The 41,099-nt window shown below is 36.3% G+C and carries 35 protein-coding genes; 24 read left to right on the top strand and 11 right to left on the bottom strand.

Annotation, left to right across the window (positions count from 1 at the left end; all coding sequences use genetic code 11):
- Positions 1–177: 177 nt before the first annotated feature.
- A complete protein-coding gene (gene pyrE / locus A9G42_RS05315) occupies positions 178–825 on the bottom strand; it encodes an orotate phosphoribosyltransferase (RefSeq protein ID WP_065568488.1) in 648 nt (215 codons plus the stop codon).
- Between the two features lie 31 nt (positions 826–856).
- The gene (gene rph, locus A9G42_RS05310; RefSeq protein ID WP_065582744.1) at positions 857–1,573 is read right to left on the bottom strand and encodes a ribonuclease PH; all 717 of its coding nucleotides are present in this window, start codon (positions 1,571–1,573) and stop codon (positions 857–859) included.
- A 159-nt stretch (positions 1,574–1,732) separates the two neighbouring features.
- Here rph and A9G42_RS05305 point away from each other — a divergent pair, with 159 nt between their 5' ends.
- The 5 genes from A9G42_RS05305 (at position 1,733) to A9G42_RS05295 (ending at position 4,661) form a co-directional block, all read left to right on the top strand.
- On the top strand, positions 1,733–2,599 hold the full coding sequence (locus A9G42_RS05305; RefSeq protein WP_065652836.1) for a YicC/YloC family endoribonuclease: 867 nt from the start codon (positions 1,733–1,735) through the stop codon (positions 2,597–2,599).
- Positions 2,600–2,832: 233 nt separating this feature from the next.
- Positions 2,833–3,135 (top strand): hypothetical protein, encoded by a 303-nt coding sequence (locus tag A9G42_RS14105; protein ID WP_218057786.1) that lies wholly within the window; start codon positions 2,833–2,835, stop codon positions 3,133–3,135.
- Positions 3,136–3,212: 77 nt separating this feature from the next.
- Positions 3,213–3,491, top strand: a complete 279-nt coding sequence (locus A9G42_RS14100; protein ID WP_218057784.1) for a DMT family transporter — start codon at positions 3,213–3,215, stop codon at positions 3,489–3,491.
- 173 nt (positions 3,492–3,664) lie between these two features.
- Positions 3,665–3,811: a hypothetical protein gene (locus tag A9G42_RS13850; RefSeq protein WP_176700874.1), complete on the top strand. Its 147-nt coding sequence runs from the start codon at positions 3,665–3,667 to the stop codon at positions 3,809–3,811.
- A gap of 157 nt (positions 3,812–3,968) precedes the next feature.
- Positions 3,969–4,661 carry a tetratricopeptide repeat protein gene (locus A9G42_RS05295; protein ID WP_065652835.1) on the top strand — a complete coding sequence of 231 codons (693 nt, stop codon included), beginning with the start codon at positions 3,969–3,971 and terminating at the stop codon, positions 4,659–4,661.
- 98 nt (positions 4,662–4,759) lie between these two features.
- Here the strand turns inward: A9G42_RS05295 and A9G42_RS05290 are convergent, their stop codons facing one another.
- The gene (locus tag A9G42_RS05290; protein ID WP_065588804.1) at positions 4,760–6,145 is read right to left on the bottom strand and encodes an MATE family efflux transporter; all 1,386 of its coding nucleotides are present in this window, start codon (positions 6,143–6,145) and stop codon (positions 4,760–4,762) included.
- Between the two features lie 390 nt (positions 6,146–6,535).
- Between A9G42_RS05290 and yejK the strand changes: the two genes are divergently transcribed.
- From yejK to A9G42_RS05245, 9 genes are all read left to right on the top strand, one after another.
- Entirely contained in the window at positions 6,536–7,540 is a 1,005-nt protein-coding gene (gene yejK, locus A9G42_RS05285; protein WP_065582748.1) for a nucleoid-associated protein YejK, read from the top strand.
- Positions 7,541–7,571: 31 nt separating this feature from the next.
- Positions 7,572–8,417: a deoxyribonuclease IV gene (nfo, locus tag A9G42_RS05280; RefSeq protein ID WP_065652834.1), complete on the top strand. Its 846-nt coding sequence runs from the start codon at positions 7,572–7,574 to the stop codon at positions 8,415–8,417.
- The gene (locus tag A9G42_RS05275) at positions 8,414–9,457 is read left to right on the top strand and encodes a hypothetical protein (protein WP_065582750.1); all 1,044 of its coding nucleotides are present in this window, start codon (positions 8,414–8,416) and stop codon (positions 9,455–9,457) included. Before nfo ends, A9G42_RS05275 begins: the two co-directional genes overlap by 4 nt.
- A gap of 183 nt (positions 9,458–9,640) precedes the next feature.
- Complete coding sequence (locus A9G42_RS05270; protein ID WP_065652833.1) at positions 9,641–10,105, top strand: hypothetical protein; 465 nt, start codon at positions 9,641–9,643, stop codon at positions 10,103–10,105.
- 198 nt (positions 10,106–10,303) lie between these two features.
- Entirely contained in the window at positions 10,304–14,002 is a 3,699-nt protein-coding gene (locus A9G42_RS05265; RefSeq protein WP_179854608.1) for a DUF4132 domain-containing protein, read from the top strand.
- On the top strand, positions 13,978–15,093 hold the full coding sequence (locus tag A9G42_RS05260) for an ATP-binding protein (protein ID WP_141675235.1): 1,116 nt from the start codon (positions 13,978–13,980) through the stop codon (positions 15,091–15,093). Before A9G42_RS05265 ends, A9G42_RS05260 begins: the two co-directional genes overlap by 25 nt.
- Before the next feature lie 16 nt (positions 15,094–15,109).
- Positions 15,110–17,725 carry a DUF5682 family protein gene (locus tag A9G42_RS05255; RefSeq protein ID WP_082211930.1) on the top strand — a complete coding sequence of 872 codons (2,616 nt, stop codon included), beginning with the start codon at positions 15,110–15,112 and terminating at the stop codon, positions 17,723–17,725.
- A gap of 9 nt (positions 17,726–17,734) precedes the next feature.
- Positions 17,735–18,907 carry a VWA domain-containing protein gene (locus A9G42_RS05250; protein WP_065652830.1) on the top strand — a complete coding sequence of 391 codons (1,173 nt, stop codon included), beginning with the start codon at positions 17,735–17,737 and terminating at the stop codon, positions 18,905–18,907.
- Entirely contained in the window at positions 18,907–21,141 is a 2,235-nt protein-coding gene (locus tag A9G42_RS05245; RefSeq protein ID WP_065652829.1) for a hypothetical protein, read from the top strand. Before A9G42_RS05250 ends, A9G42_RS05245 begins: the two co-directional genes overlap by 1 nt.
- Before the next feature lie 279 nt (positions 21,142–21,420).
- Here the strand turns inward: A9G42_RS05245 and yccS are convergent, their stop codons facing one another.
- Positions 21,421–23,556, bottom strand: a complete 2,136-nt coding sequence (gene yccS / locus A9G42_RS05240) for a YccS family putative transporter (protein WP_065652828.1) — start codon at positions 23,554–23,556, stop codon at positions 21,421–21,423.
- Positions 23,557–24,566: 1,010 nt separating this feature from the next.
- Here yccS and A9G42_RS05235 point away from each other — a divergent pair.
- Both A9G42_RS05235 and A9G42_RS05230 read left to right on the top strand, forming a co-directional pair.
- Positions 24,567–26,165, top strand: coding sequence for a hypothetical protein (locus A9G42_RS05235; protein ID WP_143426106.1), 1,599 nt, complete (start codon positions 24,567–24,569; stop codon positions 26,163–26,165).
- 530 nt (positions 26,166–26,695) lie between these two features.
- Positions 26,696–27,022, top strand: coding sequence for a Grx4 family monothiol glutaredoxin (locus A9G42_RS05230; RefSeq protein ID WP_065580276.1), 327 nt, complete (start codon positions 26,696–26,698; stop codon positions 27,020–27,022).
- 117 nt (positions 27,023–27,139) lie between these two features.
- On the opposite strand, the gene rnt is transcribed toward A9G42_RS05230, so the two are convergent.
- On the bottom strand, positions 27,140–27,796 hold the full coding sequence (rnt, locus tag A9G42_RS05225) for a ribonuclease T (protein ID WP_218837669.1): 657 nt from the start codon (positions 27,794–27,796) through the stop codon (positions 27,140–27,142).
- Between the two features lie 235 nt (positions 27,797–28,031).
- Between rnt and A9G42_RS05220 the strand changes: the two genes are divergently transcribed.
- The 7 genes from A9G42_RS05220 to cysZ all read left to right on the top strand — a co-directional run bounded on the left by A9G42_RS05220 (position 28,032) and on the right by cysZ (position 34,734).
- The gene (locus A9G42_RS05220; protein WP_065566281.1) at positions 28,032–28,790 is read left to right on the top strand and encodes a Nif3-like dinuclear metal center hexameric protein; all 759 of its coding nucleotides are present in this window, start codon (positions 28,032–28,034) and stop codon (positions 28,788–28,790) included.
- A gap of 96 nt (positions 28,791–28,886) precedes the next feature.
- Positions 28,887–29,765 (top strand): 4-hydroxy-tetrahydrodipicolinate synthase, encoded by an 879-nt coding sequence (gene dapA / locus A9G42_RS05215; RefSeq protein WP_065566282.1) that lies wholly within the window; start codon positions 28,887–28,889, stop codon positions 29,763–29,765.
- 39 nt (positions 29,766–29,804) lie between these two features.
- Entirely contained in the window at positions 29,805–30,557 is a 753-nt protein-coding gene (gene bamC / locus A9G42_RS05210; protein WP_065652825.1) for an outer membrane protein assembly factor BamC, read from the top strand.
- A gap of 69 nt (positions 30,558–30,626) precedes the next feature.
- The gene (gene purC, locus A9G42_RS05205; RefSeq protein ID WP_065652824.1) at positions 30,627–31,337 is read left to right on the top strand and encodes a phosphoribosylaminoimidazolesuccinocarboxamide synthase; all 711 of its coding nucleotides are present in this window, start codon (positions 30,627–30,629) and stop codon (positions 31,335–31,337) included.
- Positions 31,337–31,792, top strand: a complete 456-nt coding sequence (locus A9G42_RS05200) for a DUF441 domain-containing protein (RefSeq protein ID WP_065652823.1) — start codon at positions 31,337–31,339, stop codon at positions 31,790–31,792. Before purC ends, A9G42_RS05200 begins: the two co-directional genes overlap by 1 nt.
- Before the next feature lie 3 nt (positions 31,793–31,795).
- Entirely contained in the window at positions 31,796–33,766 is a 1,971-nt protein-coding gene (locus tag A9G42_RS05195; protein ID WP_065652822.1) for a tRNA(Met) cytidine acetyltransferase TmcA, read from the top strand.
- Between the two features lie 164 nt (positions 33,767–33,930).
- Complete coding sequence (gene cysZ, locus A9G42_RS05190) at positions 33,931–34,734, top strand: sulfate transporter CysZ (protein WP_081302220.1); 804 nt, start codon at positions 33,931–33,933, stop codon at positions 34,732–34,734.
- Between the two features lie 38 nt (positions 34,735–34,772).
- Here cysZ and A9G42_RS13260 read toward each other — a convergent pair whose 3' ends face one another.
- The 5 genes from A9G42_RS13260 to pdxS form a co-directional block, all read right to left on the bottom strand.
- Positions 34,773–34,931: a YpfN family protein gene (locus tag A9G42_RS13260; RefSeq protein ID WP_081295541.1), complete on the bottom strand. Its 159-nt coding sequence runs from the start codon at positions 34,929–34,931 to the stop codon at positions 34,773–34,775.
- Between the two features lie 42 nt (positions 34,932–34,973).
- On the bottom strand, positions 34,974–36,113 hold the full coding sequence (gene dapE / locus A9G42_RS05185; RefSeq protein ID WP_065582810.1) for a succinyl-diaminopimelate desuccinylase: 1,140 nt from the start codon (positions 36,111–36,113) through the stop codon (positions 34,974–34,976).
- A gap of 13 nt (positions 36,114–36,126) precedes the next feature.
- Positions 36,127–36,486, bottom strand: coding sequence for an ArsC family reductase (locus A9G42_RS05180; protein WP_065582761.1), 360 nt, complete (start codon positions 36,484–36,486; stop codon positions 36,127–36,129).
- Between the two features lie 654 nt (positions 36,487–37,140).
- The gene (gene pdxT, locus A9G42_RS05175) at positions 37,141–37,728 is read right to left on the bottom strand and encodes a pyridoxal 5'-phosphate synthase glutaminase subunit PdxT (RefSeq protein WP_065652821.1); all 588 of its coding nucleotides are present in this window, start codon (positions 37,726–37,728) and stop codon (positions 37,141–37,143) included.
- Between the two features lie 2 nt (positions 37,729–37,730).
- Positions 37,731–38,618 (bottom strand): pyridoxal 5'-phosphate synthase lyase subunit PdxS, encoded by an 888-nt coding sequence (pdxS, locus tag A9G42_RS05170; protein WP_065652820.1) that lies wholly within the window; start codon positions 38,616–38,618, stop codon positions 37,731–37,733.
- A gap of 185 nt (positions 38,619–38,803) precedes the next feature.
- Between pdxS and A9G42_RS05165 the strand changes: the two genes are divergently transcribed.
- Positions 38,804–40,213, top strand: coding sequence for an aminotransferase-like domain-containing protein (locus tag A9G42_RS05165; protein ID WP_065652819.1), 1,410 nt, complete (start codon positions 38,804–38,806; stop codon positions 40,211–40,213).
- Between the two features lie 6 nt (positions 40,214–40,219).
- Here A9G42_RS05165 and A9G42_RS05160 read toward each other — a convergent pair whose 3' ends face one another.
- Positions 40,220–40,828, bottom strand: a complete 609-nt coding sequence (locus tag A9G42_RS05160; RefSeq protein WP_081295537.1) for an IclR family transcriptional regulator — start codon at positions 40,826–40,828, stop codon at positions 40,220–40,222.
- Positions 40,829–41,099 lie beyond the last annotated feature (271 nt).

Here is a 41,099-nt window from a genome sequence, read left to right as displayed (position 1 = left end):
AATTATAAATAATATTTAAAAAAGTTTGATACAATTATTAAATCTAAATAGAACAATATCCATTGTACTTTTCATTGATTTGTAAAAGCTATGTTATCAATAAAAAAGTGCTTTTAGATTAAGAAATAAAAAAGCATCGTAAGATGCTTTTTGTGAGGAAAGAAAAATGAATGGTGATTATTTTATGCCATACTCAGCCCGATAAGCTTCAACTTGTTTTACTTGATCTTGTCGCTCTGGGGATTGATAGAGGTATTGGATCAAATCATCTAATGTGATAATTGAAATCACATCACAATGATAAGTTTGTTTAATTTCTTGGATTGCTGATAGCTCACCACGGCCTTTTTCTTGTCGGTCTAAACAAATTAGTACACCAGCAAGTTTAGATTGGTTATCTTCTAATATTCTCATCGATTCACGAATCGCCGTGCCAGCGGTAATAACATCATCAACTAGCATAACCCGTTGCTGATAAATTGAACTACCGACTAGGTTGCCACCTTCGCCATGGTCTTTAGCCTCTTTGCGATTAAAACAATAAGGTACATCGACATTATGGTGTTCTGATAGTGCAACAACGGTTGAAGAAACAATCGGAATACCTTTATAAGCAGGACCAAAAATGACATCATATTCTAAGTTGGCATCCATCAACGCAGCAGCATAAAAACGGCCTAATAAAGCCAGATCTTTGCCAGTATTAAATAATCCAGCATTAAAGAAATAGGGGCTTTTTCTCCCCGATTTTAGTGTGAACTCGCCAAATTTTAATGCTTGCCTATCTAAAGCAAATTCAATAAATTCACTTTTATATGATTTCATCGGTTTTCTCCAATTTTCTTCAATTAGCTGTTTAGTCGTTCAAGGCTTGTTTTTGCGCATCAATAATGGCGGCTATCCCATTTTTTGCTAATCCTAATAACGTTAACAGCTCTTCATGGCTAAATGGTTCACCTTCCGCGGTGCCTTGTATTTCAATAATTCGCCCGTCATCTGTCATTACAACATTCATATCGGTTTCTGCATTTGAATCTTCTATATATTCCAAATCACAAAGCGCTTGACCATCTACAATGCCGACAGATACAGCTGCAACTAAAGATTTAATTGGGTTTTGCTTAATTTTACCTTCGGCAACCATGTTATTAATGGCATCGTTCAGCGCAACACAAGCCCCAGTAATTGATGCTGTTCTTGTACCACCATCGGCTTGAATAACATCGCAATCTAGCGTGATAGTGTATTCACCTAATAATTCTAGATCGATCATTGCGCGTAATGATCGGGCAATAAGCCGTTGAATTTCCATGGTTCGACCTGTTTGTTTGCCTTTAGCCGCTTCACGTTGCGTACGTGAATTGGTTGCTCGTGGTAACATACCGTATTCGGCTGTTACCCAACCTTGATTTTTGCCTTTTAGAAAACGTGGTACCCCTTCATCAACAGTGGCATTACACAGTACTTTAGTTTCACCAAATTCAACTAGTACAGAGCCTTCTGCATGCTTAGTATAATGACGGGTTATTTTTATAGGGCGGATTTGTTCCGCAGATCGACCAGACGGGCGCATGCAATTCTCCAATTGTTACAATTAAAAAATATCGTTTTGAACTCATTATTTAGGAGGACATCAACAAGATAGGGTTAATGTTTAGCCTAAGCTAAGAGCGCATTATACAGAATATATGATACAATGCCCAGCAAGTTTTTATAATTTTAAGGTGTTATTATGATTTGCAGTATGACCGCCTATGCAAGAAAAGAATTAAGTCAATCATGGGGAACCGCTTCTTGGGAGCTACGTTCAGTCAATCAGCGTTATTTAGAAACTTACATTCGCTTACCAGAACAATTTCGTTCACTTGAACCTATCATCCGTGAAAAATTACGGAGCCGTTTAACTCGAGGAAAAATTGAATGTAATTTACGTTTTGAGCTAGATCCTGCGGGGCAACATCAAGAACTCTTGTTAAATAAAGATTTGGCTAAACAAATACTTAATGCAGCAAGTTGGGTACAATCCGAGCATCAATCAGGGCAAACCAACCCTATTGATGTGTTACGTTGGCCGGGGGTTTTATCGGCTAAAGAGCAAAATCTGGATGCGATTTCCCAAGAAATTATAGTCTTATTAGATAGTGCGATTGATGATTTTATTACAGTGCGTGAGCGTGAGGGTAAAGCGCTTAGCGATTTGATTGTTAAACGCTTAGAAGCTATTACTGTTGAAGTTAATAAGATTCGCAATTACATGCCTCAAATACTTGAGTGGCAAAAAGAACGTTTAAAAAGCAAATTGCAAGAAGCCAATATTGAACTTGACCATTCTCGCTTAGAACAAGAGATAGTGATGCTTGCTCAACGTATAGATGTCGCCGAAGAACTTGATCGACTAATGACACACGTTAAAGAAACCTATTCTATTTTGAAGAAAAACGAAGCGATTGGACGTAGGTTAGATTTTATGATGCAAGAATTTAATCGTGAATCGAACACTATTGCCTCTAAATCAATTAATGCAGATGTTACAGCTAGCGCAATTGAACTTAAAGTACTCATTGAACAAATTAGAGAGCAAGTACAAAACATTGAATAATGACTTGATTAATGAGCCGATATCTTGGTAGTCTAGCTGTTGTATTAGCTTCTATTTTATGGAGGGCAATGTAGCCACATTTGCTCCCTCACTTTCTTCCTTGTTTATTGGCGCAGTTGCAATGGGGATTGGTGGGATTTTGCAGTGTGTTTTAGCTGTCTCTAAAATCATTAACGAGCGTGACTTGTTAATCCAGCATATCTATTTTCTTATTGTTGGTGCTATTTGCCGCAATGATTTATCCTTTAGCTCTTTATTCATCAATGCGATTATCGGGCGTGACAATTGGTACGGTTGTATCTATTGGCTCGGCGTCGATTCTCTTGGTTGTAATTGAATATGTGAACGGTGACTTTCGCTTAACTAGATGCTGGTTAATTGGCGCAATGTTTGGCATTTTAGGGATAATACTACTGTCACTTTCAGAAAATAATTTAATAAGCGTTCAAAGTAATCATATCATCTTTGGTGTTTTACTTGGTTTGGTTGCTGTATTTACTTATGCTTTATACTCATGGCCAGTGCATCAGTTTTAGTTAATGTTGAAAGAAATATCAACTAAGCCAGCCATGGGGCAACTTTTGGTTGTGGAGGCGTATTATTAATACCCATCATGGTGCTAACTGGTTTTGGTGTATGTGATTCATTAACGAATATGACAGTTTGTGTCTATATGGCATTAGTCCCTATGTTTGTAGGATATCTTTGTTATGGATTTGGCTTATCAAAAATATCCGCTAGTACCGCAACAACTATCACTCTGCTTGAGCCTGTAATAGCGGCAGTTTTAGCAATTTTGGTAGTAGGCGAAACATTGCCTTTAATGGGGTGTATCGGTATTTTCTTTATTCTTATTTGTCTTGCTTTAATAACGATTGATATAAACAAGTAAGTTATCAAAAAACAAGGATATGCAAGCAAGGCATTACACTTCTCATTTTTTATTACTTATCGTTAAAAAATATTCTCTACTTATTTTTAAGTTAAACGGGTATTGATAAAATTTAAATTAAAAAAACACAATGGTAATATAAATATGCCAATATTATGATGAAAGATAAAAGTTTGAAAAAATTATTAATCAAAGGGTTACTAATTCTATTTTTAGCTGGTTTTGTCAATGCTGACACCAATAATACCTCACTAAAAAACTTACCGATTGATGATGCCATTAAATTAGCTACTGACGCCAATAATGCAAAAGCCCAATAAAATTAGGTTAAATGCAATAAAGCTTATGAAGTCTTAATTTTGGTTTACGCATCAATAAAAACATATATTATTGATATTTGTTAAATTATAATTATTTTGATGAATTAAAACATCAACCCCAACAATATAATAGATATTACAATAAGAGGAAAGAATAATGAAAAAACTATTAACTACAGGCTTACTATTTATACTTTTAGCTGGTTTTGCTAATGCTGATACTGATAAAACTTCGCTAAAAGACTTACCATTTGATGAAGTGATGAAAATGGCAACCGAAAAAAATGATGCAAAAGCGCAGTATGATTTGGGTGTTCGATATGATCGCGGCGAAGGAGTTGAACAAGACTATGCTAAAGCAAGAGAATGGTATGAAAAATCAGCTGCTCAAGGTTATGCGAGTGCTCAATCTAATTTAGGTGTTTATTACGATTATGGTACGGGTGTTGAGCAAGATTATGTGAAAGCAAAAGAGTGGTACGAAAAAGCAGCCGCTCAAAATGATGATTACGCTCAATATAATTTAGGTATCTTATACAGTGAAGGGCGAGGAGTAGAAAAAGATGTGTCTAAAGCCAGAGAACTATTTGAAAAATCTGCGAAACAAGGTCTTGCCAATGCGCAATATAATTTAGCTATTATGTACTTACAAGGCGAGGGTGTAAAAAAAGATATAGTTACAGCAAAAGAATGGCTCGAAAAAGCCGCTATACAAGGTGTGCCACAAGCACAATTTAATTTGGGTGTCATGTATGAAAATGGTCAAGTTGTAAAAAAAGATCATAAAAAAGCCATGGAATGGATTGAAAAAGCGTGTAAAAACGGAGTTAATCATCCACTTTGTAACTAAAGCGTACTTTTAACCTGCAATACCAATAAAACTCGATTAAACGCAAAAAGGGGGAAATGAACTACTCCCCCTTTTGTTAATGTTATATTAAAATAATTCTAATTAGCTGCTGTGTGGATTCTTGTTCTGATTGATTTAAAATACCAAACAAGTACAGTCAAAGCGATACCAGCAGATAATAAATCCGCGATGGGTGATGAAGCCCAAACGCCATTAAGCCCAAAGAATAATGGCAAAATATAGAGTGTTGGCAATAAGATGAGGATCTGCCTTGAAAGGCTGAGCAAAATAGAAATTTTTGCCATACCAATACATTGGAAAAAGCTGGTTGTCACCATTTGAAAGCCAACAAAAACAAAAGACAGTGTAGTAAATTGTAAAGCAATAGCCGAAAGTTGCACTAAATCTTCCTCCGAACTAAAAGCTCGTACTAACATATCTGGAATAAAAAATCCTAACATAAAACCGAGCGAAGTCACCACTGTAGCCACTTTAACAGCATAAAAAAAAGTTTTTTTAACGCGATCATAATTTTTAGCACCATAATTATAACCAATAATAGGTTGCATACCTTGATTGATACCAATAACAATCATAATCACTAAAGTAATAAGCCGGTTAGCATTCGAATAAGCCGCAATCGAATCATCACCAGATATATCTGCAAGTGGCGCATAGCGGTTAAGTTGCCAGTTAATAAACACCACAACAATTGATGTTGCTACTTGCATTGAAAAAGGCGACAAACCGATTGATATCACTGATTTAGCAATTGAAAAGTCCAGCTTAAAATTACGACGATAAAGTTTGATATTACTATTCTTATTTAAAAAGTGTTGCATAACAAATACAAAGCTAATCATCATCGATAGTGTTGTTGCAAAAGCTGCTCCGCGCATGCCCCAACCTAAACCAATAATAAAAATTGGCGCCAAAATGATATTGGCAATTACGCTAACAAACATGGTGACCATCGCTTTAAAGGGGTAACCGCTCGCTCGCATCATATTATTGTAGTTAAAGGTAAGCGTTAAAAAGATACTGCCGGGTAAAAAAATCGTTAAAAACTCTCGGGCATAGACATGATTCTCTGGGCTTGAACCCACAAAGTGCAACACAGGATCAACAAAATAGAGCAATAACGAAAGCGTAATGCCACTCAGCACTGCGGTTAGCATAAACGAGGTACCTGCGACTTTTTCGGCTTTCTCATTCTCGCCACGACCTAAAAAAATCGAAATTCGACTAGCAGAACCAATACCTACTAGCATACCAATGCCTGCAGCTAGGTTCATAACTGGCAAAATAATACCAGCACCGCTTAATGCTTCACGGCCAATCCAGTGACCAATAAAAATGCCGTCAATAATGTTATAAAGCGTATTGACAATCGCTCCAATTACGGCGGGCAGTGCATATTGCCAAAATAATGCACTAATTTTTTTATTTTTAAAATCGTTATAAACATCAAGAGAGTGAGCCATTGCTTTTAATTTCCTGCTGTTAAATATGTACAGAAGTTACAGATAACTATGTGTTTGAGTTAAAAGAATATAATCATTATTGAAATTCGTTATGATTTATTCATGCCAGTTTGTTGGTTATATTACCAAAATAATAAACGCGGTTTGTTATTTTTACTTATTTTTAATTATTACTGACAGTGGTCTATAGCAACTACCCTAATATATTCATTGCCATTATGGCGGTTAAATCTTGTCAAAAAATTTTAGGTAATGATGCATTTGAGTATCTATTTGATGCAATTTGACTGTGCTAGTTTAACAGATTGGTAAATTGTTAATAGCACTTTTTCAACGCTTTGATAAAATAACGCTCTTAATGATTATTGCGATCCAATAGGAACCTCACCAATGAGCGTACAGATAGAAAAGATCATACTGCATAAATTAATTAGAAAAAGTGATACAGAAATCGAACTGCAACTTCGTGATTCAATGCTAAGTAATGAGCAGGCGGTTGTTAATCTAATTGAAGATATCAACCGTATTTATAACAACAAAAGCAAAGCTTATGGGCTATTTAATAGCGACAGCTTGTTTGAGCAATCGCTAAAAGAGTTACGTCTTGGTAATCAAGACTTTTTACATTTTAGTCAGGAATCAACCAAACAACTGCGTAATGAACTGGCTAAATATCCTTTTGCTGAAGGGGGCACGGTCGTATTTTGTCAGTATCGCTATTTAGCGGTTGAATACCTGATTATTGCGGTATTAAACAGCTGTTTAAGTATGCTAGTTAATGAAGACTTAGATATTAGCGAAACGCAATACCTAGATATCGCTCATGCTGACATTATTGCTCGAGTTGACATTACCGAGTGGGAAACCGAAGCTGACTCAAAACGGTACTTAACTTTTTTAAAAGGACGAGTAGGGCGAAAAGTATCTGACTTTTTTATGGACTATTTAGGTGCAAGTGAGGGATTAGATGCAAAAGCACAAAATAAAACGCTGGTCAAAGCGGTTGATGATTACTGTCAAGAAATGCAATTTGACAAACAAGACAAAACCAGCGCGCGCGAAAACGTTTATAACTACTGTCAAGCCCAATTACAAGCAGGCGAAGAAATTGAACTGAAAAATTTGGCCAACGAACTACCAGCCAGTGTTGACAATAACTTTATTGAATTTATTAAAAATAGTGAATATGATTTAGAAGAAACCTTTCCCGTTGATCGCAGTGCACTGCGTCAGCTTAAAAAATTCTCAGGTAGTGGTGGGGGATTAACATTAAGCTTCGATTCGAATTTATTAGGGGAGCGCATTAAGTGGGATCCGCAAACTGACTCTCTAGTGATTAAAGGGGTTCCACCTAATTTACGTGATCAGCTACAACGCAATAGCGGTTCCAACTAATTATCAACCAACAACGTTATTAGGACACAACATGAAATACATTGGTGCACATGTAAGTGCAGCAGGTGGGGTAGACAATGCCCCAATTAACGCCTATCAAATTGGCGCAACCGCATTTGCGCTATTTACCAAAAATCAACGACAATGGCACGCCAAACCGCTTGAGCCCACAATCATCGACAGCTTCAAAAAACGTTGCGAAAGGTATGGCTTTACTAGCAAACAGATCTTACCGCACGATAGTTACTTAATTAATTTAGGCCATCCAGATCGAGAACAGCTCGAAAAATCTCGCACTGCCTTTTTAGACGAAATGCAACGGTGCGAACAGCTAGGACTGACATTACTTAATTTTCACCCAGGTAGTGACTTAAAACAGATTTCGGTTGATGAATGTTTATCGCGCATTGCCGAATCGATTAATATCACGCTTGATAAAACACAAAATGTGGTTGCTGTTATTGAAAATACTGCGGGGCAAGGATCTAACTTAGGCTATAAATTTGAACATCTTGCCCAGATCATTGACCAAGTTGAAGACAAAAGCCGAGTTGGCGTTTGTATTGACACTTGCCACGCCTTCGCTGCTGGTTATGACTTGCGTACTGAAAAAGCCTGCCAAGAAACCTTTGCCGAATTTGAAAAAATTGTAGGTTTTCAATACTTGCGAGGCATGCATTTAAACGACGCCAAAAGCGAATTTGCCAGCCATGTCGATCGTCATCATAGCCTAGGCAAAGGCAATATTGGCGAAGCTGCCTTTAAATATATTATGCAAGATCCAAAAATTGACGAAATTCCGCTTATTTTAGAAACCATTGATCCGGATATTTGGGCACAAGAAATTGCTTGGTTAAAGGAGCAAGTGAACTTATGATAAAAAAAGTATTCTACTTTTTTTGTATTTTTACTTTAGCTATGCCTAGTTTTTATAATTATGCAAAAAACCTTGAAAACAACACTTTGATAGAGTTTGATGGTAGTGGTTATCGGAAGGATATTCGAGTATATTCACTAGCACCTATTGATTATATTAAAGATGATCCTAACTTTATGTTTGTTTCATTATCTGATGATATTAAGTTATATGATGAAGAAAATAAGGAAAGTGTTTTTTTGATTCCAGAAGGCAAAAGAAAAAATTATAAAAAGAAAGAATATTTATTAACTGATTCGTATCGAGCTAAGTTCTTTTCTGAAGTGGGGATATCTGAAGACGATACTGTTTTTATTTATGATTATGATCAAAATTATTTAAAATCATTTCCTATTAATAGCTTAAAAGTTTTAGCTATTGTTAATCCTTATAAAGACGCAGATGATGGTCCTTTCCATTTATCTGATTATATGTTTGGTTTTAAATTAGATTCAAAAGGATTGAAAGATTATTCATATAGCAATCTTGTTTATATTGGTAAAGAAAATCCTTTTGTTCAAAAGCCCTTAACGCCTTTATTTTGGAACAAAATTGATGAAAAGGATTCTCCTGTTCTTGATGAAAATGATGACATTACCTCTTTAGCATTTGATGGCGACTTGAAAGATTTAAAAAAAGTGGATAGTTATTTGGCTCAAGCAAATGGTTTTCGTTTTTTTATAAAAAATTATACAATAAAAAATGAAAGTGCACTTTTCCATAGTGGTGAAATCATCGCAAGACATTTAATTATATTAGACTCTGACTCCAATATAATAACGAATGTGATTGACGGTATAATGGAAGGCGACATGTTTTACCCGTTAAATAACTTAAATAGCAAAGATGAGCCTATATATCAATGGACAGGTAAAATTTTAAAGAATGAACCACCTGTTGTATTTGGTTTTAAATCATCATCGTTTGCTTGTACTCCTGTTTTTCAATTTATGCACCCATTGCACGACTATTTTGTCCCAAGGTGTGATGCTCGGCACTGATATCCGATAAATTATTTTTATCTGAAAAACCGTAAAATCTCGTTCTTGAGAGGAAGAAGATATTAGAAGAAGATGTTAATAGAGTAAATTTTATGTAGGATTCTTTTTAAAAAGATTATCTATTTTTAGTATAGCTACAATAAGTATATAAATAACAAATTAGTTAAAATAAGGAATAGCGATTTGAATCAATCAGTATTGCCATTAACAGAGCTTAATAGTCCACCTTATTACCCAATTGAAGAAAGCCCTTTACCAGCTAGTTTCAGGCAGACTATGCAACAAAATTATGCGCAGCAATTAGTCATGTTAGCCGCAAAAGCAAAAAACGAAGCTGATGATAATGCGATTTGGAGCAGAAATTATCATTATGCTCATGAACGTAATGCAAAATTAAAAGCATGGACATCAGATACTCTTGATGGTGTTTTTGCTTATTTAAATGGCGCTGAAAAAGAAGCCAGTTTAGATCTAAACAATAATAATCAATTTATTTGCCAAAACAATCTACTATTACTTACGTTGTACCGAGAATGTCTCCAAAAATTACCAGAATGCCATGTACAGCATTTATTACGTGCATATTATATTGAAACAAATATGCAAATTACCCATAATTTAGATTTACTTTTTGAAAAAGAGGAATAACTCCAGTAAGCAGATTTGCGACAATTTACTGACTTATTAGCTAGAATAATACCAAGCGAGCAAAAGGCAAAGCGATATATCGCAGATATTTTTAACGAAATTTTCTTTACCTTTTTAATTTGCTGAAGGTTATGCGGATTATATAGCCGTTGCGAACGCTTTAGACAGATTGAATCCAGAATGGATGGAGAAAGAACTATGAATAAAATAAATCAATTATCATCACAACAACTAATTACCGCCATATTTGAACCTGTAAAGCAATTGAATAAAGCCATGCCAGAACGTATTACTCAATATATTTTATATGGTGAAGACCCAAATGTGTTGGTTGATTTAAATCAGTTAAGCCAATCTTCAAACTCGACGAAAAATCTTTATGAATTACTTAGAAGACCTTGTGATTTGTATATCATTAGCCTTGATGACAAAGCGAATTCATCGGAAGATGCAAGAATAGCTTTTTACCAACGTTGGACTGATGAGTATTCTAATGAACAGATAACCCGTTTTGCCCGAGTTTTAGCCTCAGTTTGTAGCAATTTACACTTTATTAAACTCATTACTTCACAGGTACCATCTTGGTTTTTATATCTGCTATATGATGGTTTGATTACCACAATGACAGATTGTATTAACGAGGATCAACGACAAAATTGGTCAATTAAACAATTACATCAATTGCTTGATGCTCAAGAGCCTGAATTAAGCCAAAAGTTACTAATGGCTATTTTTGATCGTCAAAATATTTCAATTAACTATCAGAGTTATTTCAGAAATTTCTTTATAATTAATGATTTATTACCTTATATTATTGAGCATATCGAGATTTTCAAACAATTACCCGAGCAAGGTATGGCGGTATTAGGGCAAGTTGAGCAATTAAAATATATCCAACAACATCCTGAGCTCCACACAATGATGATTGACTTTATTACTGTACAGTCATTAAATAGTTCAAAACAAGTTAGCCAGCTAGCAACGGAAATGCTACTTAGCTCTCCGCGCGAAATAGTACAACCACATTTACAACGGTTATTAACCTCAGGTACCGTTAAACAACGTAGCAGTGCTGCGACATTGCAAGCTAGAATGTCATCTGATCCGACAATTTTACAACAAGCCTTAGCTAGCGAAACAAATAAAACCGTTATTACGACAATTGAAAGTGCACTGTCTCGGCTTGAAAGTGCCAATGCCGTTGAACAACAAGCAACGTTGGTCATTGCTGATTTCGAGCCAATACAAGATATTGATTTATCAATTAATGCTCGAGATATTTTGCAACAAAATTATGAAGAATATTTGATAGAATGTGAAAAAGCAGCGCAAAAAGAGGCTGAATATAATAAAAAATATTTAACAAATTGGACGACAGAAGCAGAAACATATAAAGCCTTAAAAGCGGTCACATCGAAAGATTTGGATGATATATATCACTATTTAAATGGTAAAATTGAACTTTCGGCATTATTTAAAAAAATAGATAATAGCTTCAGTACGTCATTTGTATTGGCTAAAAATAGGCTACAAAATTTACCTGAATGTACACTTTTTCATTTTTTGCGTGCGGCTAGATTGGCTGATAAGTATTCTGGCATTTATTATTTTCAACAATTATATGAAAAAAACGAATTTTTAAAAGACTTTGATCTTAGGCAGATAGCCTATGTATTAGCAAAACTTGATGATCCTGAACGTTCTCTCTATGCTATTGCTTTGCCATTTTTAACCACAGACACTTATCATGAGATCTATGAAAATGAGCCAAACAAATTATGGCCATTTTTTGCCGAACATGAATTTTTGCTTGATGAGGCGTTGGGATTTGCCCCAGCCAACGAAATCTGGTCGTATATCAATATAGATAAAGCGAGCGCTATAAAAATATTACAAACTTTTCCAACTTTGCCTGCTAAGTATGTTTCTTATCTATGTGAATTAGCCTTGGAAGAAAGCAAACAAATACGCTATACAGCGCAAGATGCTTTAAGTGTAATACCAAATATTCACAACCAAGTGGAGCAGGCGTTATCATCGGCTAAACAAGAAGTACGTATTGCGGCAGCTAATTGGCTTGCACAGTTAGGGCAAAAATCTTCGATTAAAGCGTTAAATGAGGCTTTACAAAAAGAAAAGCGTGAAACCGTACAAGCGTCATTATTAATTGCGCTTGAAAAAATTGGTGAAGATATTAGCCAGCAATTAACCACTAAAAAACTATTAGCTGATGCACAAAAAGGCTTAAAGGGTAAAAAACCTACTGATTTTGATTGGTTTGATGTAACGCTAATACCATCATTAACTTGGCAAAATGGAGAAGATGTCGAACCGCAAATTGTGCAATGGTGGGTATGGTTAGCTGTCAAGTTGAAAGAACCCGCTAACCCATTATTAGGCATTTATAGCCGTTTATTAAGTTTGTCAAGCCAACAACTATTAGGCGAATTTATTTTACAAAGTTTTATCAAACAAGATACTCGTAGACCAACAGTGGAAGAGGCTGAGGCACAAGCCAATTTATTGGCGGATAAGCGCTTACAACAATGTATCAAGTGGTATCAACAATATCCTCAATATTACCCAAGTTATGCCAATATCACTTTTGAACAAGTATTTGAAAATATAAAAAATGAAACACTTGCCGTCTATCTTGGATCGGCCATTAAAGCAAAAGGTCTATTAGCATTAACTCGTGGTATTGAAGGTCGTGTTGCGGTTTCACTAGTACGTAACTATATGAAAGATCATCAACAACGACGAGCACAAATTGAGGCCATGCTTGAACCACTTGCAAATAGTGATGATCCACTTATTACGCAACTCCTCTTATCGCTTGCACGCCGTTATCGTACCGCATCGATACAAGAAAAAGCACGATTATTGGTGGAAAATATTGCGAAGCGTAATGGTTGGACGACCGATGAACTCGCTGATCGCACCATTTCTACCGCAGGGTTAGATGATAATGGGGTGTTAACGCTCGATTATGGCGAACGAATTTTTACGGCGAGTTTCGATGATAAATTTAAATGGCATTTAAAAAATTCAGATGGTGATGAAATTAAAGCGTTACCTGAAGCACGTAAAAGTGAAGATGTAACGTTAGTGAAAGAAGCTAAAAAACAGTTTACTAACAGCAAAAAAGAGCTAACGCAATTACTCAATATGCAAATGACCCGTTTTTATGAAGCCATGTGCGCACAGCGCCATTGGCGAGTTGAGGATTGGCAAAAATACTTGCAACCACATCCAATTGTGGGAAGGCTTATTCAACGTTTAATTTGGCTTGAATTAGATGACAAAGGGCAAATTGTAAATAGCTTCAGGCCAACCGAAGATGGTAGCTTAATTACTACAGACGATGATGAAATTTCATTAAATCAAGTAAATAAAATTGCTGTTGCACATTCGGCATTGCTATCAAGTGATAACATAAAAGCATGGCAACATCATCTTAAAGACTACAAAGTCACGCAACTATTTGAGCAGTTTACACACTCATTACCCGATGTGAGTAAAGTTGAAAATAATATTATCAATGAATGTTTTGGCTGGTTAACTGATAGCTTTACCCTACGTGGCATTTTAACAAAATTGGGCTATAAACGTGATGCTGTTGAAGACGCAGGTTGTTTTTATGGCTACTATAAATATTTTGTTGGCCTTAATCTGTATATCAATATTGAATTTAGCGGCAGTATGGTACCTGAAGAAAATGTTCCTGTGGCACTTTTTAACCTGTATTTTAGTAAAAAACCCGGTTTAAAACACCGAGCAATTGAACTTAAGCAAGTGCCACCCGTCTTGCTTGCAGAAGGCTATGCTGATTATATGGCTGTTGCTAAGGCCAGCAGTGGTTTTGATCCAAAATGGGAGCAGAAGCTATTATGGTAAAAAACGCACAAGCTATTCGTTTAAGTGCTGAACAACGTTATGCTGATGAGCTAAATACGCTACTTGAATTAGATAATGCAAACAATAAACCTCAAGGTTGGAACTTATCACCCAAATTAGTACGGCAATTTATTTTAGGTAATAAAGAGCTAGGCATTAGTCGTAAATTTTTTGGTGATGATCCACTGGTCGATCGGGCAATTGTTTCTTTACTTGGTAAACAAGGTTTGATGTTAGTCGGTAAGCCGGGAACCGCTAAATCGATGTTGTCTGAATTGCTAGCGGCAGCGATTAGTGGTGATTCAAATCTTACTATTCAAGGTACGGCTGGTACCAGTGAAGATCATATCCGATATGCTTGGAATTACGCTTTACTATTAGCTGAAGGACCAACAGAGCGCGCATTAATCGGCTCGCCTATTTACCATGGTATGCAACAAGGTAAAATTGTTCGTTTTGAAGAGATCACGCGTTGCCCACCCGAAATTCAAGATGTACTGGTATCATTAATGTCTGAAAAGCAAATGATGATCCCTGAAATGGGGCAAAGTGTAAAAATGAGTGCTAAGCCTGGATTTAATCTTATCGCTACGGCAAACTTGCACGATCGTGGTGTGCACGAAATGTCGGCTGCATTAAAACGTCGCTTTAATTTTGAAACGGTTAATCCTATTACAGATAAAAATTTCGAAATAGAATTAATTCAAACACAACTTAATCAGGAATTAGGCGAATTAAAATCACAAGTCATTGTCCCTATTGATGTCATTGAACTGCTAGTGACCACATTTCAAGAGCTAAGACAAGGGCAAACGCAAAATGGCACTCACCTTAAAGTGCCTGATGCCGTGATGTCAACGGCTGAAGCTGTGAATATTGTGTATGCTTCAGCATTAGATGCTTATTATTTTGGTGATGGCACACTAAATGGAGGGCAGATTGCCAAACAACTGATAGGTGTTGTTTTAAAAGATAATGCTGACGATATCAAACGAATTCAATTTTATATGGATAATGTGGTGCGTGAACGGGCTAAACATTCATCGCAATGGCACTCGTTTTATCAGGTATCTAAACATTTTTGGAAATAATTAATCAATAATGATAATGAGCCGATCACAATTACCACAACGCCTACAACATGCTTTAATAGGTAAAGATGCCTTGCAACAACAGCAGATCTATTTTGCGCCTGTGCGTCATCATAGTCCTGCTTGTAGCTATGCTGTTAGGCAACTGATTAACCAAATTAAACCTACCCATGTTTTAATTGAAGCGCCTGCGAGCTTTTCATCCATACTCGATGAATTATTACATCACGAAACTGAGCCACCTATAGCCATACTTTGTCAAGCTGATATCCAAATAGCAAAATACCTAAATAATGAAGAACAGGCGATAGGTAACGAGCAAGATAACGAAAAAGATAACGATAATGAATTGCTATCAGCAACGGAATTGATTACGCGCACCGCATTTTACCCATTTTGTAGTTATTCACCTGAATGGCAAGCAATGCAATTGGCAAAAAAATACCATGCCAATATTCAATTTATTGATCTACCTTGGGCTGAGCAAGCTGTTCAAGAAATGATGCCAAAGCATGATGCATCATTGTTATGTGAAACCTATTTGAAACACAGTGAATATATTACGCAATTAGCTAGAAAATTACACTGTCGTGATCATGATGAAGTTTGGGAACATTTGTTTGAATTACGTGATTTTGCTGATATTGCTAACTGGCGCACTTTTTTTGAAGATACTTTCATTTGGTGTGCCATGGCAAGGTTAGAATATACTGCTTCATCGCTTGAATTAGAAGGCTCTAGCCAACGAGAACAGCATATGATAACGGCAATTAGGCAATTAAAACAGTCCATGCCAGAGGCAAAAATTGTTGTTGTCACAGGGGGATTTCACACTTTAGCGCTGTATGAGGGATTGGCGAACGCAAAACTCATTGTACCCAACAAAGCAAAAATTAATAAAGTAAATCAACAGCGCGAGGCGAAACAATGGCAAAATAAAAATGATGGTGATCGAACTTGGCTTATTCGTTATAGTTTTGAGCGCCTTGATGCATTAAACGGCTATTTTGCCGGTATGCCTTCTCCTGCTTATTATCAAGAAGTGTGGCAGTCAATGCTAACTTATGAACAAAATTATGAACAAAATCAATCACAAACCACACAAGATCACCGACAAGCACAAGCCTTGCAATTTTTATCAAATATTGTGCAGCAATTACGAAAACAGCAAAGTGTTGATAATGGCGCCAATAATGAAATTGGCTTAGTACCCTTAAAATCTGCGATTGAACAAACCTATTTATTAGCCGAGTTACGAGGGCATTGTGGTCCAGGACGATATGATTTACTTGATGGTATACAGTCAGCCTTTATCAAGGGTAGCATTCATGATGTGCGTGGAGAATTTTGGCAAATAATTCATCGTACTTTATCGGGCGACCAATTTGGCAAAATCCCAAGTAACATTGCTTCACCGCCGTTAGTCAATGAGGTTTACGCAATGCTCAAAAAGTATCGTTTTAAATTAGACGATACATTACCTAAAATTGCACATATTGATATTTACCGTAAACCTGAACATCGGCAACGGAGCCGTTTTTTACATCTGCTGGCTTTTTTAGATGTTGGCTTTGCCCAGCGTCTTGATGGTCCCAATTACCAGTATGGAACACGGTTAACCATCATGTTTGAAGATTGGCAATACCAATGGACACCAATGGTTGAAGCCAAGTTAATTGAACTATCACAACAAGGCACTCGGTTAGAACATATCGCTTTACAAAAACTACATCTATTGATGAAGTCATTAGCCGAAGATGGCATAACCCAACCTTGCCAACTTGTTGTTCAAATTATGCTAAAAGCGGCTTTAATGGGATTTCCATCCTATTTTACAACGTTATTGACAAAGCTATCAAAATACTTAGATACGGATAATACGTTGTCATCATTAGTTGATTGTGGGCATCGATTACTTTATTTGTGGCAGGGGCGTGATTTTTTAGCGCTTAATGATAGTGCCACTTTGTTAGCTTTATTAGCTAAAGTACCAAGGCAAGCTTTTTTCTTACTAGATACATTAAAGCAATCAGATGAGCAACAACAGCAAGAAAATTTCAATACATTATTATCACTTAGAGATCTACTCAATAATTTACCTGAGCAACTTAACTCGAAAAAGCTTAAGCAGGATTTTTATTTTAATTTACAACGTTTACAGCCTTTATTAACCCAAGCGCCACTAATTCGTGGTGCCATTGATAGTCTCTGCTACCTAGATTCGCAAATTAGCCAATCAGAACTTGATGAAAAAATAAAAATTGCTTTTGATTTAGGTGCTCAATATGAACAAGTAAGTAGCTATTTAACTGGCTTGATTCAATGTTCACCAGAATTACTTATTCAATCGTCGCAATTGTTAATGAGCCTTGATGAATTGTTGGCACAATGGGAGCAAGAAAAATTTATACAAATACTGCCTGATTTACGATATGCCTTCGCAAAGCTGACGCCGAAACAAAATGCGACAATTGCTGAAAAAATTGCTAAAAAATATCACATTAAAAAGCAGAGCATGGACTTTGAACAATATAAATTTAGTGATGACGACTTACAAAAAACTCTCGCTTTAGAATTCGCTATTTGCCAGTATATTAACCAACAGCAACTCCAAAATTGGTTTAAACGGTAAGGTATAAACATGAATAATAATAAACCAATAATCGACACTCAAACCGTTAATCATATTAAACGATGGCGGTTGATTTTAGGTAAATATGCTGATCATCACCTTAATCAAATAGCATTCGATAAAAATGATCTTAGATTAGAACAATCACTGGATTTCCTTTATCGGCATGAATACCGTCAACGAGGGTTAAACGTGGATGAACAAGATCACACAAAGCACAAAGGGAAGGGCGGTAGCAATCATCATTCTGTGTTTAACACCATTAATTGGCTAAATAAAACGCGAAAACTATTTCCTAAAAGCACTTTTGAACGAATGCAACAGCAGGCAATAGAACGTTATCAATTACACGAGTTCTTAAACGATCCTAGCGTTATTAATGCGTTAGAACCCAATATGAATTCGCTGCATTTATTAATGAATTTTCGGAGGCAATTAAAAAAAGAGGTTTATTTGGCAGTAAAAGAATTGATTCAAAGGGTTGTTGATCAGATCTTACAAAAAATTAAACCCAATTTTATTAATGCGATAAGCGGTAAAAAACATCGATTTCGACCTTCCCAAATACGTTGTAGCCAAAACTTCGATTGGCGAGCTACAATGAAAGCCAACTTAAAACATTTTGATCAAAACAACCAGCGACTGATGATTGAAAATGTCATTTTCAACTCGCGAATGAATAGGCATTTACCTTGGGATATTATTTTATGTGTTGATCAAAGTGCATCAATGAATAACTCAATTATCTATTCTGCGGTTTGTGCAAGTATTTTGGCGAAATTACCTACAATTAATTTGCACTTGTTTGTTTTTGACACGCAAATTGTTGATCTTACTCATTTAGCTCACGATCCTGTTGAAGTGCTTATGAGCGTTCAGTTAGGTGGCGGAACAAACATTGCAAAAGTGCTTAATTATGCTGAACAAAAAGTCAAAACCCCGCATCGAACTATTATGGTATTGGTTAGTGATTTTTGCGAAGGGGGATCACTCATTGAACTTTATACCACCGTGTCAAGGATGAATAGTAACCGCATTAAAATGTTAGGATTAGCCGCATTAGACGACAATGCCGAGCCGGTTTATGATTTGCAAATCTCACAGCAATTAGCTAATCGAGGTATGCAAATTGCTGCATTAACGCCTGAACATTTTGCTACTTGGTTAGCGGAGGTTATGTAATGAGTTGGCAGCAAATTTATTTAAATTATGATCAAGACGCTTTAGCGCTTTATGCTAACATTGGTTTAATTCGCCGCGCTCGTAAAGATATTGAGGCAAATAAAATTGAATTTATTCAGCAAGAAAATAATAATATTTTGCAATTCAATGCTGATGGACAACAAGTTTGTTTGCCTGCACAAGGGATTCAAGCCGCTAGTTGCAGTTGCCCAGCGCATGGGCATTGTAAGCATATCATATCGGCTGTTTTATGGTTGCAAGCGCATAATTCGGAGCATGGTTTAGCGAATGGTTCAGCAAATAGTTTAGCAAATAACTCAGTACCAGAAGAAACTCCCTCTCATTGCACTAAACGAGATGATAGAAGCCCAATAAAACCATTAACGCCATTAGATGATTTGAATAAAGTTAATAATCAGGCTAAACAAGATCAGATTAAGCCAATCACGCCTTTAACTAACGTGTTAACTGAATTATTATCATTAGATGCCAGCAAGCTTTTAAAAAAAGCAGGTAAAGCGAACACACTGACGGCTTATGAACTTGTATGCAATTGGCAAAAAAATAATTTACTGACAATTCAATACCAACAATCGCAACAATCGCAACTACGTATTACGGTACCTGAAAGTTCTGAACCTATTATTTATATAGCAGGAACAGGTTTTGATGGGATGATCTCAGCACTTCCCATAAAACAAAAAATGGCCGTGCATTTAGCCATTATTGCTTATCTTTTTGAACAAAATAATCAAGCATGGCAATGGCCAGTAGCCGTAGATCAGATAAAAAATGAGACTCAACTACTTTCACTTGAAGAAATTACCCTCATAAAACAGATTCAAACATATATTTATAAGCTTATTTATCAAGGCTTATCTCATATTAGTCATAATCAACTATCGCATTTACAATTATTCAATATATCAGCCAAAACACAAAATTTACCGCGGTTGGCGGCAATGCTTAGGCAACTATGTCAATTGGTTGAGTTACTGGCTAACCGCCATTTTACCGTTGAAGAACAAGATATTTTACTGTTTTTGGGGCAGATAAAAGCTTATACCGAAATGCTATTACATAATCAAGGTGAACCGCTTAGCAAATTGCGAGGTAAGATAACGCGCCAATATAAAACAACAGAGCAAGCACTTGACTTATTACCATTAGGGGGACGTTGGTGGCAAAGTAGAACAGGAGCCGTTGGTGCGACATTTTACTTTTGGGATATAAAACAACAACAATACCAAGAAACGACATTAGCCAGATCTGATAAAAATAATATCAATTTTAACCGTGTAACAATTTGGAACAGTATGTCGATATGGCAAACATCCCCTGATAGGTTAATGCAAAAAGCCATAACACTTCATCGCCCTCGTATATCCCAAAATGGCGAGTTAGCCAGTAGTGGTTCGACCGCTACGTTACAACAAAACGGGTGGAATGATGAAAATTATCTTAAATTTAAAGCAACTACAGGCTTCCAAAATTGGTCAGTATTAAATGGTTATTTGCAAAATAGCCATTTGGATGACGTTCTTTTTAATGAGGTAGTATTTGTTCATATACAAAATAACGATAAGCCGTATTTTGATGAAATTAGGCAAAGTTTAGTTTGGTGCGTAAAAGATGCCGAGAAAAACCAGTTATTTTTACGGCTGTTTTGGGATGAATATAGAAAATCACGCATTGAGGTTTTACGTAGTTTTCTAGAAACACAAAATCAGCCTTTAACCATATTAGTGAAAGCCGTAAAAAACGAGAGTTTTTTAGATTTAGAACCTTTCGCTTTACTTTATAAAGCACAAAAAACAAATGAAATAAAAACCTTAAATCTTGATTTTGAAGATTCTTGGCGCCGAAGAAAAACCGCAGTGGCCGAACACATGTTTCTCTCAAATACTTATACAATGCGAAAAATGCAGTTAAGCGAAAATAATTACACTAAAGATTCGCTTTCAACTTTTATTATTCAGCCTCTATTAACAATACTTGAAAGTGTGGCTTGTTCAGGACGACTTGAATTATTTATCGATCAAAAACAGCAATTGAAAGCAATTCAACATGATTGTGACACTTTAGGATTAAACTCGTTAAGTTTAGTGTTAAACAAAATCCTTAGCAATCAACTCATCTCGATAACGCATCTATTACAAGCGGTTTATTTATGTTATCTATTAAAAAAAATGCATTATCAATTACCTATACAGCTTATTAAGCCGAATTGTTAGCTTAAAAATCGTTCAGAAAAGCTATTGATTTTATTGAAGTTTTTTTGTGATGCAATTGCTTTCTCACCCTAAATCATTCTAAAGTCGTTAAAATGGTTTTTATTGATGCTAAAATGAATCGCCAATGCATTAATCGTAAAAATGATTAAACTCTATAAAAAGTAAAAGTGGTGATTCAATCTGATAAATTAATCAATCGTTTTTTAGTAAGTAAAGAAATAATGAAAAACGTTATAAGAAAATTCGCCTTGCCTTAGTGTAACCTTGCTTTAGTATAACTTAGCTTTTTAGGCTACCAGCCAGAGCGATTAACTCTGGCAGAATATCTAAAATTAACACCAATTGTTGCATAACTAACAAATCATTATTGGCTAGATTATCATTGAACGAGAGCGTTTCAATATAATCTGTGGTCGATTTTTTTATTAATTGATATTTTTCATCCAGTTTTTTATCTGTTAACAGATTGATAATATACACTGATAGATCGTCAAACAGTTCAAGTGTGTGGGGCGAAATCCCTTTATCTCGGTGTGCGCCTAAGGTAGAAAGATAACTAATCAATGTATGATTAAGGGTTAATAAACGAAATCCTTGATCAATAACTATTGGATTCATATGAGGCTCTTTCGTCATCAAACTAATTAAAGATGATAAATCGGCATTGCTATCATGAGCGGCTCGCCTTGCTAATCGATATTGCGGATCGTTGGTTTTTCCTGATAAGTACTGGCTACCAATTAGCGCTAAATAATGGCTGTCATCATGACAAACTCGATCAATCAATTTCGGTAAGTTTCTAAATTTCCAATCAGGCCAAATAAAACTAACGGCAAACCACGCAATAAAACACCCTATTAAGGTGGCAATAATGCGTGAAATAGCCACCGAAATGCTACTTTCACCAATCAGGCTAAAGCTAAAAAATACTAACAATGTAATAAAGGCGGTGGCGTAAGCATATTGTGAATTTTTAAATAAAAAGAATAACCAACCAGTAATGATAATTAACACTAACTGCTCTTCAACGCTAGGAAATAAATAAGTAAGAGGAATGCCAATAATAATACCTAATAGAGTGCCGATTACACGTAATTTTAATCGGTGTTTTGTCGTTGAGTAATTAGGTTGGCAAACAAATAGGCTGGTTAAGATAATCCAATAGCCATGAGTAAGTTGGAAAAAGGAAAGTACCATATAGCCAACAAATAGGACAAGGCTCATACGAATTGCGTGGCGAAATAATGCTGATTTAACCGTCAAATTACGTTTAATTTTGCTAAAAATATCATGAAAGCTAGTTAACTCTTCGTCAACTAATTGGTTATCTTCTTGTTCTTTTGATAGATGTTGCTCAGTATCAACATTGGCTAATAATAGATCAATAGATAGCAAGTTTTGATATAAGCTTTGCAAAGATTTAACCAATAATGCATTGTTTTTATCACGAATTTGATATTGTTTGATAGCTTCTTCAAGGTACGAAAAGTAATGCACAAACAGGGGATCGTGCTGATAAGTTTGATTTAGCTTAATTGACACAGCTAACTTAGTGCAAGCTTTGCCTTGCAAATTTAAAATACGTGCAAACCGAAACAAAATATCGCTATGCTTAAAATGCTGGCTTAAGATTTGATAATTGCTATGTGACGAGCTAGCCCGCTCATGAATATCTTGTGCGACAAAATAATAGTTAAGCATCTTTTTGACAGAAGATTGCCCTCTGTAACTCTTTAGTCGATTAAACAGTGTGCTTTTGGTTTGATTAAAAGCATTAATCAACTGATTATTGCTATCGGCCAGTTGTTGTGTTTGTTTGATAAAATGATTGGTTTCATCGGGATCAAACATAGCCGCCTTGGCATCAAGATATTGAGCTAATTGAATAAAACATATCGATAACGATTGTTGAGTTGTGCGGATGGGTTGGATGATCGATTCAATTAACGAAACAACATTATACCAAAGCGCACCTAGCAGCAAAAAACAGGGCAAGGTGTAATTATCGGTAAATAAATTATGCCCAAGCATGGTATAGGCAGCAATCAAAATTGATCCAAACGCAATCACACCGTAACGTTGCCCAAGCGAACCAAGCATAATAAAAATAAAAGTCGAAGATACTAAACCAATAATAAACAACACAGGATAATTAAATAGCAACTCGACCGAAAAGGTCGCAATAGCAAAACAGATCAACGTAAGAATTAAATTAATACAGCGACTTAATAAACGCGTATCGATCTCAGTCAAACCCGCTGCCACCACACCAAGCGTAAGGGGAATAACTAGCGAAGTATACCCAAAATACCACGGAACCAAAGTCGAACCTGTTAAACTAATTAACATTCGAAGACTAAAAAGAAGATTACTGCTGTAAAAGACTTTACGTAAAGTCAAAATGAATGCGTGCACGGTGTATACGGTTTAGTGTGAGTTGAAACGATGGTAGCTAGCATACTATATTGTCGGGATTTGTGGAAGGGTAGGCAAAAATTGTCATCCTTTATAAGGTAAAAATAAAAAATTAAATAAAATCAATTGGTTTTCTGACTGGTTTTTCATCAAAAAAATTCGTCCATTTTTACCATTACTAAGCGGCTGTTGTTTTTTTTGACGCAATAATATGCTAAGAATCAATCATATCTAAAAGTCGCAATAAAAACTTTCATTTAAAATAGTGGAGCTAAAACGCTTTAACCTAGTTATTTTAAAAGTCACTCCATCCATTAAAAAATTTACAAAAAACTGACAAAAAAACGTGCTAAATATTTTTGAAAAGTAACAATTTCAATTATTGAAAAACAATCTCATCAAGTAAGTGGTAAACCAGAAAAATAAAAAAAGGTTTGTGTGGTAAGTGAAATGTGATGCTGTATTATTTTGGGCGTCAATGCTGGTAGCCCTATGCCTTGATTGCTACCGCCTTTTTCTAAATCGTCAATTCAGTTAAGAATTTGTGGTCGATATTTTGCTGGTATGTTTACTCCCTTTTATATTTTTTGGAAAAAACGCCAAGAAAAAAATTCAATAAAATCAATGGTTTTTCTGAATGATTTTTTAGGCTGACAAAGGTTTATTTTAAGGTTTGTGGGGTTTTAGGTGTTTTAAGTTTTGTCAGTAAAGTGTGTTATTAGTGAAAACCTCTGAAGCGTTAATCTCTTAAACGTATCCCATAAAATCGAATAGAATAATGCGATTTCCCACAAAGCCAATTCTTAAAAGTCGTTACGCCATTCATTATTAATAATTAAACAAAAAACAAACAAAAAATTAACAAAAAGGTAGCAAAAAAAATTTTAGTGGTTATAATTTCGCGGTTTAAAAACTAAACTAGACAGTGATATTACACGCAGAAAAAAATTAAAATAAAACAAAAATCACGAGATGGGTGAAATGTAATGCAGTATTATTTTAGACACTGGATGTCCTATATCTTAACTTTTGTAGCTAGTTCCAAAAATTGCTTTTATGCACGCAACTTAATTAAATTCACAAAGCTGTCTTTTTCGTTAAAGAAAAAATTGCTACCGCCACGCTTCTTGTTGCCGTTGTTGCTATTATGTTCATTGGATGTGCAGGCATTATCTGCGCAAAGCACAAAAGTAATACAAGGTAGTGCGCCGTATTTTACGTATGATGGTGGGCAAACGAAGATCTCAACCACCGAGGAATTATTAAGTATTAAGCTATCAGACGGTCAAATTATCACACCACAAAAAAATCCGTCAAGCCCAACAAATCCCATTGAGTTACCGCAACTGGGTGATAGTTTTAGTGATATTACTATGCTCGTTCCAGTGGACGTGAATTCAATAGCGCTAAATGCATTACTCGGCCCGCCATATCATTATTGGGGGGATGATGATGGCGACGGTCAAGACGCTAATGGGGCTAGCGCAACAGGGACTTTAACGGTTGATATCACCGATAAAGATGATAATGCCGTGAATCGTAATACGGTATTAAATATATGTGATGCACCTTATAAAGTAGTATTAACAAGCAGTGACGGTAGCTTAAGTACACGTTATGGCATGCCCAATAATAGTACATTTGATAGTGGTAGTGCTGTTTACTATATCAAACCAAAGGGATCAACCCGCTGTCATTATGATGATATCAAATACGTAAGGCCAAATTTATTGCATAATAATTTTGCACCAAAAGGTGCATTAGGCATTTTTGAGACTGTTGGTCATTCTTATCAGTTTTATCTTTTTGGTCACCTGTACACCGACAATGATAGAGGCGGATTTTTAGTTCAATCAACTAAGTTGGCTACCTATGAACAAAATTTTCCGACAACAGGCGCTAATGGGCTGTATTTTTATTTAGATATGGATGATGACGTAAACCCAAGCGAATTAAGTTGGCCTTCGGTAAGTCAGGGAGGGATAACCGCTAGCATGACAGTAGAGCCGCCAAAACCATCAGCAGGTAACGGTTATCACTTTGAGCGTTTAGGCGGGGTAAAAGTCACCCTCACAGGCCCTACGGTAACGGCAGCTCAAAGACAATCTAGCAATCCAGGGACAATAGCTAAGCCAACTTTACCGCAACTATTTGTACTAAAAGGTTATGATAAAAGTAATAATGTGGTAATCAAATATGGATTTGTGTTGAAGCAGTGGTTTGTTCATCGTGGTACAAAAAGGGCTTTCTATTCTGATTCATTAGCATGGTGTAATAGTTTGGGTTATCGTCAGCCAAAACTTAAGGATATAACCAATGCGAAGTGCGGTATTATTAATTCCCGTTTCCCTTGTGTAAATGGCATCGATGGAGCAGTGCCAACATCAAACGCTTGGTTTCGCCAACGTAGAATCGATGCTGGCTTTAGTACGGAGTGGGGAGATGTTAGTTTTTACATTGGTTCTAGTTTTTTCAACGATAGCTACGATTGGCATTGGACTAGTGACATTTTCAATGCAAGCAGCCATTTTGTGGTAAGCCCAGCGGAAGCTACTGTTGATTTCCGCGGGAATGGCGACAATTGGTATACCTTGTGCACTTATCCCTAGCGTTGGGCATTGATAAAAATTCTAAGTTTGCAAAAAGCAATATAAAATTCGGTTAAGCAAAGTAAGTAAAGCGCCAAACGTTCTGTAGTCAGGTGGCGCTTTAGTTAATTACCATCCCAGTTAAGCGCTTTTGCAGTAGCAAGTGTAGTAGCAAGAAAAGGGATTGTTAATCAAATGACTAACTGTCATATTATGGCTAAAAAATAACGTTAAAAACCTCACATAAAAACTTAAAAATCAAGAATAAAAAAATTAATAAAATCAATAGGTTTTCTGACTGATTTTTGATGATAAAACGTATTAATCTTTTGTTAGCTTAAAAATTCTTTTGCTATTTTTTACTAATGAGAAGTAAGTCTTAAAATGATACGATTAATCATAAGCAGATGCTATTTATTGCCCCTTGTTTGTTTTAAAAATATGCATTAAACAATGGGGATTTAAGATAGCAGTGGGAACAATATCCATTGTACGTTAAAATAGTCAGTATTATTACGAAAAATGATAAAGGAAATCGTATGACCACTGAAATGACAACGCTCGATAAAATCAAAAAACAAATTGCCGATAATCCAATTATTCTCTATATGAAAGGTTCGCCAAAATTACCAAGTTGTGGCTTTTCGGCACAGGCGGTGCAGGTTTTATCACAATGTGGAGAACCATTTGCCTATGTTGATATTTTGCAAAATCCAGATATTCGTGCCGAATTACCTAAATTTGCTAATTGGCCAACGTTCCCACAATTATGGGTTGAAGGCGAATTAGTGGGAGGGTGCGATATCTTACTAGAAATGTTTCAAGCTGGCGAGTTGCAAACACTTATTCAACAAACTGCCGAAAAACATAAACCTTAATTTTTAAATAGCATTAAGCGTGCAGATTAAGCGCGCTTTTTTATCGGTTTTTATCGGTTTTTATCGGTAATTTTTTATTATTGTGTTTATGAATGCTTCGTGTTACTAAGTATTTTCTCAATCCATGATTGATGTTACTTCTCTATCATCTATGGCTGTTAAAGGCCATCCACCTAATGTTTTAAGTCGATTGACGATTTTGCAAAAGAGTATCGCAGTTTTTTGCGTGTCGTATAGCGCACTATGAGCTTGTTTATGATCAAATTCGATTTGTGCTACTTGACAAGCTTTGGCCAGTACGGTTTGCCCAAAAACTAAGCCACTTAGTGATGCCGTATCGAAGGTGGCAAATGGGTGGAATGGATTACGTTTGATATTTGAGCGTTCAGCGGCAGCCATTAAAAAACTGTGATCAAAGTGTGCGTTGTGTGCCACAATGACTGCGCGGGTACATTCGTTATTTTTTATGCCGGCTCTAACCATTTTGAATATTTCGTCTAAAGCGTGCTTTTCATCTACCGCTGAGCGTAAAGGGTTAGTCGGATCGATTCCGTTAAAAGCCAGTGCTGTTGGCTCTAAAATCGCGTCGCTAAATGGATTAACATTAAATTGCAAGGATTGATCTGGCTCTAGCCAGCCGTCGGGTGTCATTTTTAAAGTAATAGCGGCAATTTCTAAAATAGCATTGAGTTTTGGATCAAACCCTGATGTTTCTATATCAATAACAACAGGATAAAACCCACGAAAGCGTTCACATAATTTGGCGTTTGGCACGTTAATCTATCTTAATTTGTCAAAAAAAGACTATTATGACAGCTTTTGATTATTTCGCCTAGCATTGGCATTGAGATTTGCTATTGAATAGTTAATTTTAATGCGCTTTTATTGTGGCAAGGATTGTAGCCATTTTTGCAAAATAGAGATTAAAACGAACAAGAAGATGCGCTGATTGATTAAAGTGATTATAATCAATCATCATCATATAAATGATCTTAAAACCGAGTGAATTATGCACAACTTTGAATTAGAAAAGATAATTAATAATGAACTACAAATTACCCGTTATCGTGATTATGCACCAAATGGATTGCAAGTGCAGGGGCGCGAACAGGTGCATAAGATTGTGACTGGCGTGACCGCGTGTCAGTTATTATTGGATAAAGCGGTTGAATTACAAGCCGATGCTATACTTGTGCACCATGGCTATTTTTGGAAAAGTGAACCACAAACCATTACAGGTATTAAATATAAACGGCTTAAAACACTATTAACGCATGATATTAATTTATACAGTTATCACTTGCCATTAGATGGACACTCCATTTTTGGTAATAATATTGAGTTAGCTAATTTGTTGGGGATTGCGGTCGATAAGCGTAATGATATCGCTGATCTGCTTTTTACTGGCACGTTAAACATGCCACTGACGGCGCTACAATTTAAACAACACCTAGAGCAAGTGTTACACAATAATCAGCGACAAGTGTTATTTTGTGGTGATAATGCACCAGCAGTGATTAATCGTATTGCGTGGTGTAGTGGTGGAGGGCAAGATTATATTGAGCAGGCAGCGCAAAATGGCGTGGATGCTTTTTTTACTGGCGAAGTTTCGGAACGCACTATTCATATTGCGCGCGAGTACGGCATTAATTTTTATGCTGCTGGGCATCACGCTACCGAGCGTTACGGCATTAAAAAATTAGGCGAATGGTTAGCTAATAATCATGGTGTTGAAGTTATTTTTATTGATATTGATAATCCGGCGTAACAAAAGTTGAATTTACTTTAGAAATATCGCATACTTGTTCGCAGATTTTTTATTCTTTACGTTGTGTTATAAACCAATAATATGAGAGGTCATTTTATGTTTACAGGAAGTTTGGTCGCACTTGTTACTCCGATGGATACCAAAGGAAATGTTGATCATGTAAGCTTAAAAAAATTGGTTGAATATCATATTGCTAATGGGACATCGGCTATTGTTTCGGTTGGAACAACAGGCGAATCGGCAACACTTGATCATCACGAGCATATTGATGTTATTAAACGAACCATTGATTATGCTGACGGTCGTATAGCCATTATTGCGGGCACAGGGGCTAATGCAACTAAAGAGGCTATTGAATTAACTCATCGGGTTGAAAATATTGGTGTTGTAGGTTGTTTAACGGTTGCACCTTATTATAACAAACCTACTCAAGAAGGTATGTATCAGCATTTTAAAGCCATTGCTGAAAGCACCGCTCTGCCTCAGATTTTATATAATGTGCCAGGTCGCACCAGTAGTGATATTAAACCTGAAACGGTTGGACGCTTGGCTAAAATCAAAAATATTGTTGCATTAAAAGATGCAACAGGCGATCTTTCTAGAGTCTATCCTACTCGTAAATTGGTTGGACCTGACTTTAAGTTACTTAGTGGTGATGATTCAACATTTTTGGATTTTATGATTTTAGGTGGTGATGGTGTTATTTCCGTTACCGCTAATGTTGCAGCTAAAGCTGTTGCAACTGTATGTCAACTTGCTGCCAATAACCAAATTCAAGAAGCCCGAACTTTAAATGATACCTTAATGGCTTTACATCATAATTTATTTATCGAACCGAATCCAACCCCAGTCAAATGGGCTTGTGCAAAATTAGGTTTAATGCAAGATGCAACAATTCGATTGCCAATGGTATCACTCAGTGCATCATCGATCCCCGCAGTTGAACAAGCGTTAAAAGAAGCAAATTTACTCTAATTAGTGTTGTATAACCTTTATTTTAAAAAGTAGATATCTATGTTAAATCACACATTGAACAGAACTTTATTTAAAAACAAAGCCATTAAAAAAGTGGCTGTTTTAACCATTATGACTTCTTTATTTCTTGTTGGCTGTGGGAGCAATCAAAACTATAAGCGTGAAGTCGATGGAAATGAAGATTACCTTAAAGCGCCTACATTAAAACCGTTAATTATTCCTGATGGCATTTCTGTGCCAGCTGAAAGCGGTGAATTTTATGTTAATAATGCTGAAGTTAGCGGTGATTTAGGCAAAAGAGTGGATATCCGCCCACCCATTTTACCGATTCCGACTATTCAAGAAGCCTTTGCAATTTATAATAACGGCGCGGTGACTTTTAACGTGCCATTAAGTTATAACGTGTGGGATCGTATCCCGAATAGCTTAAGCAAAAGAAATATCTCCATTGTTAGTCAAGATCATAATACGCTAAAAACTGGTAAGGCATTTATGGTACGTGCAGATGAAGATCAAACCGTTGAAGCAGCTTATTCATTTAAAAGACAATTAGTGGGTGATACCGAAACGATAGTGATTTCAACGGTTTCATTAACACGTGGGGCTGATGATTTAACTTCGCAGCCTATTGAAGTACAGCGTTATGTTGTTAGCTTATTTAATGGCATAATGGATGATGTTGCACCAGATTCATTGCGCGTTGTACCACCAAAAGCGCAAAGTGATGATGCTGCGAAAGACAAGGCCGAGGGCAAGAAACCCGCAACAGCCGTGAGTGGTGAAAATCAATAATAAGTTTGGAATTTAAGGAGCGAATAGCTCCTTAATTCTTTATTGGCAATTTGATATAAGGTTATAAGCATGAAAAAGTTGGCTGAGCTTTATCGTGGTAAAGCAAAAACGGTATATACAACCGAAAACCCTGATTTATTAATCCTTGAGTTTCGCAATGATACATCGGCATTTGATGGTTTACGTATCGAACAGTTAGAACGTAAAGGAATGGTTAATAATAAATTTAATTATTTTATTATGACTCAATTGCGTGAAGCAGGTATTCCAACCCAAGTTGAAGCTTTACTATCAGATAATGAAGTGTTAGTTAAAAAGCTACAAATGGTACCTGTGGAATGCGTGGTGCGTAATCGTGCAGCGGGATCTTTAGTTAAACGTTTAGGTGTTGAGGAAGGCAAAGTTTTAAATCCTCCTACATTTGAATTATTTCTCAAAAACGATGCATTGCATGATCCAATGGTAAATGCATCGCATTGCAAAGCCTTTGGCTGGGCTAGTGAAGATCAACTAGTTAAAATGAAAGAGCTCAGTTTTAAAATTAACACAATTTTAACTGATTTATTTGATAAAGCGGGGCTAATATTGGTTGATTACAAACTTGAGTTTGGCTTATTTAAAAATGAAATTACCTTAGGTGACGAGTTTTCGCCCGATGGTTGTCGTTTGTGGGAAAAAGATACACTAAAAAAAATGGATAAAGATCGCTTTCGACAAGGTTTAGGTGGCGTAATTGAAGCCTATGAAGAAGTGGCAAAACGTATAGGTGTTCCTTTGTAATGTTTGCGCAGTTTGATATTTCTTTTTTTCTTCTTTTAGGGTTAGCTGCACTGTGTTATTTAACACATAATAACACAGTGACATTTGCAGTACTGTTATTGTTATTATTTAAGCTAACGCCATTAGCTGTTTACTTTCCATTTTTAAATCAATATGGTTTAACTATCGGTATTGTTATTTTAACGGCGGCTATGATGGTGCCATTGGCGGATGGATCATTAAAGATTGGCGATCTTGCCAAATCGTTTACCTCTTGGCAATCTTTATTGGCGATCGTTGTAGGTATTTTGGTATCGTGGCTTGGTACACGTGGTGTATCGCTAATGGGAGCACACCCAACCATTATTAATGGCTTAATTATTGGCACATTAGTTGGTGTGGCTTTTTTCAAAGGCATTCCTGTTGGACCGTTGATTGCGGCTGGTTTGTTGTCGTTATTGATTGGAAAAAGTTAGTCTATGTGCAACGCCAACAGCACAAGAACGCTATGGGTGTTACAGGGTGAAACTAGGCAATTATTTGCACAACTTAGTCATATTATCGGTAATTATGCTGGAGATTGGCTAACGATCACCTCGCAGACTAATTGGCCAAATGAATTTGTTTCCAATATGCTTTCCCCTAACCAAACTAAAAAGTTATTAGGGCGCCAATTTCGACATGCTATATTTGATGCAACAGCAGGGTTCAACCTTGATGCCTTTGCTATGCTGGTTGGCACGCTCGTTAAAGGTAGTATGCTAGTTTTGTTATTACCTAACGACTTATCCCGTTGGCACGATCAGGACAGCTTGCGTTGGAACGAAAATCCAACCGCTATTACTGTGCCTAATTTTATTGCGCATTTAATGCAGACCTTGGCGGAATGTGGTTTATCCTCTAGTTGCAGATATTTTTCCAAACCAGCGACATTCTCGATCCCATCTTTACCTGTTATTACCGATAATTATTGCGATTTAACCGAACAACAAAACACGTTAAAGCAATTGTTAAACAGCAATAAGCTCATTAATGTCGTAGTTGCCAAACGTGGGCGAGGCAAATCAGCATTAGCTGGGCAGTTTAGTCATTATCGGCGTTGCATTGTTACTGCACCCAATAAATCAGCATTAACTACCTTTTTTACTTTTGCTAAGCCGAATACCCTCTTTTTTGCTCCTGATGAATTAATTGCATGTTCTCATAATAATTTTGCGGATTATTTGATTATTGACGAAGCTGCAATGATCCCTTTGCCAATGCTAAAAAAATTGCTACAACAGGCAATTGCCAATAATAGCAGAGTGTTGTTAACTACTACAGCTGAAGGCTATGAAGGTACTGGGCAGGGCTTTTTGTTGAAATTGTTGTTAGACAATTCATGTCAATATTTCTACCTACACACACCCATTCGTTGGCATGCAGGTGATAAGTTGGAGCAATTTAGTGATCGGTTGTTGCTAAATGGTTTATTAGAGCAAAAGGCTGGCTCCGAGCTCAATGTATTATTAGCACAATATTCGAAGGTTGAACGCAATGATATTAACACATTAAGATCTATCTTTTATTTATTAAAAATCGCGCATTATCAAACCACATTAACTGATTTAAGGCGCTTGTTTGACGCACAAAACTTGTCGGTTTGGCAGGCGACAATCGGCAATGAGCAAGTTGCTGCGGCACTCGCCGTTGATGAAGGCAACTTGCCCGATAGTCTGATCAATGAAGTGTGGAAAGGAACTCGCCGACCTAAAGGCAATTTAGTTGCGCAATCGCTTGTTGCACATGCGGGAGAACGGTTGGCAGCTAAATTGCGTTCGGTTAGAATTAACCGCATTGCGGTGCTAAACACCTATCGGCGCAAACATATTGCTAGCCAACTTATACACACCCTATTTGATCATGCTAAAACACAGCATAATGATTTTTTGTCAGTTAGTTTTGCTTATAGCCCGACTAATTATCAATTTTGGACCGCTTGTGGATTTGTTTTGGTTCACGTTAGTAGCCATAAACAGGCAAGTAGTGGCAGTTATTCTGTTATGGCGCTTAAACCACTAACCGAATCTGGATTGCATTTAACCATTAAGCTAGAGCAGAAACTACAGCGCAATGCATACTGGCTTAAAGATATCATCGATTTGCCTTTCAGCGAGATGATCACAAAAGACAGTAATGTCATGCTTTCACAAGATTTAGATGCGCAAGATTTAGATGAACTGGCTGGATTTGTTTACTATCACCGACCGTTTGAAGCGACTTATGCGGCGCTGTGCCGATTGAATCACTATAATCAAACCCACCAGCAACCATTATCAATGCAGATATTGTCAGCATTGATAAAAAACAAAAATAATCAACCATTGATCGTGAATTTATATCAACTTGCGGGTAAATCAGCGCTAATGCAGGCTATTAAGCACGAGGTCAAAACATGGTTGGAAAAGTAAGGCAATAGTGTGATTTTTAACAAAATACCCAATAAAGTTAGCTGATCATTATTGCAGGTTGCCATGAGGTATGTTTACAATGATCATCATGTTTCAATTTAGTTTTTTTAACTCAATTCGTTTTTATTAAAAAGGAATCGAATGTGACGCATAATAATTTAGAAATCCGATCGCAACATCGGTATTCACAAACCAATCAACCAAAAAATCAACCAACAACAGGTATTGAATATTTTTTTAAAGGATGGTCATTGGCGTTTAGCCCAGGTATTAAGCGATTTGTTTTTTTACCCATAATCGCCAATGTTGTGGTTATGTCGATATTATTTTATTGGTTTTTTCATACCATCTCGGGCATGGTCGATTGGGGGTTATCGTATATGCCAAGTTGGTTACATTGGTTAGGGTATATCCTCATTTTAATGGTCATTTTGATGTTAGTTATCCTATTTTGTTATTTCTTTAGCACTATAACTAATATCATTGCCGCACCGTTTAACGGTTTATTGGCCGAACAGGTTGAGGCACAGTTAACGGGTATTCCTGCTCCTGATACATCGTGGATTAGTATCATTAAAGATCTACCACGTATTTTTGGCAGAGAACTACACAAACTCGCCAATTATCTATTATGGGCAATCCCCATATTGTTAACTTATTTTATTCCTGTTATTGGACAATCAATAACGCCTGTGGTTTGGTTTTTATTTACTGCTTGGCAAATTAATATTCAGTATGCTGATTATGCCTTTGATAACCATAAAATAACTTTTCAGCGGATGAGTGAGTTACTTAAACAAGATCGGGGTGATAATTTAGCTTTTGGCATATTAGTCAGCTTTTTTACTATGGTACCGGTGCTTAATTTAATTATTATGCCTATTGCTGTGTGTGGCGCAACAGCAATGTGGGTTGATCGCTATCGTCATCAAGCACTATTTGATAGTAGTGCCCAAGATTTTCGCTAAGGCACGTGTTACTTTTTGTTAGTTGAATTTTTTGATGGCTAATCGTCGTCGTCATCTTGATAAGGGATAGGTTTTATCCCTTTCTTTTTTTCAAGATACGCTTTGTAACTTAGCCGATTCAGTGCTTTAATAGCATTAATAAAAATCCCAATTAAAATCACCACAATCATCCACCAGTAATCTTTTAACCACTCCATGCTATTTCCTTTTAAACTAATTGGATAACGACACAATGATAGCTATGTTAGCAATAATTTTTCTAAAATACGGTGATAAATCGCAGTTAAGGTAATAATATCTTGGCAATTAGCGTTTTCATTGACTTTGTGTATAGTTTTATTAAGTACTCCAAGTTCAATAACTTGGCATCCCATTTGAGCAATAAAACGCCCGTCCGATGTGCCGCCACTGGTCGATAGTTTAGTGTCAATATTGGTAAATTCTTTAATGGCACTAACCGCTGCATTAGTTAAATCGCCTTGTGGGGTTAAAAATGGGTGCCCTGATAATCGCCAATTTAATGTATAATTTAAATTATGCTTTTGTAAGATCTGCTCTACGCGTGTTTTAATTGCCGTGTCAGTCAATTCACTACTATAACGAAAGTTAAATTGTACACTCAGATCGCCAGGTACAACATTTTCAGCGCCAGTACCACCATTAATATTGGCAACTTGCATAGTCGTTTGTGGAAAGTATTGATTGCCTTCATCCCAAATAGTATTAACAAGTTCATCTAGTGCAGGGGCAAAGCGATGAATAGGATTATCCGCAAGGTGCGGGTAAGCGACATGACCTTGAATTCCATGTACAATCAAATTGGCAGTGAGTGAGCCACGGCGTCCATTTTTAATCTGATCACCAAGTACAACGTCACTTGACGGTTCGCCTACAATACAGTAATCAACACGTTCTTTTCGTTTAATAAGCAAATCAACGACTTTAACTGTGCCATCGCTTGCATCGGCTTCTTCATCTGATGTAATTAAAAAGGCCACTCGCCCAGCATGATTTGGGTATTGCTTAACAAAATCTTCTGCGGCACAAACCATTGCAGCAACACCACTTTTCATATCAGATGCGCCACGACCATAAAGCACACCGTGTTCATCAATGGTTGGTGTAAACGGTGGGTATAGCCATTTGCTTTCATCACCAACTGGCACAACATCGGTATGTCCAGCAAACATAAGGGTTTTACTGGTGGCATCACCATGATAAGCCCATAAATTTTTGGTTTGCCCAATATTCACTTCTTCAATAATAAAACCGAGCGGTTTTAATCGCTCAATAATCATCTTTTGACAGTTTTTATCGTCAGGGCTTATTGATTTTTCAGCAATGAGTGCTTTGGTTAGCGCAATAACAGGTTCAGTCATAATAGTCTCGATTTTATTTAGATTGCGAAATAAATTGTGAATAGAGTTCATTTGAAAACCCCAACACAGCACGCTTGCCACCGTCAATAAGCAAAGGGCGTTTTAAAATGGATGGGTTGGTTAACATAATCTTTTTTGCAGATTGCACATCATTTATTTGTGAACGGACGGGCTCATCTAATTTTCGCCAAGTTGTTCCTCGGGTATTAAGTAAACTTTGCCAATCGACTAATTGCAAAAAAATATCTAAAAGATCTTCAGAAAGACCATCAGTTTTATAATTATGAAATTGATAACTGACATGGTGATCATCAAGCCAAGTAAAGGCCTTTTTCATTGTATTGCAGTTTTTAATGCCATAGATGATGTACATAATAGAAATCCAAGTTTGAAGGATAACAAAATTATAGCAGTATGGGCATTGTGCAGCAAATTGCAAGAAACTATTTGGTTAGATATCTTATTATTGATTGATTTAGTGTCATTAATTTTTTATCCATTGGTTTTATCTTAAAATAGAAATAAAACCAATGTGGTATCTGATGTTTTTTGCGTGAAAAATTAAGTTATCATATAAAAATTTAAAAACTTGTTACCCTTTTTTTTAACAAAAAATTAAAATTAATAAAAACAATGAATTATAAAAACCTTTTCAAAAAGGGTTTTTGAAGACAAAAATCCTATTTGCCTTTTGCCAAACAAAGTTTATAGTATATTCGTTTCTAGTTTACCGCCGTGTAGGCGGTTTAGAAATTTCCTTTTTTTAAAACCAGAACCATTAAAATGTTTACCGCCGTGTAGGCGGTTTAGAAAACAACTCATTTCTATCATTAAAAAATAGACATGTTTACCGCCGTGTAGGCGGGTGCGTTTATAATGACAGTAAAAATCTATTGGGAATTTAAAGGACAATTAGCTATAGATTTTTATTGATTAACATGAGTAATCTACCATTAATTAATTGCAATAAATTAGCTATTAGATAAGGACAGTCTTTAGGGATTTTATATAAAATCCCTTATTTAATTTAGCATTTATCAATAAAGTAACGCATAATGCGATTATCATTAGTTAGTTCGGGGTGAAAGGCGCAAACTAGGATATTATTTTGTTCTGCCATAATACAATGCTGTTGGACAAATGCGAGTTGCTGAACAGCTTTTCCTGCTTTGGTAATATAGGGGGCTCGAATAAATACAGCGGGTATTTGTAGACCAACAACTGGTATATCTAAGGTTGTTTCAAAGCTGTTAACTTGGCGTCCAAATCCATTTCTTTCAACACTTATATCGATTAAATTCAATAACTCTACTTCGTTATGTGTTGTGGTTTTACCGCAAAGCACAAACCCAGCACAAGTGCCAAAAATACCTTTGCCTTGTTTAGCAAATTGTTGAATGGGTGTTAAAAGCCCATTTTGTTTGATTAAACGGCTGATTGTTGTGGATTCTCCACCTGGGATAATTAAACCATCTAACCTTGCTAATTGTTCGGCTTTCTGAACTAAAGACGTTTGTACATTGTTGATACTACTTAACATTGTCATATGCTCACTTACCGCACCTTGTAAATTGAGCACACCAATATGCTTGATACTTGGTTTTGATGAATACATTATTACCAACCCCGATCTTGCATTTTTTCGGATTGAGTCAGTGTGCTAATTTCAATGCCTTTCATTGCTTCGCCTAAACCTTTTGAAAGCTGAGCTAAGCGTGGATAATCATCAAAATAAGTCGTGGCTTGTACAATGGCTTTGGCAAATTTTTCAGGATTTTGTGATTTAAAAATCCCAGATCCAACAAAAATGCCATCGGCACCAAGTTGCATCATTAATGCCGCATCGGCGGGGGTTGCTATGCCGCCTGCGGCAAAATTAACAACGGGTAATTTTCCTTGCTGTTTGATTTGTAAAATCAGTTCGTAAGGTGCATTTATTTCTTTGGAGAAGGTCATTAATTCATCTTTTGATTTACTGACCACTAGGCGGATTTGTTCATTGACTTTACGCATGTGGCGCACAGCTTCAACAATGTTACCCGTGCCGGGTTCACCTTTGGTGCGTAGCATTGATGCACCTTCGCCAATTCGGCGTAGTGCTTCACCTAAATCACGGCATCCACAAACAAATGGCACGGTAAATTCATCTTTAAGTAAGTGGTACTGTTCATCGGCAGGGGTTAATACCTCGCTTTCATCAATATAATCAACGCCCATCGATTCTAGAATACGGGCTTCAATAATATGACCAATTCGAGCTTTAGCCATAACAGGTATACTCACATTTTTCATCACTTGCTCAACAATGGTTGGGTCAGCCATTCTGGCTACGCCACCAGCCGAGCGGATATCCGACGGTACTCGTTCTAGTGCCATCACTGCAACTGCGCCAGCTTGTTCGGCAATTTTGGCTTGTTCTGCATTAACAACATCCATAATTACACCGCCTTTTTGCATTTGTGCCATGCCTCGTTTAACGGTTTGTGTGCCTGTAACTTGGTTCATCTTTTACTCCTTTTTAGGTTTATAATGGCAATATTGTTTAACTGTAATTAGTGTGGAGTATTATTCAAAAATAAAGCACAATAAAAAACAGCCAATTGGACTATAATAAAACCATCCAATTTTGGGTAAATTTGCTGTAACAAAAATAATTAAAAAACGGGCTAAACCATTAAAGTGGAATAATAATGTGGGATAAACAAAAACTGGTACCATTTACTGGAGCGCTTTTTAAAAAGGTGACGCAGCTAATAGAACACTATATTGAGCAGGGCGTGTTGTTCGCGGGTGAAAGACTACCTTCAGAACGTGATCTGGCAAAAAAATTGTGTGTTAATCGCTCAACTGTGGTTCATGCGCTGGAGTTGTTAACAGAACGGGGTGTGCTGATCCGTCGTCAAGGGAGTGGCACCTATGTTAATAAGCAAAAATGGGGCGTGCAAGCTTATTCATCGATTAATTGGCGTTTACCTGCACATTTTTATCATAATAAACAATCGTTTTATCAGCAAAAAGTAGCGCAAATTCGCGAACAACAATTGTGTATTTGTGATCTGGCTAATGGTGATTTACCAACGCATTTAATCCCCAAGCTCCAGTTGCCAAATATTTCGTTAAATGAATTAATTATGCACGAAAAAAACAGTGATATGTTGCAATTAGGTTTGCCATCGCTTAAAGCACAAATTGCACTTTATATGCAAAGCCAGTTTGCTATGCAAGTTGATATTAATGAAATTTTAATTACATCAGGTACGCAACAATCATTATTTCTTATTACACAGGGTTTACTTAAACCTGGCGATACAGTTGGTATAGAGTCTCCTTCCTATTTTTACTCATTACCTTTGTTTCAAGCAGCGGGATTACGTTTATATGGTATTGAATGCGATAATGAAGGCATAACGCTTGATAGCCTATCAAATTGTGTACGGCAACATCAAATAAAATGGTTATTTTTAAATCCTATTTTTCAAAATCCAACAGGGTTTGTTATGAGCAATGAGCGAAAGTTGGCAATATTAGCGTTTTGTCGACTACAATGTATCGGGATTGTTGAAGATGATGCTTATAGCCGTCTAGCATTTACTCCTGATTTAGCTGTAATGCCAATTAAAAAGTATGATCAGCATAACCAAGTTATCTATTTAGGGTCGTTATCAAAATATATTGGGCGAAATATTCGTGTTGGATGGATGTTAGCGCCGTATAATATTATCGAAAATTTAGCCAAAATTCGTCAACACATTGATTCAGGTTTAAGTATATTGCCACAATTATTAGCTCAAGAATATTTACAACGTTATCACGCTTCACACCAACAACAATTACGTCAAGCACTACAAATCAAAGCTGAACAGTTAATGCAGTGGTTAGATAACTATTTTGGTGGTGACATTACTTATCAAGCGCCGTTGGGTGGTTTTCATCTGTATGCTCATTTGCCCGTGAGCACGGTGGTACAAGAATCAACCTTGCTTAATCAATTGCTGTCAAAAGGGATAATTGTATCGCAAGGTGCCGATTTTGGTGACGAACTTGGCACCATTAGGTTAAGCTTTGGTCATTTTGATCAGCAACTGAATATGGACAAATAAAATAGATTAGCTTTTTATTTTGTCAGATAGCATTTTCGTTGCACTCAGTAAATATTGAACAAACTCGTTGATTCTTTCACTTGGCATTTGAAATCGAACCCCTGATGTGCTAATTGCGGCAATGACTTTGCCACTTTTATCATAAACTGGTGCAGCTAAGCAAGTCACTTCGTCAAAGTCTTCGGCGTTATCAAATGCCCAACCTTGTTCGCGTATTTTTTTAAGTTCCTTTTTGTATGCCGTTTTTGTGGTAATTGTGTTTTGTGTTTTAATCACTAAGTTTTCGTTTGGATATAACTCATCAATACGCTGTTCTGGTTCCCATGCTAAAAGTGCTTTACCAAGAGCAGAGCTATGCAATGAAAGCTTGCGACCTAGCCAGCTTTTGACCTGAATTGCGCTAGGGCTTTCGACTTTGGCTAAATAAATCGCTGAGTTGCCGTCTAATATGCCTAAATGGCAAGCAAGTTGTGTTTTATCTCGCAAAAATGAAAGAGGCTCAATGGCTAGCTCTTTTATATTAAATTGTTCAATTGCTTTATTGCCAAATTCATAAAAAGCAAGTCCTAAAAAGTATTTTCCTTCATTTTGCCTTAATAAGCCATTAGTAATCAAACTGGCAAGTAATGTTGATTTACTTTAGTGGTTGTTTTTTAATCGATTCATAAAAATGTTAAATAATCAAAATATTAAAGAGTTATCAACAAGCTTATTCAATACTTATTAAATCCAACAGTGAATAATATTTCAAGTTAGTTTTGGCATTATTAGTTAAGCCTGTGATGAAGGTTTGCTTCAAAATTTGTTCTGACTATTAAACTTAATTTGCTTGTTTTATTTTGGTATGTAATCATTTAATTTATTGTTATTATTTATAAAATTTATT

Source organism: Gilliamella sp. Nev6-6 (assembly GCF_001690605.1).
GTDB classification, from domain to species: Bacteria; Pseudomonadota; Gammaproteobacteria; order Enterobacterales; family Orbaceae; genus Gilliamella; species Gilliamella apicola_C.
This window is presented reverse-complemented; position numbering and strand designations above follow the sequence as displayed.

Bases quoted from the DNA above. Each gene is read 5' to 3' on its own strand.
- pyrE (WP_065568488.1), bottom strand. From the start codon at position 825: ATGAAATCATATAAAAGTGAATTTATTGAATTTGCTTTAGATAGGCAA.
- rph (WP_065582744.1), bottom strand. From the start codon at position 1,573: ATGCGCCCGTCTGGTCGATCTGCGGAACAAATCCGCCCTATAAAAATA.
- A9G42_RS05305 (WP_065652836.1), top strand. From the start codon at position 1,733: ATGATTTGCAGTATGACCGCCTATGCAAGAAAAGAATTAAGTCAATCA.
- A9G42_RS14105 (WP_218057786.1), top strand. From the start codon at position 2,833: ATGATTTATCCTTTAGCTCTTTATTCATCAATGCGATTATCGGGCGTG.
- A9G42_RS14100 (WP_218057784.1), top strand. From the start codon at position 3,213: ATGGTGCTAACTGGTTTTGGTGTATGTGATTCATTAACGAATATGACA.
- A9G42_RS05295 (WP_065652835.1), top strand. From the start codon at position 3,969: ATGAAAAAACTATTAACTACAGGCTTACTATTTATACTTTTAGCTGGT.
- A9G42_RS05290 (WP_065588804.1), bottom strand. From the start codon at position 6,145: ATGGCTCACTCTCTTGATGTTTATAACGATTTTAAAAATAAAAAAATT.
- yejK (WP_065582748.1), top strand. From the start codon at position 6,536: ATGAGCGTACAGATAGAAAAGATCATACTGCATAAATTAATTAGAAAA.
- nfo (WP_065652834.1), top strand. From the start codon at position 7,572: ATGAAATACATTGGTGCACATGTAAGTGCAGCAGGTGGGGTAGACAAT.
- A9G42_RS05275 (WP_065582750.1), top strand. From the start codon at position 8,414: ATGATAAAAAAAGTATTCTACTTTTTTTGTATTTTTACTTTAGCTATG.
- A9G42_RS05265 (WP_179854608.1), top strand. From the start codon at position 10,304: ATGAATAAAATAAATCAATTATCATCACAACAACTAATTACCGCCATA.
- A9G42_RS05260 (WP_141675235.1), top strand. From the start codon at position 13,978: ATGGGAGCAGAAGCTATTATGGTAAAAAACGCACAAGCTATTCGTTTA.
- A9G42_RS05255 (WP_082211930.1), top strand. From the start codon at position 15,110: ATGAGCCGATCACAATTACCACAACGCCTACAACATGCTTTAATAGGT.
- A9G42_RS05250 (WP_065652830.1), top strand. From the start codon at position 17,735: ATGAATAATAATAAACCAATAATCGACACTCAAACCGTTAATCATATT.
- A9G42_RS05245 (WP_065652829.1), top strand. From the start codon at position 18,907: ATGAGTTGGCAGCAAATTTATTTAAATTATGATCAAGACGCTTTAGCG.
- A9G42_RS05235 (WP_143426106.1), top strand. From the start codon at position 24,567: ATGTCCTATATCTTAACTTTTGTAGCTAGTTCCAAAAATTGCTTTTAT.
- A9G42_RS05230 (WP_065580276.1), top strand. From the start codon at position 26,696: ATGACAACGCTCGATAAAATCAAAAAACAAATTGCCGATAATCCAATT.
- A9G42_RS05220 (WP_065566281.1), top strand. From the start codon at position 28,032: ATGCACAACTTTGAATTAGAAAAGATAATTAATAATGAACTACAAATT.
- dapA (WP_065566282.1), top strand. From the start codon at position 28,887: ATGTTTACAGGAAGTTTGGTCGCACTTGTTACTCCGATGGATACCAAA.
- bamC (WP_065652825.1), top strand. From the start codon at position 29,805: ATGTTAAATCACACATTGAACAGAACTTTATTTAAAAACAAAGCCATT.
- purC (WP_065652824.1), top strand. From the start codon at position 30,627: ATGAAAAAGTTGGCTGAGCTTTATCGTGGTAAAGCAAAAACGGTATAT.
- A9G42_RS05200 (WP_065652823.1), top strand. From the start codon at position 31,337: ATGTTTGCGCAGTTTGATATTTCTTTTTTTCTTCTTTTAGGGTTAGCT.
- A9G42_RS05195 (WP_065652822.1), top strand. From the start codon at position 31,796: ATGTGCAACGCCAACAGCACAAGAACGCTATGGGTGTTACAGGGTGAA.
- A9G42_RS13260 (WP_081295541.1), bottom strand. From the start codon at position 34,931: ATGGAGTGGTTAAAAGATTACTGGTGGATGATTGTGGTGATTTTAATT.
- dapE (WP_065582810.1), bottom strand. From the start codon at position 36,113: ATGACTGAACCTGTTATTGCGCTAACCAAAGCACTCATTGCTGAAAAA.
- A9G42_RS05180 (WP_065582761.1), bottom strand. From the start codon at position 36,486: ATGTACATCATCTATGGCATTAAAAACTGCAATACAATGAAAAAGGCC.
- pdxT (WP_065652821.1), bottom strand. From the start codon at position 37,728: ATGTATTCATCAAAACCAAGTATCAAGCATATTGGTGTGCTCAATTTA.
- pdxS (WP_065652820.1), bottom strand. From the start codon at position 38,618: ATGAACCAAGTTACAGGCACACAAACCGTTAAACGAGGCATGGCACAA.
- A9G42_RS05165 (WP_065652819.1), top strand. From the start codon at position 38,804: ATGTGGGATAAACAAAAACTGGTACCATTTACTGGAGCGCTTTTTAAA.